Source organism: Paenibacillus sp. LBL, from assembly GCF_029893715.1.
GTDB classification, from domain to species: Bacteria; Bacillota; Bacilli; order Paenibacillales; family Paenibacillaceae; genus Paenibacillus_AQ; species Paenibacillus_AQ glucanolyticus.
This window is the reverse complement of record NZ_JARXYU010000001.1, coordinates 57,672-115,342: the sequence shown is the minus strand read 5'-3', so window position 1 is coordinate 115,342 and position 57,671 is coordinate 57,672. Positions and strand designations below refer to the sequence as shown.

The 57,671-nt window shown below is 49.2% G+C and carries 53 protein-coding genes and 1 pseudogene (2 of these 54 cut by a window edge); 48 read left to right on the top strand and 6 right to left on the bottom strand.

What is annotated here, in order from left to right:
• The 13 genes and pseudogenes from pnp to M2277_RS00480 all read left to right on the top strand — a co-directional run.
• On the top strand, positions 1-1,843 hold the 3' portion of the coding sequence (pnp, locus tag M2277_RS00540; protein WP_006211280.1) for a polyribonucleotide nucleotidyltransferase. It extends 263 nt beyond the left edge of the window; 1,843 of the gene's 2,106 nt are visible here — the last part of the coding sequence; the start codon falls outside the window, past its left edge; the stop codon is at positions 1,841-1,843.
• Between the two features lie 285 nt (positions 1,844-2,128).
• Positions 2,129-3,115 carry a polysaccharide deacetylase family protein gene (locus M2277_RS00535; RefSeq protein WP_280753926.1) on the top strand — a complete coding sequence of 329 codons (987 nt, stop codon included), beginning with the start codon at positions 2,129-2,131 and terminating at the stop codon, positions 3,113-3,115.
• A 91-nt stretch (positions 3,116-3,206) separates the two neighbouring features.
• On the top strand, positions 3,207-4,475 hold the full coding sequence (locus tag M2277_RS00530; RefSeq protein ID WP_006211279.1) for a M16 family metallopeptidase: 1,269 nt from the start codon (positions 3,207-3,209) through the stop codon (positions 4,473-4,475).
• The gene (gene dut, locus M2277_RS00525; protein ID WP_172963931.1) at positions 4,450-4,896 is read left to right on the top strand and encodes a dUTP diphosphatase; all 447 of its coding nucleotides are present in this window, start codon (positions 4,450-4,452) and stop codon (positions 4,894-4,896) included. The genes M2277_RS00530 and dut overlap by 26 nt, the downstream gene beginning before the upstream one ends.
• Before the next feature lie 249 nt (positions 4,897-5,145).
• A complete protein-coding gene (gene dpsA / locus M2277_RS00520) occupies positions 5,146-6,042 on the top strand; it encodes a dipicolinate synthase subunit DpsA (protein ID WP_006211277.1) in 897 nt (298 codons plus the stop codon).
• A complete protein-coding gene (locus M2277_RS00515; RefSeq protein ID WP_280753925.1) occupies positions 6,043-6,630 on the top strand; it encodes a dipicolinate synthase subunit B in 588 nt (195 codons plus the stop codon).
• A gap of 103 nt (positions 6,631-6,733) precedes the next feature.
• A pseudogene (locus M2277_RS00510) lies at positions 6,734-7,256 on the top strand (aspartate-semialdehyde dehydrogenase); the annotation flags it as partial.
• A 70-nt stretch (positions 7,257-7,326) separates the two neighbouring features.
• Entirely contained in the window at positions 7,327-8,541 is a 1,215-nt protein-coding gene (dapG, locus tag M2277_RS00505) for an aspartate kinase (RefSeq protein WP_006211273.1), read from the top strand.
• Between the two features lie 110 nt (positions 8,542-8,651).
• Positions 8,652-9,533, top strand: coding sequence for a 4-hydroxy-tetrahydrodipicolinate synthase (gene dapA, locus M2277_RS00500; RefSeq protein WP_280753924.1), 882 nt, complete (start codon positions 8,652-8,654; stop codon positions 9,531-9,533).
• 222 nt (positions 9,534-9,755) lie between these two features.
• Positions 9,756-11,435 (top strand): ribonuclease J, encoded by a 1,680-nt coding sequence (locus M2277_RS00495; protein WP_036642106.1) that lies wholly within the window; start codon positions 9,756-9,758, stop codon positions 11,433-11,435.
• 275 nt (positions 11,436-11,710) lie between these two features.
• Positions 11,711-12,487 carry a ClpP family protease gene (locus M2277_RS00490; protein WP_006211270.1) on the top strand — a complete coding sequence of 259 codons (777 nt, stop codon included), beginning with the start codon at positions 11,711-11,713 and terminating at the stop codon, positions 12,485-12,487.
• The gene (locus M2277_RS00485; protein WP_006211269.1) at positions 12,484-12,726 is read left to right on the top strand and encodes a YlzJ-like family protein; all 243 of its coding nucleotides are present in this window, start codon (positions 12,484-12,486) and stop codon (positions 12,724-12,726) included. Before M2277_RS00490 ends, M2277_RS00485 begins: the two co-directional genes overlap by 4 nt.
• Before the next feature lie 40 nt (positions 12,727-12,766).
• A complete protein-coding gene (locus tag M2277_RS00480) occupies positions 12,767-15,433 on the top strand; it encodes an FtsK/SpoIIIE family DNA translocase (RefSeq protein ID WP_197477161.1) in 2,667 nt (888 codons plus the stop codon).
• 85 nt (positions 15,434-15,518) lie between these two features.
• Here the strand turns inward: M2277_RS00480 and M2277_RS00475 are convergent, their stop codons facing one another.
• Positions 15,519-16,382 carry a helix-turn-helix transcriptional regulator gene (locus M2277_RS00475; protein WP_100086516.1) on the bottom strand — a complete coding sequence of 288 codons (864 nt, stop codon included), beginning with the start codon at positions 16,380-16,382 and terminating at the stop codon, positions 15,519-15,521.
• 194 nt (positions 16,383-16,576) lie between these two features.
• Here M2277_RS00475 and uxaC point away from each other — a divergent pair, with 194 nt between their 5' ends.
• The 27 genes from uxaC (at position 16,577) to M2277_RS00340 (ending at position 44,833) form a co-directional block, all read left to right on the top strand.
• Positions 16,577-18,001: a glucuronate isomerase gene (gene uxaC / locus M2277_RS00470; RefSeq protein WP_280753923.1), complete on the top strand. Its 1,425-nt coding sequence runs from the start codon at positions 16,577-16,579 to the stop codon at positions 17,999-18,001.
• 4 nt (positions 18,002-18,005) lie between these two features.
• Positions 18,006-19,523 carry a tagaturonate reductase gene (locus M2277_RS00465; RefSeq protein ID WP_036642108.1) on the top strand — a complete coding sequence of 506 codons (1,518 nt, stop codon included), beginning with the start codon at positions 18,006-18,008 and terminating at the stop codon, positions 19,521-19,523.
• Positions 19,520-21,034 (top strand): UxaA family hydrolase, encoded by a 1,515-nt coding sequence (locus tag M2277_RS00460; RefSeq protein WP_280753922.1) that lies wholly within the window; start codon positions 19,520-19,522, stop codon positions 21,032-21,034. The genes M2277_RS00465 and M2277_RS00460 overlap by 4 nt, the downstream gene beginning before the upstream one ends.
• Before the next feature lie 43 nt (positions 21,035-21,077).
• Entirely contained in the window at positions 21,078-22,190 is a 1,113-nt protein-coding gene (locus M2277_RS00455) for a glycoside hydrolase family 88/105 protein (protein ID WP_280753921.1), read from the top strand.
• A 180-nt stretch (positions 22,191-22,370) separates the two neighbouring features.
• On the top strand, positions 22,371-23,186 hold the full coding sequence (gene sleB, locus M2277_RS00450; RefSeq protein ID WP_006211264.1) for a spore cortex-lytic enzyme: 816 nt from the start codon (positions 22,371-22,373) through the stop codon (positions 23,184-23,186).
• Between the two features lie 125 nt (positions 23,187-23,311).
• A complete protein-coding gene (yfmF, locus tag M2277_RS00445; protein ID WP_006211263.1) occupies positions 23,312-24,592 on the top strand; it encodes an EF-P 5-aminopentanol modification-associated protein YfmF in 1,281 nt (426 codons plus the stop codon).
• A 3-nt stretch (positions 24,593-24,595) separates the two neighbouring features.
• The gene (yfmH, locus tag M2277_RS00440) at positions 24,596-25,876 is read left to right on the top strand and encodes an EF-P 5-aminopentanol modification-associated protein YfmH (RefSeq protein ID WP_006211262.1); all 1,281 of its coding nucleotides are present in this window, start codon (positions 24,596-24,598) and stop codon (positions 25,874-25,876) included.
• On the top strand, positions 25,876-26,646 hold the full coding sequence (gene ymfI / locus M2277_RS00435; RefSeq protein WP_006211261.1) for an elongation factor P 5-aminopentanone reductase: 771 nt from the start codon (positions 25,876-25,878) through the stop codon (positions 26,644-26,646). Before yfmH ends, ymfI begins: the two co-directional genes overlap by 1 nt.
• A 107-nt stretch (positions 26,647-26,753) precedes the next feature.
• Entirely contained in the window at positions 26,754-27,008 is a 255-nt protein-coding gene (locus M2277_RS00430; protein WP_006211260.1) for a DUF3243 domain-containing protein, read from the top strand.
• 204 nt (positions 27,009-27,212) lie between these two features.
• Positions 27,213-27,980 carry a DUF3388 domain-containing protein gene (locus M2277_RS00425; RefSeq protein ID WP_006211259.1) on the top strand — a complete coding sequence of 256 codons (768 nt, stop codon included), beginning with the start codon at positions 27,213-27,215 and terminating at the stop codon, positions 27,978-27,980.
• Between the two features lie 41 nt (positions 27,981-28,021).
• Entirely contained in the window at positions 28,022-28,981 is a 960-nt protein-coding gene (locus tag M2277_RS00420) for a helix-turn-helix domain-containing protein (RefSeq protein WP_006211258.1), read from the top strand.
• Positions 28,982-29,058: 77 nt separating this feature from the next.
• Positions 29,059-29,232 (top strand): DUF4175 domain-containing protein, encoded by a 174-nt coding sequence (locus M2277_RS00415; RefSeq protein WP_138917807.1) that lies wholly within the window; start codon positions 29,059-29,061, stop codon positions 29,230-29,232.
• A gap of 151 nt (positions 29,233-29,383) precedes the next feature.
• A complete protein-coding gene (locus tag M2277_RS00410; RefSeq protein WP_006211256.1) occupies positions 29,384-29,875 on the top strand; it encodes a YajQ family cyclic di-GMP-binding protein in 492 nt (163 codons plus the stop codon).
• Positions 29,876-30,144: 269 nt separating this feature from the next.
• Entirely contained in the window at positions 30,145-30,732 is a 588-nt protein-coding gene (gene pgsA / locus M2277_RS00405; RefSeq protein ID WP_006211255.1) for a CDP-diacylglycerol--glycerol-3-phosphate 3-phosphatidyltransferase, read from the top strand.
• A gap of 123 nt (positions 30,733-30,855) precedes the next feature.
• Positions 30,856-32,118 (top strand): competence/damage-inducible protein A, encoded by a 1,263-nt coding sequence (locus M2277_RS00400; protein ID WP_063480008.1) that lies wholly within the window; start codon positions 30,856-30,858, stop codon positions 32,116-32,118.
• A 290-nt stretch (positions 32,119-32,408) separates the two neighbouring features.
• The gene (gene recA / locus M2277_RS00395) at positions 32,409-33,470 is read left to right on the top strand and encodes a recombinase RecA (RefSeq protein ID WP_006211253.1); all 1,062 of its coding nucleotides are present in this window, start codon (positions 32,409-32,411) and stop codon (positions 33,468-33,470) included.
• Between the two features lie 139 nt (positions 33,471-33,609).
• The gene (locus M2277_RS00390) at positions 33,610-34,344 is read left to right on the top strand and encodes a regulatory protein RecX (RefSeq protein WP_280753920.1); all 735 of its coding nucleotides are present in this window, start codon (positions 33,610-33,612) and stop codon (positions 34,342-34,344) included.
• Between the two features lie 366 nt (positions 34,345-34,710).
• Positions 34,711-36,252, top strand: coding sequence for a ribonuclease Y (gene rny / locus M2277_RS00385; protein ID WP_036642458.1), 1,542 nt, complete (start codon positions 34,711-34,713; stop codon positions 36,250-36,252).
• A 131-nt stretch (positions 36,253-36,383) separates the two neighbouring features.
• Positions 36,384-37,187 (top strand): TIGR00282 family metallophosphoesterase, encoded by an 804-nt coding sequence (locus M2277_RS00380; protein ID WP_063480006.1) that lies wholly within the window; start codon positions 36,384-36,386, stop codon positions 37,185-37,187.
• A 129-nt stretch (positions 37,188-37,316) separates the two neighbouring features.
• Positions 37,317-37,577: a stage V sporulation protein S gene (locus M2277_RS00375; RefSeq protein ID WP_006211249.1), complete on the top strand. Its 261-nt coding sequence runs from the start codon at positions 37,317-37,319 to the stop codon at positions 37,575-37,577.
• Between the two features lie 82 nt (positions 37,578-37,659).
• Positions 37,660-38,619: a dipeptidase gene (locus tag M2277_RS00370; protein WP_280753919.1), complete on the top strand. Its 960-nt coding sequence runs from the start codon at positions 37,660-37,662 to the stop codon at positions 38,617-38,619.
• 176 nt (positions 38,620-38,795) lie between these two features.
• Positions 38,796-39,368, top strand: coding sequence for a phosphate propanoyltransferase (gene pduL, locus M2277_RS00365; RefSeq protein ID WP_006211246.1), 573 nt, complete (start codon positions 38,796-38,798; stop codon positions 39,366-39,368).
• A 244-nt stretch (positions 39,369-39,612) separates the two neighbouring features.
• Complete coding sequence (miaB, locus tag M2277_RS00360; RefSeq protein ID WP_006211245.1) at positions 39,613-41,172, top strand: tRNA (N6-isopentenyl adenosine(37)-C2)-methylthiotransferase MiaB; 1,560 nt, start codon at positions 39,613-39,615, stop codon at positions 41,170-41,172.
• Between the two features lie 109 nt (positions 41,173-41,281).
• Positions 41,282-41,731: a YlbF/YmcA family competence regulator gene (locus M2277_RS00355; RefSeq protein ID WP_006211244.1), complete on the top strand. Its 450-nt coding sequence runs from the start codon at positions 41,282-41,284 to the stop codon at positions 41,729-41,731.
• A 162-nt stretch (positions 41,732-41,893) separates the two neighbouring features.
• Entirely contained in the window at positions 41,894-42,679 is a 786-nt protein-coding gene (locus tag M2277_RS00350) for an NUDIX hydrolase (RefSeq protein ID WP_036642123.1), read from the top strand.
• 64 nt (positions 42,680-42,743) lie between these two features.
• Positions 42,744-43,298 (top strand): cysteine hydrolase family protein, encoded by a 555-nt coding sequence (locus M2277_RS00345; protein ID WP_036642124.1) that lies wholly within the window; start codon positions 42,744-42,746, stop codon positions 43,296-43,298.
• An 80-nt stretch (positions 43,299-43,378) separates the two neighbouring features.
• Complete coding sequence (locus tag M2277_RS00340) at positions 43,379-44,833, top strand: nicotinate phosphoribosyltransferase (protein ID WP_036642127.1); 1,455 nt, start codon at positions 43,379-43,381, stop codon at positions 44,831-44,833.
• Positions 44,834-44,915: 82 nt separating this feature from the next.
• Here the strand turns inward: M2277_RS00340 and M2277_RS00335 are convergent, their stop codons facing one another.
• On the bottom strand, positions 44,916-45,224 hold the full coding sequence (locus M2277_RS00335; protein ID WP_280753918.1) for a hypothetical protein: 309 nt from the start codon (positions 45,222-45,224) through the stop codon (positions 44,916-44,918).
• 713 nt (positions 45,225-45,937) lie between these two features.
• Between M2277_RS00335 and M2277_RS00330 the strand changes: the two genes are divergently transcribed.
• Together M2277_RS00330 and M2277_RS00325 are read left to right on the top strand one after the other, a co-directional pair.
• A complete protein-coding gene (locus M2277_RS00330; protein ID WP_280753917.1) occupies positions 45,938-46,936 on the top strand; it encodes an NADPH:quinone oxidoreductase family protein in 999 nt (332 codons plus the stop codon).
• 87 nt (positions 46,937-47,023) lie between these two features.
• On the top strand, positions 47,024-47,551 hold the full coding sequence (locus tag M2277_RS00325) for a hypothetical protein (protein WP_280753916.1): 528 nt from the start codon (positions 47,024-47,026) through the stop codon (positions 47,549-47,551).
• A gap of 76 nt (positions 47,552-47,627) precedes the next feature.
• Here M2277_RS00325 and M2277_RS00320 read toward each other — a convergent pair whose 3' ends face one another.
• Complete coding sequence (locus M2277_RS00320) at positions 47,628-48,146, bottom strand: MogA/MoaB family molybdenum cofactor biosynthesis protein (RefSeq protein ID WP_148246944.1); 519 nt, start codon at positions 48,144-48,146, stop codon at positions 47,628-47,630.
• A gap of 108 nt (positions 48,147-48,254) precedes the next feature.
• Here M2277_RS00320 and M2277_RS00315 point away from each other — a divergent pair, with 108 nt between their 5' ends.
• Positions 48,255-49,349, top strand: a complete 1,095-nt coding sequence (locus M2277_RS00315; RefSeq protein ID WP_280753915.1) for a CobW family GTP-binding protein — start codon at positions 48,255-48,257, stop codon at positions 49,347-49,349.
• A gap of 126 nt (positions 49,350-49,475) precedes the next feature.
• The gene (locus tag M2277_RS00310; protein ID WP_006211234.1) at positions 49,476-49,814 is read left to right on the top strand and encodes a four-helix bundle copper-binding protein; all 339 of its coding nucleotides are present in this window, start codon (positions 49,476-49,478) and stop codon (positions 49,812-49,814) included.
• Positions 49,815-49,991: 177 nt separating this feature from the next.
• Here the strand turns inward: M2277_RS00310 and msrA are convergent, their stop codons facing one another.
• The gene (msrA, locus tag M2277_RS00305) at positions 49,992-50,513 is read right to left on the bottom strand and encodes a peptide-methionine (S)-S-oxide reductase MsrA (protein ID WP_036642461.1); all 522 of its coding nucleotides are present in this window, start codon (positions 50,511-50,513) and stop codon (positions 49,992-49,994) included.
• 286 nt (positions 50,514-50,799) lie between these two features.
• Between msrA and M2277_RS00300 the strand changes: the two genes are divergently transcribed.
• From M2277_RS00300 to M2277_RS00285, 4 genes are all read left to right on the top strand, one after another.
• Complete coding sequence (locus M2277_RS00300) at positions 50,800-51,699, top strand: ABC transporter ATP-binding protein (protein WP_280753914.1); 900 nt, start codon at positions 50,800-50,802, stop codon at positions 51,697-51,699.
• Positions 51,696-52,427: a hypothetical protein gene (locus M2277_RS00295; protein ID WP_036642142.1), complete on the top strand. Its 732-nt coding sequence runs from the start codon at positions 51,696-51,698 to the stop codon at positions 52,425-52,427. The genes M2277_RS00300 and M2277_RS00295 overlap by 4 nt, the downstream gene beginning before the upstream one ends.
• A gap of 80 nt (positions 52,428-52,507) precedes the next feature.
• The gene (locus M2277_RS00290; RefSeq protein ID WP_006211229.1) at positions 52,508-52,972 is read left to right on the top strand and encodes a hypothetical protein; all 465 of its coding nucleotides are present in this window, start codon (positions 52,508-52,510) and stop codon (positions 52,970-52,972) included.
• 67 nt (positions 52,973-53,039) lie between these two features.
• Complete coding sequence (locus tag M2277_RS00285; protein ID WP_076150482.1) at positions 53,040-53,966, top strand: S-layer homology domain-containing protein; 927 nt, start codon at positions 53,040-53,042, stop codon at positions 53,964-53,966.
• A 120-nt stretch (positions 53,967-54,086) separates the two neighbouring features.
• On the opposite strand, the gene M2277_RS00280 is transcribed toward M2277_RS00285, so the two are convergent.
• Entirely contained in the window at positions 54,087-56,192 is a 2,106-nt protein-coding gene (locus tag M2277_RS00280) for an ABC transporter ATP-binding protein (protein WP_280753913.1), read from the bottom strand.
• Positions 56,193-57,671, bottom strand: partial view of an ABC transporter ATP-binding protein gene (locus tag M2277_RS00275; RefSeq protein WP_280753912.1) — the 3' portion only. It continues 279 nt past the right edge of the window; 1,479 of the gene's 1,758 nt are visible here — the last part of the coding sequence; the start codon falls outside the window, past its right edge; it ends in the stop codon at positions 56,193-56,195.

Below are 57,671 nucleotides of genomic sequence, written 5' to 3'. Positions count from 1 at the left end.
CAGCCGTCTGACAGACCGTCCGATTCGTCCGCTGTTCCCGGAAGGATTCCGTAATGATGTTCAGGTTCTGAACCTGGTTATGAGTGTGGATCAGGATTGTGAGCCGGAAATCGCGGCTATGATCGGTACTTCCGCAGCTCTGAGTATCTCGGATGTGCCTTTCAACGGTCCGATTGGCGGCGTAGCCGTAGGTCGTGTGGATGGCAATTTTGTCGTGAATCCGGATATTGCACAGCAGGAAGCAAGTGATATCTATCTAGTTGTATCAGGTACTAAAGACGCCATCATGATGGTTGAAGCTGAAGCAAACGAAGTTCCTGAGGAAGTCATGCTGGAAGCCATCATGTTCGGACATGAGGAAATCAAGAAAATTGTAGCTAAGATCGAAGAGCTCGTGGCTGCTTGCGGTAAAGAGAAAATGGCAGTTAAGCTCCATGCTGTCAATGAAGCGGTGAATCGTGAAGTGCGTGATTTCGCCGCAGCTCGTCTGGTTGAAGCCGTTCGCATCGAGGAGAAACATGCCCGCCAGGATGCAATTGACGCCATCAACGAAGAAGCGTATACCGTGTTTGAAGAGAAGTATATCGAGACTCCTGAATTGTTGAAGGATGTTAAAGAGGTGCTTCACGATATCGTGAAGGAAGAAGTCCGACGTCTGATTACGCATGACAAGGTTCGTCCGGATGGCCGTGGTCTGTCTGAGATCCGTCCTATCGATTGTGATACTAGCCTGCTTCCTAGAACGCATGGTTCCGGTCTGTTTACGCGTGGACAAACCCAAGCTCTCAGCGTATGTACTCTAGGTGCCCTTGGCGATGTGCAGATTCTCGATGGTATCGATCTGGAAGAGACTAAGCGTTTCATGCATCACTACAACTTCCCGCCATTCAGCGTAGGGGAAGCTCGTCCACTTCGTGCTCCAGGCCGTCGTGAAATCGGGCATGGAGCGCTCGGCGAGCGTGCCTTGTCCAAAGTCATTCCGAACGAAGTTGAGTTCCCGTACACGATTCGCCTGGTGTCAGAAGTTATTGAATCGAACGGTTCGACTTCCCAAGCCAGCATATGCGCAAGCACACTGGCTATGATGGATGCAGGGGTACCCATCAAAGCTCCTGTAGCCGGAGTAGCGATGGGCTTGATCAAGGACGGGGATCATGTCTCCATTCTAACGGATATTCAAGGCATGGAAGACCATCTTGGAGATATGGACTTTAAAGTTGCAGGTACGCCTGAAGGGGTTACCGCCATTCAAATGGATATCAAAATCGATGGAATCGACCGTGCGATTTTGCAGGAAGCTCTGCAGCAGGCAAAAGAAGGACGCATGCACATTCTTGGGAAAATGGCAGAAGCCATTCAGCAGCCAAGAACGAGCTTGTCCCAATATGCGCCTAAAATTATTACCATGCAGATCAATCCGGACAAAATTCGCGATGTAATCGGTGCTGGCGGCAAAATCATCAACAAAATCATTGAGGAAACCGGCGTGAAGATCGATATCGAGCAAGACGGTCGTGTGTTTATCGCTTCTGCCAATGATGAGATGAACAAAAAAGCACTTTCGATTATCGAAGGCATTGTGCGTGAAGTAGCTGTAGGTGAAATTTACACAGGTACGGTAAAACGGATCGAGAAATTCGGTGCTTTTGTTGAAATTCTGCCGAACAAAGACGGGCTTGTTCACATCTCGCAGCTCTCTACAGAGCGCGTAGCGAAGGTGGAGGACGTGGTTGCGATTGGTGATGTCATTACGGTGAAGGTTACCGAAATCGACCAGCAGGGACGGATTAACCTGTCTCGCAAAGCGGTTTTAACTACAGAAGCGAGCAAGAGCGGCTCTTAAGCGCTTTCGCGCTTGTTGGTTTGTGAACAGGATATGGATGAAGAAAAAAGAGGCAGAACCTATCATTCTGGCTCTTTTTTGATCATAAGAAACACGGTTTCTCTCGGTCCCGTACCTATATTAGATAAGCTTTGCAGCATATGCCCCACGTTGTGGGGTTGTTTTATGAATAGATACGCAGGCGTATCCTGCCTTGAATATGCGGTGTCGTTTCTAGCAGCACATAATTCCGCCTATCCTCTCATAAAATGGGACAAAGCTTCTCAAGGGGAGGGTGGATTGCCCATGAATGGTAAAAAAATGGCCGTGCTGCTAACCGGTGCCGCGATGGTGTCGGCTGTCGCTGTGTTCAGCGGGGCTTGGGAATATGTGTCGGGGCTGCAGGTGAAACCGGAAGCGCACTTCGTAAATGGAACACAGACGGCAGTAGATCTGGATCTATTGAATCAGATTGAAGCCGCATCAGCGAAATCACGAATCGAGCCCGTTGATGCAAGGGTTGACTCGGTATGGAAAGCGGTTCCCGGTTATAACGGGATCGAGATTGACGTAGAAGCTACATATAAAGCGGCATCTTCCAAAAAGCGAAAACCCGGGGATGCCATACCTTACGTTTACCGGCAAATACCGGCTAAAGTAACTCTTAATGATCTGGGTGAACAGCCGATCTATCGAGGGAACCCGAATAAGCCGATGGTGTCGCTCATGATTAATGTGGCGTGGGGGAATGAATTCCTGGTGCCGATGCTGAATACGCTGGATAAGGAAAACGTGAAGACGACCTTTTTTCTGGATGGGAGCTGGCTGAAGAAGAACCCGGAGCTGGCCGGCGAAATTTTGAAGAGAGGTCATGAGGTGGAAAATCACGCGTATACGCATCCTAACATGAGTCGTCTCAGCAGGGAGCGGGCAGAGATGGAAATCGCGAAAACTCAGGATCTGCTGAAAGAAAGTTTGGGTGTGGAGAACAAATGGTTTGCCCCGCCTTCCGGCGACTTTAATCAGCAGACTGTATCCATCGCCCATGCACGGGGGCTAAAAACAGTACTGTGGACACTCGATACGATCGATTGGAAGCATCCTGCACCGGAAGCGGTCGTTCAAAAGATATCCACGAAGGTGGAGCCGGGCTTCCTGATTCTGATGCACCCTACGGATTCCTCGTCACAAGCGTTAAAAGGAATGATTGACGGAATAAGGGCCAAAGGGCTGGAGATTGGGACGGTCAGTCAGACGCTTTCCCCTGAACGAATCATGCCTAAGGAAAGTTGAGCCGGATGGTAAAGTTTGATAGAATGATGGATGGCATGAGGCTGTTGATCAGCTAAAGTGAACCTGGATGGAACAGTTAGGGGGCCCTATCGTGAAAAAAATACAATTGTCTAACGGCCTGAGAGTGGTAATGGAGCAAATCCCGACGAGTCGCTCGGTTTCATTCGGCATTTGGGTAAAGACTGGATCCCGCAATGAATCGCTTGAGATCAACGGGATTACGCATTTTATAGAGCATATGATGTTCAAAGGGACGGAGCGTTTTGATGCCAGGGCTATCGCAGAGGAATTTGATGCTATAGGCGGCAACGTTAATGCCTTCACTTCCAAGGAATACACTTGTTATTACGCCAAGGTGCTGGATGAGCATTTTCCGATTGCGGTTGATGTATTGTCCGACATGTTCTTCAACTCGAAGCTGGATGCGGGTGAGCTGGCGAAAGAGAAAAATGTGATTTTGGAAGAAATCGCGATGTATGAGGATACGCCCGATGACTTGGTTCATGATCTGATGTCGTTATCCGTTTATGGGGATCATCCGCTCGCCTATCCGATTCTCGGCACGAAGGAACGGCTTGAATCGATGGATTCACAGGCGCTTAAATCCTACATGGACACACACTATACGATTGAGAATACGGTGATTGCCCTTGCAGGCAACATCAATGATGAAGTGATCGAGCTGTTGGAGCGCCATTTTGGCGGTTTTACAAACCATGGAACTGCCGAGCCGCTGGCTGTGCCTGCTTTTCTGGACGGCGTGCAATTCCGCAAGAAAAAAACAGAGCAAAATCATATCTGCCTGTCGTTTCCAGGCTGCTCCATCGGCGACGAGCTTCAGTACGCGATGGTGCTGCTTAATAATGCTATAGGTGGCGGCATGAGTTCACGGCTGTTCCAGGAGATCAGGGAAAAGCGTGGATTGGCGTATTCGGTATATTCCTACCACAGTTCCCACGCCGACAATGGCATGTTTACCATTTATGCGGGTACAGCTCCCAAGCAGACGAAGGAAGTACTTCAACTGACCACGGAAATGCTGCATGATGTGGCGACCAATGGGATGACCGAGGAGGAGCTACGCAAGGGGAAGGAACAACTTAAGGGCAGCCTCATTCTTGGTCTGGAGAGCACGAGCAGCCGCATGAATCGCTTGGGCAAGAACGAATTGATGCTGGGCCATCATTTCAGCCTCAACGAAATCATTAAGCGGATCGAGCAGGTCAGCATGAAGGATGTGGATGCGGTTCTTGACCGCATGTTTGGGACTCCATATGCACTAGCGATGGTAGGAACTTCAGATAAAGCATTGAATGTACTTAGGAGGAATGAATTTGTTGCACTACGTTCAAATCAATAGATTGCCTGGTAATGAAGATGTTAAACTGCCCGTGAAAATGTCCGAGCTTGCTGCAGGCTTCGACCTGCATGCAGCGGTTGCGGAGCCCGTGGTTTTAAATCCGGGCGAGCGCAAATTAATCCCGACCGGCTTTGCAATCGCGATGCCGGCTGAGCTTGAAGCGCAGATCCGCCCTCGCAGTGGACTTGCATTCAAACACGGCATCACCTGCCTGAACTCCCCCGGCACCATTGATGCCGATTATCGCGGGGAGGTTAAGGTGCTGCTGGTCAATCTGGGGCAGGAGCCTTTTGCGATAGAACGTCATGAGCGCATCGCTCAAATGGTGTTTAAAACCGTCCCTGCCGTGGAATTCATAGAGGTAGAGGAATTGTCCGACACCGTACGGGGTGCGGGTGGATTCGGACATACCGGCAAGTAAATTCAAGCAAGAATGCTTCTGATATCATCAACATCATACAGCACACGCTAACACCGCCAGGGTTTGTACCGGGCGGTGTTTTTTCAATTTGCTGATGTACTGCAGCAAACGACCTGAACGGGCCATGTCGGGTTTGCGGCTTTATTTAATGCGTTAAGGCGGTAGTTTAATTGAAATGCGCTCACCACCCCATAGGCGGCAGCATAAGATGGTTTATACGTTGGTTTGAAGAAAGGAGCGAGGCCTTCCATGCTAACAGGAGTCCGGACCGTCTTTGTTGGAGGAGACGCAAGGCAAATTGAAGTGATTCGCAAATGCGCTGAGATGGATGCCTCCGTCATGATCGCCGGGTTTGAGAAGCTGCAGGATTCGTTTCAGGGAGTGACTCGTGAGCAGTTCACACCGGAGCTGTTATCGGACGCAGATGCTCTGATCCTGCCTGTGGTTGGATGTGATGATGAGGGACGTGTCAGTGCGCTGTTCTCAGAAGGGCCATTGCGACTGCAGGAGGAGCATATCGCAGCAATGCCCGGTCATGGAGTGATCTATACAGGCATGGCGAAACCGTATTTGCGCTCGCTATGTGACAAATATAAGATCAAGCTGGTAGAGATATTGGAGAGGGACGATGTTGCCATCTATAATTCAATTCCGACAGCGGAAGGTGCGCTGATGATGGCGATCCAGAATACGGATTTTACGATTCACGGTTCAACCAGCATGGTGCTTGGCATGGGACGAACAGGCTTTACAATGGCTCGCAGCTTGCAAGGTTTGGGTGCCAAAATTCTGATGGGCGTACGCAAATCGGAGCATTATGCCAGAGCTGAGGAAATGGGCTGGAAACCTTTCCTGGTAAGGGATTTAGGGTCTTATGTGCCTTCTATTGACTTGCTTTTTAACACGATTCCAACTATGATAGTCACAGCACAAATCATCTCGAAAATGCCTCGGGAGGCAGTTATCATTGATCTCGCCTCCGCACCCGGCGGATGCGATTTTCGCTATGCCGAGAAACGGGGTATCAAAGCCATGCTCGCACCCGGACTACCCGGAATCGTGGCTCCAAAAACAGCTGGCATCATTATGGCCAATACGCTGGTGGAGCTGATTTCTGAAGAAATCAAGATTCGGGGGGATGCGTAGATGAATTGGAATGGAAAGACAGTGGGTTATGCCCTGACAGGATCACACTGCACGCTTGAAGAAGTGATGCCGCAGATCCAGCGGTTTAAGGACGGGGGAGCCAACGTGGTGCCGATTGTATCCAGCACGCTCATGACAACGGATACCCGATTCGGCACGTCGGAAAATTGGCAGAAACAGTTGAAAGATATTACGGGTAATGATATTATTTCTACAATTGTTGACGCGGAACCACTAGGCCCATCGAAGCTTCTTGACGTTTTGGTCATTGCTCCTTGCACGGGAAATACGACCAGCAAGCTGGCCAATGCGATGACTGACAGTCCTGTCTTAATGGCAGCCAAGGCGCAGATGAGAAATGGAAGGCCGCTTGTGCTGGCGATCTCAACGAACGATGGCCTTGGGCTAAATGCGGCGAATATCGCTAAACTGCTGATTACGAAGAACATCTATTTTGTTCCGTATGGGCAGGATAATCCCCAGCAGAAACCAAACTCGCTTGTCGCCAAAATGAATCTCATTCCGGAAGCGTGTTATGCGGCTCTTGAAGGGAAACAGCTGCAGCCGATGATTGTGGAATATTCTTAATGCGTTAAGGTCTTGTAGCCCGATACGCACTCTAGAAACAACTGCAGCCATCGTTTTATTCTTGACGGAGAGATCAGGCAGATCAGCAAGCATACTGTGCTAGAGCCCAGAAGTTCTTGCTGGTCAAGAGATGAGGCTTGACATTTTACCTGTCGGATCGCTGCCCGTGAAACATCAAACTGCCTTTAATGCGATTCCGCAGATCGATAAATGTACAGAGAATGGTTATCCATTAGAAGAAATGAAGATGGTCCACGAGACCAGAAAAATTAAGGGCGACGAATCCATCGAAGTGACGGCTATCTGTGTACGTATCCCGGTTGTGAAGGCATTATGAATCCGTGTATGTGGGAATTCAAGAATGACGATGATCTGGAAGATGTTCAACGGCTTCTGTCGAATGCACCCGGAGTTACGCTGGTTGAGGATCCAAGCTTTCAATCGGACCCGCTGGATACGGATGCCAAGGGAAACCGGATGTATTCGTAGGTCGGCTTCGCCGCGGTCTGGCGCATAAGCGCAGGCTCAACATGTGGATCGTTTCAGATAACCTTCTAAAGGGTGCGGCATGGAATGCCGTGGAAATCGCAGAACTCATTGTGAACAAACGGAACGGCCAGGCTTAACAGCCGGCCGTTTCAGTCGGTAGGCCCGCAATTTACGTCTCCTGGGCATATATAAACGGAGGAATATTCAATGCGCATCTTAGTTCAAAAATTCGGCGGAACATCATTGTCTACACCGCAAGCAAGAACCCATGTTATCGGGCACATTCAGCGCGAACTGGCCAACCAATACCAATTAGTGGTGGTTGTATCGGCTATGGGACGCCGCGGAGAGCCTTATGCTACAGATACCCTTCTGGATTGGATCGGGCATAATGGCAACGCCCTGCCTAGCAGAGAGCGGGATTTGCTTCTCTGCTGCGGAGAGATTATCTCAGCAACCACACTGTGCAGTCTGCTTCAGCATGAAGGGATAACCGCAACGGTGCTGACAGGTGCTCAAGCCGGATTTCTTACAGACGATCACTTCGGAAATGCACGCATTAAGGACGTAAAACCTGAACGAGTATTAAAGGAATTGGAGTATCATCAAGTGGTTATTGTGACAGGCTTCCAGGGCCAGACGGATTCTGGAGACTTTACAACGCTGGGCAGGGGAGGCAGTGATACTTCGGCTACTGCACTGGGTGCGGCACTTCGTGCGGAGATGGTGGACATCTATACGGATGTTAATGGTATCCTTACAGCGGATCCCCGAATTGTTGAGGATGCGAAGCCGCTCAGTTATGTGAGTTATACAGAGATCTGTAATATGGCTCATCAGGGTGCTAAGGTCATACATCCCAGAGCGGTTGAGATTGCCATGCAATCCCAAATTCCGGTCAGAGTGCGGTCAACCTTCTCGGATAATGAGGGAACGCTGGTTACCCAGCCGGAAGGTTTCAGAGATATTCAGTCTGGCATTGTAGACCGCTTTGTGACGGGAGTTGCATATGTAAGTAATATCACGCAAATTTCAGTGGAATGTGACCGTACGGAAGGTCTTCAACTGAAGGTGTTCAAATCGATGGCTGAACATTCCATCAGTGTAGACTTTATTAATGTTACCCCTACGGGAGTGCTTTATACCGTATTTGACAGCGATTCGGAGAAAGCGATCGAAGTGCTGCAGGGTCTGGATTTGAAACCCAAAAGCTTGTCCGGCTGTGCGAAGGTATCCGTTATCGGCGGCGGTATAAATGGCGTTCCGGGCATTATGGCCAAAATCGTAGAATCCTTAAGTGAGCATGATATATCGATTCTGCAATCGGCCGATTCGAACACAACGATATGGGTACTCGTGAAGAAGGAAGATATGGCTCAAGCGCTGCGCGCACTGCATCATAAATTCGAACTACATGTATAAGCTGTATTTCAGAGCGCGCGAAGGGCTGAGGTATGTTGAAAGGAAACATCAAATATAGATTACTTACGAAGGAAGCTCTCCGCTCGAGAGAGCTTTAAGGAGGAGTCATTGTGGATTTCGGAAGATTGATTACTGCCATGGTTACCCCTTTTGATCGGAATGGTAAGATCAATTGGGACGAGACTGCGAGGCTTATTGAGCATCTGATTGTTGATCAGAAGTCGGACTCGTTAGTCATCGCAGGAACAACGGGTGAATCACCTACGCTAAGTGAAACCGAGAAGCTCGAATTGTTTTCTTTTGCTGTGAAGCAGGCAGCTGATAGAAGCAAGATTATCGCGGGTACCGGCAGCAACGATACGGCACATTCTGCAGAATTGACGAAAAAAGCAGAGGACTGCGGTGTCGACGGCATTTTACTTGTCGCTCCGTACTATAATAAGCCGAACCAGGAAGGACTCTACAGGCACTTCGAGGCCATTGCCGCGGCGACATCACTGCCTGTCATGCTGTACAATGTGCCTGGACGCACGGGCATTAGCCTGAGTACGGCTACGACCTTGCGCCTGGCTCAACTTCCGAACATCGTGGCAACCAAGGAATGTGCTTCGATCGACCAGGTCACCAGCATTGTGGCAGGAGCTCCGGACGGGTTTATCGTATATTCCGGTGACGACTCTGCTGCGCTGCCTGCGCTGTCGGTTGGTGCCTACGGGATCGTAAGTGTGGCCAGCCATATTGCCGGATCCCAAATGAAGGATATGATTCATGCTTATGTGGAGGGCGATGTGAAGGAAGCCGCAAAGCTTCATCAATCACTGTTCCCGCTGTTTAAAGGTCTCTTTGAATGCCCTGAGCCGCTTCCGAATCCCTCGGCGGTCAAATTCGCCTTGACGGAGCGCGGATATCAGGTCGGCGATGTTCGTCTGCCGCTTGTTTCTCCAAGCGAGAATGAGGCTGCTTTTATCCGCCGTATACTCTCTTCCCTGTAACATAATTGCTGATACAGAACAGCCACTGCCTTCATTGAAGGCAGTGGCTTCTTCGTTTTAAACCCCTCTGTTTCGGGGCATCCTAAGGCTCACGAAGGTGGTTGACTTGTGTTTTCACTTTTTCATCATGTATAATGAATTCAAGTGACTGGGTGCGGTATTTTTTTGAAATTTAATATAACAATGGTACGACGTCCAAAACTATAGGAGGGTTAGATACATTTGTCTAAGAAAATAAGCAGCGATAAACTATCGATTTTTGCCTTGGGCGGCGTCGGTGAGATCGGGAAAAACATGTATGTCATCCAGTATGCCAATGACATCGTTGTCGTGGATGCGGGATTGAAGTTCCCAGAAGAAGATATGCTTGGGATTGATATTGTTATTCCTGATATTAGCTATTTAACGGAAAATCGCGACAAAGTGAGAGGGATTTTGCTGACTCACGGTCACGAGGACCATATCGGCGGCCTCCCTTACGTATTGAAACACTTGAATGTTCCAGTATATGGAACGAAATTGACGCTCGGATTGGTTGAGAACAAGCTCAGAGAAGCGAATTTGCTTGGTGAGACGAAACGGATTCTGATCAACGCAGATTCTGAAGTTCAACTCGGAAACACGTTGAAAGCAACCTTCTTCAAGACGAATCACAGCATTCCGGATTCCGTGGGAATCTCCATTGAAACACCTGAAGGCAATGTCGTGCATACGGGGGACTTTAAGTTTGACCATACTCCGGTAAATGACCAATATGCAGATCTGCAGCGTATGGCTGAGATCGGAAGCAAGGGAGTTTTGGCTCTGCTGTCGGACAGTACGAACGCAGAAAGACCAGGCTTCACGCCTTCTGAGAAAAATGTGGGCATCGTTCTGGAAGATATCTTCCGTAAAGCGGAGCAGCGCGTAGTTGTTGCAACGTTTGCATCCAATGTGCATCGTATTCAGCAGGTGGTCAACGCAGCTGAATCCACAGGCCGTAAAATAACCGTAATCGGCAGAAGTATGGTGAATGTGGTATCCATTGCAGCAGAGCTTGGATATCTGCACATTCCCGAGGGTATGCTGATTGAGCCTGAAGAGGTAAACAAAATGGCAGCGGACCGTGTAGTTGTTCTGTGTACAGGCAGTCAGGGTGAACCGATGTCAGCGCTGACACGTATGGCCCGGTCTACTCATCGTAAGGTGGACATCCTGCCGGGAGATACGGTCATCATCGCAGCAACTCCGGTACCAGGGAATGAAAAATATGTAGGACGTACGATTGACGAGTTGTTCCGTCTTGGAGCAGACGTTATCTATAGCGGATCCAATTCCGGTGTCCACGTTTCGGGACACGGCAGTCAGGAAGAGCTCAAGCTTATGCTGAATCTGATGAAACCGCAATATTTCATCCCTGTCCATGGCGAGTATCGGATGCAGCGCCGTCATGCTCTGCTTGCAGAGTCCGTCGGTGTCGATCCGGACAACATTTTTATTACCGATATCGGTGAAATTGTTGAAATTCAAGGTGGCTCGGCCCGCAAGGCCGGCAAAGTGACAGCAGGCAACGTTCTGATTGATGGACTTGGTGTCGGTGACGTGGGTAACATCGTACTGCGTGATCGCAAGCTGCTGTCTCAGGACGGTATCTTGGTCGTCGTTGTTACCTTGAGCAAGCAAAACGGTTCCATCGTATCCGGTCCTGATATTATTTCGCGTGGATTCGTATACGTTCGGGAGTCCGAAGGGCTTCTGGATGAAGCCAACCGTATCGTTTCCAGCACCCTTCAGAAGCTGATGAGTGAAAACGTGAATGAATGGGCGTCACTTAAGACCAGCGTAAAAGACGCTTTGGGACGCTTCTTGTATGAGCAAACACGTCGCAGACCGATGATCTTGCCGATCATTATGGAAGTCTGATACAAGACAATAAAATAAATCAGGCACACAGTCGCCCCTCTTTCGCAGGTAATAATTGGACGGTTCCCGCGAAAGAGGGGCTTTTTATATTCTTTTCCTTGAAACTGCTTTCGGACTTGGAATTCGATAGGAGTTTATTCGACTTGGCCTGTATGAGTAATGAGGATGTCCTTTTGTCACTGCAAGCATAAAAGAGTCCCGTCATTTGCCATACTAAACGTTAGCTGTGTGATTGCTGCTGCAGCTAGACATTAAGATAAAGGCAGGGATGCACGATGGACAAGGATCAATGGACCACGGGCAAGAGAAGAACAGGTTTAACCGGTGAGACAGAAGCTCCTCCGACCATTCCCACGGAGGATGGCAAGAAGGCGGCTGTTACGGAAGCCATACAGCAGCTGGGGCAGACAGGACTTCCGAATGGTGGGGAATCCAACGTATTTTGCATGACCATTATTGGTCAAATCGAGGGCCATCTCGTGCTTCCCCCACAGAACAAGACAACGAAATACGAGCATATGATTCCACAGCTTGTCGCCGCTGAGCAAAATCCCCGGATCGAAGGACTCTTGATCATTCTAAATACAGTAGGAGGAGATGTTGAAGCAGGTCTTGCCATTGCAGAGATGATTGCTTCGCTAAGCAAGCCGACGGTGACGGTGGTTATAGGGGGAGGGCACAGTATCGGCGTACCGATTGCCGTAGCAGCGGACCATTCCATTATTGCGGAGAGTGCAACCATGACCATTCACCCGATTCGCATGAGTGGGCTGGTCATTGGTGTCCCGCAAACTTTTGAATACATGGAAAAGATGCAGGAACGCGTTGTGCGCTTCGTGACGAGCCATTCCGGCATCACGGAGGAGCGGTTTAAGAATCTCATGTTTGCAACAGGTGAGCTGAACCGGGATATCGGAACCGCAGTGTCGGGAGTTGATGCGGTCAAATACGGGTTAATGGACGAAGTAGGCGGGATCGGACAGGCATTGAGTCGTTTAAACAGCATGATCGCAGAGCGTAAACCGATCAGTCCCGGGGGGATTACGCAATGATATGGTACAGTGTAATGCCGTTCGACCCGATCGGAATGTTCCAAGAGGATCAGACTGCTGTCACATCCAGGGAGATCCGTGTTGAGGGAATACTGATGGAAGTTGAACCTCTGGCGGAGGATCAAGCGAAGATTGTCCGTTTACTGGAATGCGGACTTCAGGATTATCTGAACCCTCGCTACACTCCGGGGTCTATCATTCGCTATATTCCGACGGTAAAAAATGAGGCAAAAGGCTAAAAACAGAACATAGGTACGCCACCGAATATTATGCTATAATATGGATTCGGGGGTGACACTTTTGGCAAAACGGAAAAGGAAGAAGAAGGCAGCCTTTGCAGCAGTATTGAAATATGAAATATATGGAATTGTATTGATGACACTCTCGGTCATCGCTTTATCCGGAGAAGCACCGGTCGGGCGCTCCCTATCCAAGATGTCGGGATATTTGCTGGGCAAGTACTACTTTATCATCCCCTTGATCGGCATTTATTACGGGTTAATGGTAATGATTCACCGGAAATGGCCCAAGCGGTGGAACAGCAGACGTACCGGTGTCCTTCTTCTGATATTGTCGCTCACTTTAATGAGCAGCATCGCAGGCTTGGAGTCCAAGTTGGCCCCAATCGGACAATTGAATGCATCGAATGCGATGAGCCAGATACATAGTGATTTGCAAGGCGAACTGCTTGATGGCGGGGTCGATGATGGACATCATCCCGTGATGGGCAGAGATATCAGCGGGGGCTACGTTGGAGCCCTGCAGTTTGCTTTTTTGTTGATGCTGTTTGGCAGCATAGGGGCAAGACTTATTATGATTGTCATGTTATTTATCAGCTTCATGCTGATAACGAATTTGTCCTATGTTGATCTGATGCGCATGTTCCGTGTGAGGGTAGTGAAAGCTGGAGAACGGATTCAGAAGAAAGTGAACAGCCAGCAGACGAAATCGAGAGCAGCAGCGAAATCAAATGCCAAGGAACAACGGATGCAGCTTCCGGAAGATCTGGATGATGATGATCTGGATGATATGGAGAGCATGAGGCTGCCGCGCCGCAAAGCGCCGCAGTTCTTCCAGCTGTTTAGTTCCAAAGGCAACAAGCGGAATGAAGTACCGGAAGAGGCAGTGGAAGCTGTTGATGACAGTGCGCCGGTATTTACAGTGGGGAATGGGCACGGTACTAACGAGAAAGGCGAGGTTGTCCTGTTTAACAGTTCGGATCAGCCTGAAGGAGTTATGGATGCTGCGACTCCTCCTGTCGATTCGGTTCCGTCATCTCCGATTATTCGTGATTTCTTCGAGCAGGTGAAACAAGAAGAACGATTGGATGACGAGTACGATGATCAGGAAGCCGTGATGCCTCCTCTGGCTCAGGATGAGCCGGGAGGGAAAGCGGCCGGTACCAACTCGATTGATGCCAATGAGCTGCCGGGCGGCGGTGATCTGGATGCAACAGCTGTTGCGGGCGATGGCGTCCAAGCTGGTAAGGCACCGTCAGCACCTCCTGCACCACCACCCAAGCCGTACAAGCTGCCGCCATTCCGCCTGCTATCCAAACCGAACAATGGCGGTAAGGGTGGCGACCAGAATGATTATATGCAAACGGCTCGCAAGCTGGAGGCAACCTTGGAAAGCTTCGGCGTACGGGCTAAGGTGTTGGAGGTTGTAAGAGGACCCTCTGTCACCCGTTACGAAATTCAGCCTGACATCGGGGTCAAGGTAAGCCGCATCGTAAATCTGACCGATGATATTGCATTGGCGCTTGCAGCCAAGGATATCCGCATGGAGGCACCGATTCCAGGCAAATCGGCCATCGGCATTGAGGTGCCGAACAATGAAGTCTCTCTCGTTACGATGAGGGAGGTTATGGAGACACCGACCTTCCAAGAAGCGGAATCGAAGCTGTCGATCGCGTTCGGTCGCGATATATCCGGTCAGACGATTGTTGGGAATCTGGCGCGAATGCCCCATCTTCTGGTAGCAGGTGCAACCGGCTCAGGGAAGTCGGTATGTATCAACGGCATTATTACCAGCATTCTGTATAAAGCGAAGCCGGATGAGGTTAAATTCCTGATGGTCGATCCGAAAATGGTTGAGCTTAACGTTTACAACGGGATTCCGCATTTGATGGCACCGGTCGTAACCGATCCGAAGCGGGCTTCGCTGGCGCTTAAGAAAATCGTTGTTGAGATGGAGAAGCGTTACGAGTTATTCTCAAAGTCCGGAACACGGAATATTGAGGGTTACAATAATCTGATGAAGGATAATTTGCCTGCGGTACTGCCCTACATCGTCGTGATTGTGGACGAGTTGGCCGATCTGATGATGGTTGCCGCAAACGACGTAGAAGACGCGATTACCCGTCTTGCCCAGATGGCACGTGCTGCCGGAATTCATCTGATTATCGCCACCCAGCGTCCATCGGTGGACGTGATTACCGGGGTCATTAAAGCGAATATTCCGTCCCGTATTGCCTTTGGAGTATCTTCTCAAGTCGATTCCCGGACCATTCTGGATATGGCGGGGGCTGAGAAGTTGCTTGGCCGCGGGGATATGCTGTTTATGCCGATGGGCTCTTCCAAGCCAATTCGGGTGCAGGGTGCTTTTATGACTGATCAGGAAGTAGAGAACATTGTGGATTTTGTCCGTGATCAAGCACAGGCAGAGTATGACGAATCGTTGGTTCCTGAAATTGATGAATCTTCGAATTCCGATGATGAAGAATTGGATGAGCTGTATGAGCAGGCGGTGACGATTGTGCTGGAAGCGAAACAGGCATCGGTATCGCTGCTTCAACGGAGAATGCGAGTGGGCTACACCCGTGCAGCCCGTCTCATTGACTCGATGGAAGCTCGAGGCGTGATCGGTCCTTATGAGGGCAGCAAGCCACGGGAAGTACTCATGTCGATGGAGCAGTACCAACAGCAGCAGAATCGTATCAGTTGAGCTGAATGAATTCATCACGCTAGAATAAAAGGAAACGAGTCGAACCAAGAGGTGCTTGGTCTGGCTCGTTTCCTTTTTGGATTTTTCAAGAGATGCTGTTGAATTTACGGTATTTGCTTGCGGTCATTTTCATAATTTTCTTAAAGGTCCGATCAAAATGGGTTAAACTCTCAAATCCAATCGCTTCAGCGATATCCACGATCTTCAGATCCGTATCCGTCAGAAGTCGCTGCGCTTCGCGAATGCGGGTGAGATTCAGGTAGTTGATGATGGTAAAACCCGTGATTTCTTTGAATATCCGGGACAGATAGAACGGACTGATGAAGAAGGTCTCGGATAATTGCTGCAGCGTTATTTTTTCAGCATGATGGGCGTGGATATGTTTTACCACGTCGGTGATTTTCTGATGGAGCGGGTTCATGGAGGCGGGTGCAGGCAAGGAAGCTGATCGGATTAGCCGATGGGTCTTGATCAATAATTCCATGAGCAATACACGAAGCATGTACTCATAGGAATCCGAGCGTTCTGTAATTTCATCAGCCATTTTGTTCAAAATTTGCAGAACGGTGTCCTGCTCTGGAATGGTTAACCGCAGCAAAGGTGTATCCTGGCTGAACATGCCAAGCAATCCGGATGCCAGCAACGGATGGCCTTTTCCCAGAAAAGAATCGCTAAAATTAATGACGATACGTTCATGCTCCGGGTCTCCTTGCCCGGAGGTTTTATGTACGTCAAATTTGTTGATGAGAATTAAATCGCCGGCTCGAATGGAGTACAGCTTTTCTTTTATAAAATAATGGCGTTCGCCTGATACCAAATAGTAAATTTCGTAGGTTCCATGGTAATGGTTATTTCGTTCAAAGGGTTTGGTGCGATGAATGCGGTGGTAGTAAAATTCCCCTTCTTCTTCTCCGTAGGCGACGGTACGGGTATCACTGGACATCATCATTTGCCCCCGCTTCGTTCATATCATATAGGATGAAACAATCCTCGAATGGATCAGCTTATATTGTATCAACTTCTCCTTCAGAAAACAAAGCAAGATATGTTGAATTATCTGTTAATAGCGCAATAAAAGTGAAGAAATCCAACTGATGATGCCGTAACATAGTAGATGAATATACAGAAATGGACGGTGAGATCATGAGAGCTTTTATGGATGAACACTTTTTGCTTCATAACGAGACGGCTCGTGCTTTATATCACGACTATGCAAAAGACATGCCAATCATTGACTATCACTGTCATTTGAGTCCACAAATGATATACGACAATCATCGGTTTGAGAACTTGACTGAAGCCTGGATTAACGGAGATCACTATAAATGGCGGGCTATGCGTGCCGGTGGGGTGGAAGAGGCTTACATTACGGGAGCCCAGGGTGTTAAAGACTATGACCGCTTCTTGGCTTGGTCGCGCACGGTTCCGATGACAATTGGCAATCCGTTATACCATTGGTCTCACCTGGAGCTTCAAAGATTGTTCGGCATCCATGACATGATTAATGAAACGAATGCACCACGCATCTGGGAGGCGGCGAATAAGCGTTTGCTGGAGCCTGATTTTACAACCCGGGGATTGATAACGGGTAGCCGGGTTAAGGTCGTTTGTACCACCGATGATCCGGTCGATACGCTGGAATATCATATCAAGCTGGCAGAGGAAGAGAATACGGGATTTCAAATGCTGCCATCCTTCCGGCCGGATAAGGGACTGGAGATCAATCGAGAGACGTTTGTGCCTTGGGTGAGATTATTGGCAGAGCGAAGCGGGATGGAGATTGAAGATTATTCGGCATTCCTGGCTGCGCTTGAGCAGCGTGCAGAATTCTTCCATTCGGTTGGCGGACGGGTATCCGATCACGCACTGGATTATGTGCCTTATCATGAGGTTACGGAATCCGATGCATCCGAAATATTCCTGAAAGCGCTTAAGGGAGACGGTGTCTCTCGTGCAGAAGAAGAACAATTCAAGACGTATACGCTGCTGCATCTGGGACGCATCTATTCCAGACTGGGCTGGGTCATGCAATTTCACATTAATGCCCATCGCAATAACAATACCCGGATGTTCCGTGAGTTGGGTCCGGATACCGGATATGATTCGATTCATGACAGTCTTATTGCTGTACCTCTCGTGAAGCTGCTGGATCGGCTTGACCAGGAGCGGTCGCTTCCCCGAACGATTCTGTATTCGCTCAATCCGCGAGATAACGACATTCTTGCCGCTCTGATCGGCAGCTTTCAAGGTGACGGTATCCCTGGAAAAATCCAGTTTGGTTCGGCATGGTGGTTCAATGATACCAAAGACGGCATGATGGATCAGATGAGCAAACTCGCCAATATGGGCCTGTTAAGTCGATTTGTCGGCATGTTGACCGATTCCCGAAGCTTCCTGTCCTACACCCGTCATGAGTATTTCCGGCGGATTCTCTGTAATCTTCTTGGCGATTGGGTTACGCGGGGCGAAGCACCGCAGGATATTCCTTGGCTCGGAAGCATTGTTCAGGATATTTGCTATAACAACGCAGAGAGTTATTTCCGATTTGAGCAGCCGGAAGGGGGCTAGAGCGATGGAAACAAAAACAGGAGAAAACCGTTCTTGGAAACGGATTGGACGGGATTCCTTCAAACATCAAGAAAGGGTACATCAAGATATGGCAATGATGAACTATCCTGTGAAAGTGCTTCAGATCGGGGAAGGCAACTTTCTGCGCGGTTTTTTCGACTGGATGATATATGAGTGCAATCGCCAGGGCTTGTTCCAGGGGAGTATTGCCGTGAGTCAGCCAAGACCGGGAGGGCGGCACAAGCTGGAGCAGCTTCGTGAACAGGAAGGCATCTACGGATTGCTGACCCGAGGTTTGCAGAATGGCCGGAAGATCGAGAAGGAACAATGGATTCCGGTATTCTCGGAACTGATTGACCCCTATACCGAATGGGCGGATTTTCTGAAAATAGCGGAGCTGGATTCCCTGGATATCGTAGTCTCCAACACAACGGAAGCAGGTCTCGACTACCAGCAGAGTGACTGGAATCCGTTCGAACCTGTCATGTCCTATCCCGGTAAGTTGACTATGCTGTTATATCGCCGCTATGCGCATTTTGACGGCTCGCCGGACAAGGGATTGATGTTGCTGCCTTGTGAGCTTCTGGAGCGCAACGGGGACATATTGAAGTCCATTGTCCTCCGACATGCGCAGGACTGGGGGCTGCCGTCGGCTTTTCGCAGCTGGGTCGTGGAGCATAATGTGTTCCTGAACTCGCTTGTGGATCGTATCGTAACCGGATATCCGGCCGAGGCACAGACGTATTTTGACAAATGGGGCTGCGAGGATCGATTGCTGAACACGGCAGAGCCCTATTACTTCTGGGCCATCGAGGGGGATCCGGCATTGGAGTCCAGGCTGCCATTGCAGAAGGCGGGACTTCAGGTAAGCTGGGTCCCCGATCTGACCCCGTATCAGGTAAGAAAAGTACGGATTCTGAATGGTACGCATACCTTGATGGCTTCCATAGGTCTGCTGCAGGGCTTTCATGAAGTCAGGGAGATGGCAGAGAGCAAGGAATGGGGAGAGCGAATCCACAGCGCCATGCTGCAGGAGATCGTCCCCCTGGTGCCTCTCCCGCTAGAGGAAGTCGGTGCGTATGCGGAAACGGTGTGGGAGCGATTCCGCAATCCTTATATTCAGCACAAGCTCCAGGATATTGCCATGAACAGTATTTCCAAGTTTAAGGTAAGACTTCTACCGAGTTTAATGGGATACGTTCGCACGTACAACCAACTGCCCGAAGTCATGACAGTGGGATTGGCTTCCTTAATCATGCTGTATGATGCTGAGAAAATAAACGGTCAGTGGTATGGAAAGCGACTTCACGGCGAGCAGGTTGTGTTAAGAGATGATCCTGCCAGCCTTGAGCTGTTCCACCAGGCATGGCGTAAGGTGGATGGCAAGGAATGGACGATACCTGACCTTGTAACCTCCATACTTGGTAACACGGCATTATGGGAAGCTGACTTGAACGAGGTGCCAAATCTTCATGAATCAGTGAGCAGATATATAGAGGAAATGGAGTTGAAAGTGACATGAGCGATATCGTTATACTTCACACCAAGGATGATGTCGGTATCGCGCTTCGTCCTCTGACGGCTGGGGAACATGCTATCGGCCTGCTGAACGGGAAGGAACACGCAATTGAGTTAACTGAGGATGTGCCCAAAGGCCATAAGGTTGCTCTTCGCATGATTGAGCCGGGCAGCCATGTATACAAATTCGGGTATTCGATCGGGGTTGCCAAGAAAGTTATTTTGCCGGGGACATGGATTCATACCCACAACTTAAAGACGGGTCTTGCCGGTGAAGTCCAGTATGAATATAAACCCAACGCTAAATCTTCGGCGGAAGTTTCTTCCGCCGTGCTTGATTCACCAACATTTCAAGGTTATATCAGAGCAAATGGCGAGGTTGGGATTCGTAACGAAATCTGGATTATCAATACCGTCGGTTGCATTAACAAAACCTGCGAGCTGTTGGCGCGTCTGGCAGATCAGCAGTTTCAAGGAAGAGGCATTGATGGGGTGTACCACTTCCCGCACCCTTACGGCTGCTCGCAGCTGGGAGACGACTTGAACCACACTCAGCGCCTGCTCTCATCGCTGGCACAGCATGGCAATGCGGCAGGCGTGCTTGTTATAGGACTCGGCTGCGAGAACAATCAGATCGATCAGATGCAGGCCATGATTGGGGATAAGAATAGGGATCGCATTAAATATATGCGGGCTCAGGATATGGAGGACGAATTGGAGGAAGGCCTTTCCCTCATATCGGAGCTTGTGGATTATGCCGAAGGCTTCAAGCGGACGGAAGTTCCGCTATCCAAGCTGAAAGTCGGACTGAAATGCGGGGGATCGGACGGTCTTTCGGGTATCACCGCCAATCCGCTCGCAGGACGCATCGCGGACACCATTACGGACCATGGCGGAACCGCGCTGCTTACGGAGGTGCCGGAAATGTTCGGGGCGGAAACAATCCTGATGGAACGGGCGGCCAACGAACAGGTATTTCACGAAATGACGAAACTTATTAACAATTTCAAGCAATATTTTGTATCGCATGGACAGGAAATCTATGAAAATCCTTCACCCGGGAATAAAGAAGGGGGCATCACGACCCTGGAAGAGAAATCTCTCGGTTGTACGCAAAAAGGCGGAAAGGCTATAGTATCCGATGTGCTTCAGTATGGCGTCAGGTCAAGCAAGCCGGGTTTGAACCTGATTGAAGCACCCGGCAATGACCTCGTTTCGGTTACGGCGCTTGCAGCGGCCGGTGCTCATCTTGTGCTGTTTACGACGGGCAGGGGCACACCGTTTGGCGGTCCTGTCCCAACGGTAAAAATCGCCACCAATTCCGAGCTAGCTGCCCGTAAAAAGCATTGGATCGATTTTAACGCAGGAGCTTTGCTGGAAGGGAAAAGCATGGATGAGCTTCATGGCGAATTAATGAACGAGTTGATTCAATTGGCATCGGGCGCTGAACAGACGCGAAACGAACGCAACGGCTTTCGGGAGATTTCAATTTTTAAGGATGGCGTTATTTTGTAACCCTAGCGTTTGATTATGTATAGCAAAAAAAGGAGGAGCACGTATGTCAAATCCCGTACAGCATCAGGCTCAGTCCAGCTTGTCTCCGCTGGAACTCGGCATCAGGGCTTGCCAATCCATCATGGAAACGTATTCGCCGGAGATGCTTCCGCCTGCAGGGCGGTGGCATTATCATCAAGGTGTGTTTCTGGTTGGAATGTCGCAATTATGGAAGCTTAGCCGCGAGCAGAAGTATCTGAAATATATCAAAGGATATGTGGATCATCTGGTTGATGCGAGCGGCAATCTGCTGCTGGAGCGGGGGGAGCTCGATTCCGTTCAAGCGGGATTGCTTCTGATGGAGCTTGACTCGGTATTCCCAGAGACTCGCTATAGGGCAGCAGCCGATAAACTGCTGCGTCTGCTGTCTACACTGAATCGGACCACGGAGGGCGGATATTGGCATAAGGATCGTTATGCCTATCAGATGTGGTTGGACGGGTTGTATATGGGCGGGGTATTCACCATGAAATACGCGGAGCAGTATAAAGTGCCGCCATTATTTGACGATGTGCTGTTTCAGGAGCGGTTGATGCGTTCCCATACAAAGGATGAGACAACGGGATTATACTATCATGCTTGGGATGAGAGCCGAACGATGCCTTGGGCAGATCCGGTTAGCGGACAGTCACCGGAAATTTGGGGACGCGCTTTGGGATGGTATGCGCTATCCCTTGTGGAGTTCCTCGATTTATTGCCTGAGGACCACTCAGGGCGTGAGGACCTGGCACCAGTACTTCACGATTTGTGTGCAGCGCTTGTGCGCTATCAGGATCCGGCAACGGGATTATGGCATCAAGTGCTGGATAAAGGGAATGAGCCGGATAATTGGCTGGAAACTTCCTGCTCCAGTTTGTTCATTTATACATTAGCCAAGGGAGTACGTCTCGGTTATCTCGACGCCTTCATGCTGTCGCATGCACGCCAAGGTTATAACGGCCTCGTTCATTCCGTATATTACAATGAGCTGGGGCATCTGGTTATGCCCAGGATCTGCATAGGCACCGGGGTTGGAGATTACCGCCATTATGTGGAGAGGCAGCAATGCGAGAATGATCTTCACGGCGTGGGTGCGCTTGTCATGGCGTGCGTAGAACTTAGCAGAAGCCAGGGGTAGTTATCGCTGAATCATATTCTAGCGCCAAGAGCCGTTCCGACTCAGGAATGGCTCTATTTGTGTTGAAATGAGACGCTGCCTTCGGTTGGCATTGGGGAATAGGTGCATAGGAAACTGGCAGGCTTGTCATAATAACGTTAGCGAGGCTTGTTAAACCACAAGAGAAAGGTAGAGCACAGCATGAAAAACTCAAGAATCTGGATTCTGATAAGCATTGCGATTCTGTTATCTGCGGCAGTCTTCGCACAGGGAAGGCTAAAAGCTGATGACAACACGAATCTTCAGGAAGCTTTACCAACCTTCAGTCAGCAGACCATTAAATTCGGCTCGACTGGCGAAGATGTGTATGAGCTGCAAGGGCGTCTTAAGTACTTGGGCTTTTATCACGGGAAGATTGACAGTGTATTTGGTTCCAAGACTCAAGGGGCCGTCAAATGGTTCCAATCGGAGTTCGGTATGAAGGTGGATGGCGTTGTCGGTCCGAAGGTCAAGCTTAAACTGTACAATGCAACCAAGGATTTCCGTCCCACCGCTCCCAAGCTTCACGAAGGCGGAGCAGCTGCTGGTGCAGGCGGCAACGGCGGTTCAGCGAACAACGGGGGCACCAATAACAACCTAGCCTCTTCGAATACAATGGGGCTTTCCGAGAATGATTTGAGAATTATGGCGAATGCCGTATATGGCGAAGCTCGCGGAGAGCCGTTTGAAGGTCAGGTTGCGGTAGCGGCTGTCATTATCAACCGGGTGAAATCGCCAAGTTTTCCAAACTCCCCTCATGGGGTTATATTTGAACCGAGAGCATTTACCGCGGTGGCTGACGGTCAAATATGGCTTGAGCCGAACGAGCAAGCTCGAAAAGCTGTAGAGCAGGCACTGAACGGCTGGGATCCGACAGGGGGCTGTCTCTACTACTTCAACCCGAAAACAGCTACCTCGGAATGGATCTGGACGCGTCCTCAAGTCAAAACCATTGGCCAGCATATCTTCTGTATGTAAGCCGTTAATTAGAGCAACCGGGGCCTGTCTTCGGTTGCTTCTTCACTTTGCGATGGGTTAGAATGAAAGTTAATTATGAAGTAAATTATGGCAACGACAATCCATGATGTAAGGGGATATGGACCTTGACGAAAACGGAATTTGAACACGGAACAGCCGGAGGGATACGGATTCACGTTCTCCCGACGAACCGATTCAAGACATTTGCGATATCGCTTTACGCCGGAAGTCCGTTAGCAGAAGATACGGTGACATCCACGGCGCTCACTCCTTTTGTACTGCGAAGAGGAACGGTTTCCTACCCGGAAACAAGGGCTTTCCGCGAGCAGCTGGAGCAGCTGTACGGCGCCGGATTTGGTTTTGATGTATATAAGCGGGGCGATTATCAAATCGTGCACTTCCGTATGGATACGATTAATGATTCTTTTGTAAAAAGTCCCGAGAGTCTGCTGCGCTCCTCATTTGCCTTCCTGGGAGAAGCCTTTACCGAGCCCGTGCTGGAGAACGGCGTATTTCGCAAATCCTATGTACAAACCGAGCGTGACACGGTTCGCAAAAAGCTGGAATCTATCGTTAATGATAAAATTCGTTATGCTGCGGAGCGCTGTATTGAGGTGATGTGCAAGAATGAGCCGTATCGGCTGCATCCGCTGGGCGAACGGAAGGATCTGGACGGAATAACCCCGGAAGGACTGTATGAGTCCTATCAGAATTGGCTCAATGAATCCGTTCTGGATCTGTATGTGGTCGGAGATACGAGTCTTGATGAGGTCAAAAAGCTCGTAGAAGAGCATTTTAAACTCAACCGCACGGGAAGCAAGGACTATGTTCCTTCTTCCACGCGGACCGCCGCGAGCGGGACGCAGACGGTTGTAGAGAAGCTTGAGATAAATCAGGGCAAACTCAATATGGGGCTTAGAAGCACCATTACTTACGGAGATGACGAGTACGCAGCCGCGCTGTTGTATAACGGAATCTTGGGCGGATACCCGCATTCGAAGCTGTTTGTCAACGTGAGGGAGAAGGAGAGCCTGGCCTATTATGCCTCTTCCCGCTATGACGGTCATAAAGGGATTGCTACCATTCAGTCCGGGATCGAGGTTCAGAATTTCGAGAAGGCTGTAGAGATTATTCGCCAGCAGCTCGATGACATGGCCAAGGGTGCCATCACCGATATCGAGATGTCGCAGACCAAGGCGATGATTCGGAATGTCATTAAAGAAATGCAGGATTCGGCCTTTGAGATGATCGCCTATGATTTCAACCGCACGCTGTCGGGCCGTGAACGTACGCCGGATGAGCTGCTGAATCAGGTGGAGGGCATTTCAGTGGAAGATGTGAAGCAGGCAGCTTCGGCATTTTCCCTGGATACGATCTATTTCCTGAAAGGCCAAAAGGAGGAGTAGCCGGTGGAGAGCATTCATTATGACAACCTGCAGGAGACGCTGTATTACGAAGTGATGGATAATGGTCTGCATGTGTATGTGCTGCCTAAACCCGGCTTTCAGAAGACCTATGCGACTTTTGCAACCAAATACGGTTCCGTGGATAACCATTTCAAGGTCGAAGGCGAGTCTGAGACGCAGGTGCCGGACGGCATAGCGCATTTCCTTGAGCACAAAATGTTCGAGGAGCCGGAGGGTGATATTTTTGCCAAGTTTGCGTCCAACGGCGCTTCCGCGAACGCTTTCACAAGTTTTGACCAGACGGTATATCTCTTCTCTGCAACGGAGAACATCCATGAAAATTTGGAGACCTTGATCGATTTCGTTCAGAATCCTTATTTTACGGATCAGAACGTGGAGAAGGAAAAAGGCATCATCGGGCAGGAAATCAACATGTACCAGGACAATCCCGATTGGCGTGTGTATTTCGGCTTAATTGAAGCGATGTACAAGGTGCATCCGGTGCACATTGATATCGCCGGTACGGTGGAATCCATCGGAACGATTACGAAGGAAGACCTGTATACGTGCTACAATGCTTTCTATCACCCGAGCAACATGCTGTTGTTTGTGGTTGGGGGCGTGGATCCTGAGGAAACGATGAACCTTGTCCGATCGAATCAGGCGGGAAAATCGTATGACAAGCAAGGCTCCATTGAGCGTATTTTTGATCCGGAGCCGCAGGGTGTCGAAGAGAAGCGCAGAGAGAGCCGCCTGGCCGTATCACTGCCGAAATGCCTGTTTGGCTTTAAGGAGAAGCAGGTCGGATTACCAGCTGAAGAGCAGCTGCACCGCGATTTGACCACGAAGCTGATGATGGATCTCTTGTTTGGCTCCAGCACCGAGTTGTATCAGAAGCTGTATGATGAGGATTTGATTTCGGACAGTTTTGGCCATGAATACAACAGTGCGCCGCAATATGCATTCTCTGCAGTTGGCGGTGATACCAAGGATCCGGATCAGCTGCTCGCGCGCATTCGCACAGAGGTGGATAAACTGAAAGCAAGCGGATTCCAGAAATCGGATTTTGAACGGGCCCGCAAAAAGAAAATGGGCGGTTATTTACGGATGCTCAATTCCCCGGAGAACATCGCCCATGAATTTACACGCTATCAGTTCCGTGGAGCGGATCTCTTCAAGGTTCTGCCGGTTTATGAGTCCATTACGGTAGACGATGTTAACCGTCGACTGCAAGAGCATGTCGACTGGGATCAACTGGCTGTATCCATTGTCGTGAGTCCGTAATGAAGCAAGACATGGGAAGAGAATTGAAGCCGATCGGGGAAATGACGGTACTGATTACGGGGGCGAGCAGAGGCATTGGGGCAGCCGTTGCGGAGCGCTTTGCCTCGGTTCGCATGAACGTGGTTATTCACTACATGAATTCGCATGAGGCGGCGAATGAAGTGGCCCGCCGCTGTATGTCTTACGGAGCGAAGGTGTTGACCGTATCGGCCGATCTTCGGGACAAAGAGCAAATACTCCGGATGAAGGAGAAACTTCAGAGTCATAACATGGAGCCTGATATCCTGGTCAATAATGCCGGTGTATCCCATTACGGGCTTCTGTCTGACGCCACGGAAGAACAGTGGGACACCTTGATGTCGATTAACCTGAAGGGGATGTTTCTGTGCTCTCAGGCGTTCATGGGACGCATGATTTCCCAGCGGTTCGGCAGGATCATTAATGTATCCTCGATCTGGGGGCTGTCGGGTGCATCCTGCGAGGTGTTGTATTCCACAAGCAAAGGCGGCGTAAATGCCTTCACGAAGGCGCTGGCGAAGGAGCTTGCTCCTTCCGGCGTTACGGTGAATGCCGTTGCGCCCGGTGCGGTGGATACATCGATGCTGGGACATCTGGATTCGGATGAAATCCGCATGCTGGAAGAGGAGATTCCAATCGGCAGGCTGGCACAGCCTGATGAGATTTCCTCGCTGGTATATTTTTTGGCGCTGCCTGAGTCGGGATACATCACCGGCCAAGTGATCAGTCCGAACGGCGGCTGGGTGACTTGATATTCGTTCGTGGTGCAATTCACCACTCATAAGGTTCTGGTTACGGGGACATATTACTATTGTTACTTTAAATCTGATTGCCACCATGCAAAAGGAGGATTTAATTCATGTCATCCGTAATCAAAAACTTTGATTCCTGGAAGAAATTTCTGGGAGAGCGCGTCGTTCAAGCCGAAAAAGCAGGTATGAGCGAAGACACGATTTCTCAGCTGGCTTTTGAGATCGGCGACTTCCTGGATGAGAAGGTAGACCCGCAAAACTCATCCAACCGGGCACTGAAAGAATTGTGGGACGTAGGTAACGAGGAAGAACGCCACGTTATCGCCCGTCTGATGGTGAGATTGGCCAAGAACAACGCATAACCCACATCCAAAAAGCCCCCCGATAACGGGGGCTTTTTGTCAAGAAAAAAGAATGTAATTTTCATGTTACCGTTAATACTTGCCTTTCATTTTTATTTTATATATCATTAACGTGATCCATTTTTAATTTGACCTGTTTTTGCGTGCATTTTTAGCTGGAATTTGTCGAATATTGATGGAAAAGAAGTGCAAAGAGGTGTCTTTGTGGAATCGAATCAATGGTACATGGAATACAAGATACATAAGAACCGGCCAGGTTTGCTCGGTGATATTGCATCTGTGCTCGGTATGCTTGAAGTGAACATCCTGACAATTAACGGCGTCGAAGGCCAAACCCGAGGTATGCTCCTTGAGACGGATGATGAAGAGAAAATCATTCTGATGGGCAAAATGCTGAACAAGATGAAAAATATTACGGTAACAGCCTTGAGACCCCCTAAACTGGTCGATATTTTGGCTGTCCGACATGGACGATATATTGACCGGGACTCGGATGATCGTAAAACTTTCCGTTTTACACGCGATGAGCTCGGTTTACTTGTTGACTTTTTGGGTGAATTGTTCAAAAGGGAAGGAAATCAGGTCATCGGTCTTCGCGGGATGCCCCGCGTCGGCAAAACGGAGTCCATTATTGCAGGCAGTGTCTGTGCGATGAAACGCTGGACGTTTGTTTCCTCTACGCTGCTTCGGCAAACGATTCGCAGTCAGCTGTCCGAGGATGAGATGAATTCAAACAATATTTTTATCATTGACGGGATTGTCAGCACTATCCGTTCGAACGAGCGCCATTATCAGCTCTTACAGGATATTATGGGGATGGATAGCACGAAGGTGATTGAGCATCCGGACATTTTTGTTCGTGAATCCGAATATTCCTATGAGGATTTCGATATTATAATCGAATTGCGAAACAATCCGGATGAGGAAATCGTTTATGATACGTTCACGGGTTCTTATAGTGACGATTTATAATATTTTTTTGACCACGAAATTCTAAAGTAGGAGGTGATGGCATGTCCGAACTGGGACAGCAATTAAGGGAGGCGCGTCTACAAAAAGGAATGAGCCTTGATGACGTGCAGGAAATGACAAAAATACGCAAGCGATACTTGGAAGCCATCGAGGCAGGGGATTACAAAGTACTTCCCGGCAGTTTTTACGTGCGGGCATTCATCAAAACCTATGCAGAAGCGGTGGGGATTGACCCGGACGAACTGCTTGAAGGACATAAACAGGACGTTCCCAAATCAGAACCGGAAGCGACAATGGAGCCGGTTATTCAAAAGCGTGCCAGCAGACCTTCAGCCGAACGGAACATGAAATGGCTGCCGACGCTGCTGATGTGGACGTTTCCGATACTGATCGTTGTTGTCATTTATTTGGTAGCGATCAATTCGAATGAGCCCAAAGATGAAAACCCGCCGGTAAGCAACAACGACCAATCTCAGACCGATCCAGGACAGAATTCGCAAAACCCGGATACCACGACGCCAGGTGATGGAGCACAAGGCGGAGAGAACAACCCGGGCGATACGCCTGGCGAGGGTACGGACGGTGAAGGAACGGAAACGGACGGCACTGAGGGTACGGATGGTACGGATACAGATGTACCGGGGAATACAACGCCTGGGGAAACGACGGTGACGCAGGACCGGACGGAAGGCAAGAACACCGTATTCAAAGTAACAGGTTCTGCGGTTAAGGTGGACATTACGGCCACCAGTGACGGAAAGAGCTGGGTAGAGGTATACCGCGGCAACAACGCCTCCGGCGAGAAATTGGCTTTCCAAATGCTTGAGAACGGAGCTGCGCTCAGCTTCGAACTGGACAGCCAGGGGTTGTACGTGAAATCGGGCAATTCCGCTGCAACCACCATCACGGTTGGCGGTCAGCCTGTAACGGATGGAAAAACGACTTCCCGCATCGTGCTGGAGTCCGCGGATGGTTCCGCTGACACCACAGGCGGGGAATAATTCCCTTTACTCCAGGAGATCATAACAGCATGCAGCTGCATGCTGTTATTTCACTTCCTGAAAGAGGTGAGGCCATCTTGACGGTCAACTGGATTGTATTCGGATTAGGCGTTATTGTCAGCCTCTTGGGTTACTATCTAATTCCGAGTGACTGGGGATATGGCATATTAGGCTTTGGATTGGCTCATATATTACTCGGCATCCTGAGTATGTTCCGCCGTCCGGTGCGTGATGAGCAAGCTAGCAATTGACGGAGCAGGCTTCGTTGTCACCAGATGGTTGGTGATGAACGGAGTCTTTTTCGTTCCTGTATACATAAGACATACATTGTACATGATTAGACTTGGCTCGGAGTTTTACCTATAATAGAAGCAATATGATTGATGAAAGGAAGGATTCACCATGGCTTCAGAAAATTCATTTGATATCGTATCCAAGATGGATATGCAGGAACTTACAAACGCGGTTAATCAGACGGAGCGGGAGATTGAGAACCGGTTTGACTTCAAGGGCAGCAAGAGCAGCTTGAAGATTGACAAGGAAGCACTGGTCATTGCATCTGACGATGAGTATAAACTCAACGCAGTAATTGATATTTTGCAAACCAAGATGGTTAAACGCGGATTGTCGCTTAAAAATGTGGAGTACGGGAAGATTGAGCCGGCCTCTATGGGTACCGTTAGACAGCGCTTGACCTTGAAACAGGGAATAGATCAGGAAAACTCTAAAAAAATCAACATTTTGATCCGTGATTCCAAACTGAAAGTAAAGAGCCAGATTCAAGGGGATCAAATTCGGGTAACCGGAAAAAACAAGGACGATCTTCAGCAGATCATGCAGCTGCTTCGTAAAGCAGATCTTACGCTGGACCTCCAATTTACCAATTTTAAATAAGCGCGCGCCTTATAGGGTAAAGGCTTGAATGCGAATTGAATGGCAGGTTTGTTTCTTTTGACAGGGTGTCAACTGAAATATTATACTAAAACACGATATATAAGGATTAACGTATACATAGATTACTGGGGGATGAATATGACAGACAGCGATTCACGCTTCAAACCCTTTAGGCTCTTGGGAAGAGCGACCCTGTTGAATTGCGGCAGTTTAACTGCTGCGGGGTCTGCCAAGTTAGCTAGACAACCCGTTGCAAGGGAGGTTGCCCCATGAATTTACCCAATCGTATTACGTTGGCCCGGATTTGCTTGATTCCTGTCATGATGATTTTTCTACTGGTGGATTTTGATTTTTACCCGGCCCCCATTGTGTGGAATGATTTTGTCCTGCCATATAACCAATTGATTGCGGCATTGATCTTTATACTTGCTGCGAGCACGGATGGGATTGACGGCTATTTGGCCCGAAAAAACAATATGGTGACTAACCTGGGAAAACTTCTTGATCCGCTGGCTGACAAACTGCTGGTGGCCGCCGTACTCATATCGCTCGTAGAGATGGGAAAATGCGAATCGTGGATTGCTGTTGTCATCATCAGCAGGGAATTCGCGGTTACCGGCTTGCGGCAGATTGCGCTTCTGGAGGGTTCCGTTGTTGCAGCAGGCCAATCGGGAAAAATTAAAACGGTGATTCAGATTGTGGCAATTGTTGCGCTTCTTATCAACAATTTCCCGTTTGTGTTTATGGGGATTCCGTTTGATGTCATTGCCATCTGGGCAGCTGCGATTATTACGCTATATTCGGGAATCGAATATTTTGTCCAGAACAGGCACCTTCTCAAAGGTACCGGGGCATAATAGCAATAGGAGCAATCCTATTGCTTTTTTCTTCCGTGAGCGTAAGAACATAATGAAGTTGAATAGAATGTGCAGATACAGTAGAGACAGCAGATACAGCAGATACAGGAGGATCGACTAATCATGAAAGCAGAAATCATTGCAGTTGGTACAGAACTTCTGCTGGGACAGATCGTCAATACCAATGCCCAGTACTTGTCCAGAGAGCTTGCTTCAATGGGAATCGATGTGTACTATCAAACGGTTGTCGGGGATAACATGGAGAGGCTCAAGGAGGCCCTCAGGCTGTCCAGCGGCAGAGCTGATATCGTGCTTCTGTCCGGCGGCCTCGGACCTACACAGGATGATCTGACGAAGGATGCCTTAGCTTCCTATATGAACCGGTCGTTGCATATTGACCGGATGGCCATGGACCGGGTCGAACGTTTCTTCCATGACCGGGGATCTGTGATGACGGAGAATAATCGGCGTCAGGCTCTGGCCATCGAGGGAGGTACACCGCTGCCTAACGAGACGGGGCTTGCCGTGGGAAATGCTATTTCTTTTGAAGGCACTCATTATATTGTTTTGCCCGGGCCGCCAAAAGAACTGATCCCGATGTTTGAGCAGGAGGCCAAGCCCTGGCTTCTTCAGCACGTCCTGACCGGCGAGCTCCCCATCTACTCGAAGATGCTCAAGTTCGCAGGCATTGGGGAATCCGCACTTGATCAGCGACTGGAGGACCTGATAACCGCACAGACGGATCCGACCATCGCCTTGTATGCCAAGGAAGGGGAGGTTACGGTCCGGATCTCCACGAAGGCAGCGAGTGAGTCTGAGGCTATGGTCCGGCTGAATGAGCTGGAGACCAGAATTCAGGAGAGAGGTCCTGAGTTTATGTATGCCAACGAGGACGTGCCGATTGAGAAGGTCATTGTAGACCTTATGGCAGATCGAAGCTGGACGCTGAGCGCGGCCGAGAGTTGTACCGGAGGGCTCGTGGCAGAGGCGCTGACATCCATTCCCGGCAGTGCTTCGATGTTTCTGGGCGGAATCATCTGTTATACCAATCAGATCAAAGAGAAGCTTGTACATATCCCGCATGCGCTGCTTGAAGGTGATGATGCGCCGGGCGCTGTCAGTGCGGAGGTTGCCGAGGCGCTTGCGGATCATGTCCGGATGGTGACCGACAGTGATTTTGGTTTGTCGGTAACAGGTGTAGCAGGTCCAGGTTACGCCGAACGCAAGCCCGTTGGCCTTGTGTACATTGGATTGTCCGAACGGGGAAAAGAAACGGAAGTGCATGAGCTGCACCTGCAGGGCAACCGTGAGACGATCCGGCTCCGTGCAACCAAGGCGCTGCTGTATCGGCTTTGGCAGCGTCTCGTTGCCTCCAAGCAGGCCTAGCTTCCCCCTAAGCCGAAGGAAGCCGCTTTTGATAAAAAGTAAATTATTTACACCTGTCTTGGTAGCTGTTCTTGAATTGAAGAATGGTTCCGAGTATAATGTGAAGTACGGAAGAACCGTGGCATATCGAATGATATTGCTGCGGTTCTTCTTCTTTTTTACATAGGGTTCAGAGCATGGGAGGGAAGGAGCGCCGAATAAAAAAACGAATGTATGTTCGAAAAAAAGCTTGGCAAACGTGTCAAAACAAGGTATGATATGACTATCAACAGTGAAGGGTTGTGGAACAATTGTCAGATCGTCGTGCTGCGCTGGAGATGGCGCTTCGTCAGATAGAGAAACAGTTCGGTAAAGGTTCCATCATGAAACTGGGTGAGTCCACCCATATGCAGGTAGAGATTGTGCCAAGTGGATCGTTGGCGTTGGATATAGCTTTAGGAACCGGCGGTTTGCCTAAAGGCCGGATTATTGAAGTATATGGACCGGAATCCTCCGGTAAAACAACAGTAGCCCTCCATGCTATTGCTGAAGTTCAGAAGGCTGGCGGACAAGCTGCATTTATCGATGCCGAGCATGCCTTGGATCCATCGTATGCAAGCAAACTGGGTGTTAATATTGATGAATTGCTGCTCTCCCAACCGGATACGGGTGAACAGGGGCTTGAAATTGCGGAAGCATTGGTACGCAGTGGTGCCGTAGATATTATTGTTATTGACTCGGTTGCTGCGCTTGTGCCGAAAGCTGAAATTGAAGGCGATATGGGTGATTCCCACGTGGGTCTGCAAGCTCGTCTGATGTCTCAAGCTCTTCGTAAATTGTCGGGTGCCATCAATAAGTCGAAAACGATTACCATCTTTATCAACCAGCTTCGTGAGAAGGTTGGTGTTATGTTCGGTAACCCTGAGACTACTCCGGGCGGACGTGCTCTGAAGTTCTATTCCACGGTTCGTTTGGACGTGCGCCGGATTGAGAGCATCAAGATGGGTAACGATGTGGTGGGTAACCGCACACGGATTAAGGTTGTTAAGAACAAGGTAGCGCCGCCTTTCAAACAGGCTGAGCTAGATATTATGTACGGTGAGGGCATCTCTAGAGAGGGAAGCCTGATTGATATCGGAACGGAACTGGATATCGTAGACAAGAGTGGTGCTTGGTATTCTTATTCTGGTGACCGTCTGGGTCAAGGACGTGAGAATGCGAAGCAATTCTTGAAGGAGCACCCGGAAATCGCGAGTGTAATCGAGAATAAAATCCGTGAAGCAAGCAACCTGACCACGGCTGTTCCTGAGCCTTCCGCAGAGGATAAGGAACAAGATGAAATAGAAGAGCAGGAATTGTTTAAGGTAGAGTAGTAATAACGGTTTAGCTTTTAGAGTGTTGAGGACTGTCCGGTGTTTGTAACGCCTGACGGTCTTCTTTGCATTTAACTTAATCGAGGAATCGCTCGGATATTTTTGCCGGGATATTGATGCTGAAGTGAGAGGAGCGTTTATGAAAGAAGAGAATATGGGAGTGTCTGAGGAGGAGGAAACTTCAGGTATTGGACATTTTCCCGATAATGAGGATCTGATCGTAACTTCGGTCGAGATGCTGAGAAAGCCCAAACACCGCTATCAGATCGCATTTGGGCCTTATCAGATGACCGTTCATGAGGACGTTATGCTGAAATATCGCTTGTTGAAGGGCAATGTTTTTCGCAAGGAGGAACTGCAGGAAATTATTGTTGCAGATGAACGGCAGCGCGCTTACGTAGAGGCGCTGAATCATCTGTCCCGAAAACCCAGAACGGCTAAGGAAATTTCACAGCGTCTGCAGCAAAAAGGCTTTGAGCAGAATAGTGTAGAGACAACCTTGGAGCGCTTGGAGAAGGATAACCTCGTAGATGATGCGCTCTATGCCAAGATGTGGGCGGAACAGCGAATGACGAGCCATAAGAAGGGAAGATTGTGGGTTAAGCAGGAACTGAGGCAAAAGGGAATAGGCACTGAGCTTATATCAGAGGCGTTGGGCGAGATTAGCGCGGATGCGGAACTTGAGAGTGCGCTGACGGTCGGGAGGAAAAAATGGCAGCAAACCCATGGCGAGCAGTTGGATCGCAAACGTAAAACGGGCGCCTATTTAATGCGGCGAGGGTTTGGTGGAGAACAGGTACGGCAGGTACTTAAACTTCTGATTGAAGAGGATCAGCAACAAGGCGAGTGGGACGAAGAGCTGGATGACTTCTAATAAAAGGCAGCCATAATGCAGAACTTCGCAAAAGAATTTGGTTCCACTGGATGAAACTGACGTTTACCCATTGCTTTCCCTTGACAATATCTTTTTATAAATACTAAAATAAATATGAATCTTTTATCATAAATTAGAAACCTTTTTCCTTCCAAAAAAGTGACTACTTTGTGAAAGATTCTTATAACGCCAATTCATAGTGAAATGTATTCCGCTGTTCATGGTGGAATTTGCGAACGTTAATGGGACGTGCGCAGTATGGACGGCAGGTTCTGCCGGAAAATTTTATGTATGAATGAGTAAACTGACAATTGAACATTTCCCAAGGAATGCCTTGGAGGAAACAACGAGGAGGTGAAACAGATGCTGGATACATGGATCTGGATCATAATCGTTCTCGCTGTAGCCGCTATATTCTTTGGGTTCGGTTATTTTATTCGCAAATCCCTTGCAGAAGCTAAAATTTCCAGTGCCGAGCATGCCGCTTTGCAGATCGTTGAGAGTGCGAAGAAGGAAGCAGAGGCATTGAAGAAAGAAACGGTTCTTGAAGCAAAAGATGAAGTTCATAAAATCAGAGCCGAAGCTGAAAAAGACACTCGTGAGCGCCGTAATGAAATTCAACGGCAGGAACGCAGATTGTTGCAAAAGGAAGAGTCGCTGGATAAAAAAATAGAATCTTTGGAACGTAAAGAAGAACAAGTGGCGAACAAAGAGAAACGAATAGAAGAGACCCAGCAGCAAATCGACGCTATTTACAAGAAACAAACTACAGAACTGGAGCGTATCTCCAACCTTACGATGGAGGATGCCCGCAGTATCATTCTCAGCAATGTCGAGCAAGAGGTTCGTCATGAAACCGCTCAAATGATTAAAGAAATTGAGCAGCAGGCGAAAGAAGAGGCTGACAAGAAATCACGGGAGATCATCACGCTGGCTATCCAACGCTGTGCGGCTGATCATGTGGCAGAGACAACGGTTTCTGTTGTCACCTTGCCGAACGAAGAAATGAAGGGCCGGATCATCGGACGTGAAGGCCGGAATATCCGTGCGCTTGAAACCCTTACAGGGATTGACCTTATTATCGATGATACTCCGGAAGCTGTTATTCTCTCCGGGTTTGATCCGATTCGCCGTGAAATTGCCCGTACAGCTTTGGAAAAGCTCGTGGCGGACGGACGGATTCATCCGGCTCGTATCGAAGAAATGGTGGAGAAATCCCGCAAGGAAGTGGACGAACGCATTCGCGAGTATGGAGAACAAGCCACATTCGAAGTTGGCGTGCACGGTTTGCATCCAGATTTGATCAAAATTCTGGGCCGACTGAAGTTCCGTACAAGCTATGGACAAAATGTGTTGAAACATTCCATGGAAGTGGCCTACTTGACTGGCCTAATGGCCGGCGAATTGGGCGAAGACATCGTGCTTGCGAAACGGGCAGGACTGTTGCATGACATCGGTAAAGCGCTGGATCATGAAGTGGAAGGATCGCACGTTGAAATCGGCGTGGAGCTGGCGAAGAAATACAAGGAACATCCGGTGGTTATCAACAGCATTGCCTCTCACCACGGTGATTGTGAAGCAACCTCGGTTATTGCCATGCTGGTTGGCGCAGCTGACGCATTGTCCGCAGCCAGACCGGGAGCGCGCAGAGAGACACTTGAGACGTATATCCGACGCCTTGAGAAGCTCGAAGAAATTTCCGAATCCTTTGAAGGCGTTGAGAAATCGTACGCCATTCAAGCGGGACGTGAAGTTCGCGTTATGGTACAGCCTGAGAAGATCGATGATGCCGAAGCATTCCGCTTGGCACGCGACATTACCAAAACCATTGAGAATGAACTGGATTATCCAGGTCATATCAAAGTCACCGTTATCCGGGAGACCCGTGCGGTGGATTACGCAAAATAGAGTTTGGACCTTAAAAAGTGGCCGCAATTCGGCCACTTTTTATCTTTGAAGATATCAGATCGGAAAGTGGCTGATATCCATAAAACCGGGAACGCTCCTGCTGGAGCAGGACAGAATTCCCTCGTTAAGGAGTGATTGACATCAAAGTACTATTCATCGGTGATATTGTCGGCAGTACAGGGCGCAAAGCGCTGAAAGAATCGCTGCCAGAGCTGAAGTCCAAATATAATCCTCACATCATCATTGCCAATGGCGAGAACGCGGCTTCGGGACGCGGCATTACCTCGGCCATTGCCAATGAGTTTTTCAATTGGGGCATCCACGGCATCACCTTGGGAAATCACACGTGGGATAACAAGGATATTTTTGAGTTTATCGATGATGAACCGCGTTTGATTCGCCCGGCGAATTTTCCGCCTGGAACACCTGGACGGGGATATACGGTTATTAAAGCAAACGGCAAACAATTGGCCATTGTGAACCTGCAGGGAAGAACATTCCTGCCAGCCATCGATTGTCCATTCCGTGCAGCCGATGAAATTGTAGATGAGTTGCGCCAGAAAAACAAATGCATTCTTGTGGACTTCCATGCCGAGGCGACCTCTGAGAAAATTGCCATGGGTTGGCATTTGGAAGGACGGGCTTCTATGGTGGTTGGAACGCACACGCATGTGCAAAGCAATGACGATACGATACTGCCGGGTGGAACTGCCTACATTACGGATACCGGCATGGTAGGCTCCAAGGAAGGGGTACTCGGCATGCAGCGCGATGCGGTGATGTACAAGTTCAAAACCCAGCTTCCTGCTCGTTTCCAGGTCGATGAAGGCAAGTGGCAGTTCCATGCTGTATGCGTTGATATGGATGAAGAAACAGGGAAAGCCCACAAGATACAAAAAATACGTATGTACGAAGACGAATGGCGGATGGATTAAAAACCGTAAAATTCGTTTAATTAAATTAGGTACGAATGGCAAAAAGCAGGAATTTTTTCCCCTCTCACGAATAACATCTAGTAAGCGGAAGCAAACCATCACTCAACATTCCCAGGGGAGGTACTTACCATGGAAGTATTAAAAGTTTCAGCAAAATCCAATCCTAATTCAGTTGCAGGGGCGCTCGCTGGAGTTCTTCGGGAGCGGGGCGGAGCGGAACTGCAAGCGATTGGGGCGGGAGCACTGAACCAGGCCATTAAAGCGGTAGCGATTGCCCGGGGATTTGTAGCACCGAGCGGGGTGGATCTGATTTGCATCCCTGCTTTTACGGATATTGTGATTGATGGCGAAGACCGGACGGCGATTAAATTGATCGTAGAACCTAGATAAATTTCGGAGGTATTAGCCTGTTTACTCTCTTTTGCGTAAACAGGCTTTTTGCTGTAACACATTGGAAGGAGATGAGCCCGCGATGCGGACAGTTGATTTTCACTGTGATGCCCTGAGTAAAATGTGGGAAGATCCCAAAGCTTCCTTTGTTGATGATCGGCATTTGGATGTTACGCTGCAGCGTATGGAGGAAGGGGATCTTGCGCTTCAGGTATTCGCTGTTTTTTTATCGGAAAAATACGGACGTCCTTCATTTGAGCGGGTACTGGCGCAAATCGATACGTATCGCAGCCGCATTGTGAAGCCAGGTCATCTCAAACCGCTGCTCTGGCAAGAACAGGTCCAGGAGATGAGAGAAAGCTGTCATAGCCGTTTTGGTGTTTTGTCGCTGGAAGGTGTGGACGGGCTGGAGGGCAATTTGCATTACGTTAAGCTCTGTTATGACCTGGGTGTACGCTTTATGGGGATTACGTGGAACTATGCCAACTGGGCTGCGGACGGGGCGTTGGAGCAGCGGAATGGTGGATTTACGGAACGAGGGCGGCAGCTGGTGGAGCTGTGTAATTCCACAGGCATTATTCTGGATGTTTCCCACCTGTCCCAGGCCGGCTTCTGGGAGTTAACCGAACTTACGCAGCGTCCCATCCTGGCCTCGCATTCCAATGCGTACTCCGTATGCAAGCATCCGCGGAATCTAAGCGATGAGCAGATTCGGGCTTTGATCGCTTTGGACGGAATGATCGGCATTACGTTTGTGCCTTGGTTCATTCGGAGTGATGCAGACCGAGTGAAGCCGGAGGACATCCTGCCCCATATTGAGAAGATTTGTGAGCTGGGCGGAGAGAAACACATGATGTTCGGTTCGGATTTTGACGGGATTGATCAGTGGGTTGCCGGGCTTGAGCATCCGGGGAAATATCCAGACTTCCAGGAGCTGCTCCTCAAGCACTATCCTGAATCAATGGTAAAAGGCTGGATGTCTGATTATGCGCTCCGGTTTCTTGAACAGAATTTGCCTTTGGCTCCGTCCAAAGAGAAATAAAATTCGCATAACGCCCATGATTCAAAGATAACTTTGACAATCCTGTTGCAGATCATATGAGAAATGAGAAGAAGGCACCCAGAATCATCGGGCTGCCTTTTTATTTTTGGGTAATAGAGAGTATAATAGGTGATGGCACGTACAGCATATAGAGAAAAACAAGGAGTGAGAGACAGATGAGTAAAACTGTACCTGTGGGTGTATCCGCCCGCCATATTCATTTATCCCAGGAGCATATTGAGGCATTATTCGGCCCTGGATATCAGCTTACAGAATTCAAGCCTTTGTCCCAGCCAGGACAATTCGCAGCCAATGAAACGGTAGCGGTAATTGGAACGAAGGGACAATTCGATAAAGTAAGAATTTTGGGACCTGCGCGTCCTGCAACCCAGCTTGAGATTTCCCGTACGGATTCCTTTGCAATTGGTGTGAAAGCACCTGTGCGGGAGTCGGGGAATATCGCTGGAACACCTGGTATCACCATCAAAGGCCCAGCAGGCGAGGTAACGGTGGATGAGGGTGTTATTGTAGCCGCTCGTCATATTCATTTCCATACGTCCGATGCGGATCAGTGGGGCATTAAAGACAAGGATCTGCTTAAAGTGCGTCTTGGCGGTGAGCGTGGTCTTGTACTGGAAAATGTGATTGCTCGTGTATCCGATAACTTTGCGCTGGATATGCACATCGATACGGACGAAGCGAATGCGGCTGGTGCCAACAACGGAGATACTGCTGAAATTATTGACTAATTTATAACTTCAGTCAGGTTGAAGGAACAAACGGTATATGTCACGTATGTGCGCTTATAGGAAGCACGTACGGAAGAGCCTGGATCGATGAATTTCGATTTCAGGCTCTTTTTTGAAGTTTGCATCGATCATGTCAGAGTGGTAGCTTAGGCATTAAGATCATGATATAATTTAAAACAGTGCCTATTTAAGAGGTTTTGTCATGTAAAACCAGAGATTTTGTGGATCTAAGGAGTGACCAAGCATGTCCAAAGAAAGTAAGGACTACTCCAAATATTTTGATTTTTCAGGAGCCAAAGTTCTCTCGGAAGATGAACACGGGAAGAGAATTCGCATCAACGGCCGGGAAATCAATATTCTTTCGGAGCCTAATCATAGACAGGAAAAGCAGCGCGGCAAGCAGAGCGTAGAAGTGCTGTACGATACAGAGCTGCCGGAGGAGTTCCGGCGCATCGGAGCGGGCAAGCATTATATTGTATACACGTATGGGTGCCAGATGAATGAGCATGATTCCGAGACCATTAAGGGATTGCTGGAGCAAATGGGCTATCAAGCCACCGAGGATCGCAAGCAGGCGGATATCATTTTGCTGAATACATGCGCCATTCGTGAAAATGCGGAGGACAAGGTCTTCGGCGAACTCGGCCATCTGAAACACTTGAAGATCGAGAAGCCCGATATGCTGCTTGGTGTTTGCGGCTGTATGTCGCAGGAGGAGTCCGTAGTTAATCGCATTCTCCAGAAACACGGCTTCGTTGACCTCATCTTCGGTACGCACAACGTGCACCGTCTGCCCCATCTTATACAGGAGGCGCTCTTCAGCAAGGAAATGGTTGTTGAAGTGTGGTCCAAGGAGGGTGACATCATTGAGAACCTTCCGAAGAAGCGGGAAGGGCTTCGCGGCTGGGTTAACATTATGTACGGCTGCGATAAATTCTGTACATACTGCATAGTCCCGTATACCCGCGGTAAGGAACGCAGCCGGCGTCCGGAGGATGTTATAGCTGAGGTACGTGAACTAGCCCGTCAGGGTTACAAGGAAATCACGCTGCTCGGGCAAAATGTGAACGCATACGGCAAGGATTTTGAGGATATCGAGTACCGCTTCGGCGATCTGATGGATGCGATCCATAAGATCGATATCCCGCGTGTACGTTTCACGACATCCCATCCGAGAGATTTCGACGATCATCTGATCGAGGTGCTGGCGAAGGGCGGAAATCTGGTAGAACACATTCATCTGCCGGTGCAATCGGGAAGCTCGCAGGTGCTCAAAAAAATGAGCCGCAAATATACGCGTGAGACGTACCTGGAGCTTGCTCATAAGATTAAAAAAGCGATTCCGAATGTTGCGTTTACAACGGACATCATTGTCGGATTCCCTGGAGAAACCGATGAGCAGTTTGAGGAGACGCTGTCTCTTGTCCGCGAAGTAGGTTATGACGCTGCATATACCTTCATCTATTCTCCCCGTGAAGGAACACCGGCAGCGGTGATGGAGGATAATGTGCCGATGGAGGTCAAGAGCGAGCGACTTCAACGTTTGAATGCAGCTATCAGTGAGTACAGCCGCCAGAGCAATGACAGGCTGCTGGGTGCTACGGTAGAGGTCCTTGTAGAGGGTGTCAGCAAGAACAATGATTCCATGCTGTCAGGGCGCACGCGCACGAACAAGCTGGTGCATTTTGAAGGCTCCAGGGATTTGGTGGGAACGTTCGTGAATGTTCAAATTACCGATACGAAGACCTGGTATATTAAAGGCGATATGATTTCCAATCCGATTCCTGCATCGGATGCTGTATAATAGAGAGGCAGGCAGAAATTTACCACGACGTACGTAAAGGCCGTCCTTGTGAGTTCGGCCCGGCGCTGCGTATATGCTTATAGATGATGAAGAATTGGAGCGATGAACCTTGGCACAAGATCATGTTCGTACGAACACATATGGTATGTCAACATTCAATTCGCGTGAATTGATTATACGCGATGATATTTTGGCAAAAGCCGGTGAGCTGGCGAATTTAATATCCACAAGCGAAGAAGTCCAAATGTTTAAGCAAGCAGAAGAGAAAATCCAAAACCACGAACGGGTTCAAGGATTGATCAAGACCATCAAGAAAAAGCAAAAAGAAATCGTTGCTTTTGAATCCTTTCAGAATAAGGACATGGTTGCGAAAATCGAACGCGAGATCGAAGAGCTGCAAGAGGAGATTGACGGCATCCCGCTCGTTATGGAATTCCAGCAGAGTCAAAGCGATATCAACTATCTTCTTCAACTGGTCGTATCCGTGATTCATGATACCGTTTCGGAAAAAGTCAATGTAGAAACAGGAAAAGATACGCCGCCAAGCAGCTGCGGTTAGGCGATTCGAAGGTGCGGAATGGTTCCGCACCTTTTCTATTCGTATCCATCATGCACAGAATGAGGCTGAATAGGGCATAGTAATCTTATGCAGAAGATGGGATGAGGAAATCCTTGACATCATCTTTAAATATGTCATAATGAAATTATCAAATTAATAGTTATGGTGATGGAAATGACGGATCATGAACAGGCGCCACAGCGCAATGCCAAGAAATATAGAACACCGGATGGTGTACCCGCTGATATCGTCATGTTTACCTTGACGAAGCGGGAGCGGAAGACCTTCACCAAGACACTGCCTATACGGGAGCTTAAGGTGATGCTGATTAGGCGCAGATCATGGCCTTGTGCCGGTATGTGGGCACTTCCAGGCGGTTTTTGCCGTGAGAGTGAGTCTATTTACGATGCAGCCAAGAGGGAACTGAAAGAAGAGACCGGGGTGGATGGCGGTCATTTGGAATATTTGGGTGTGTATAGCGCGCCCGGTCGCGATCCACGCGGCTGGATCATCAGCCATGCGTTCTACGCGTTGGTGGAAGAATGGATGCTGGAGCACCGCCAGGCTGCCGATGATGCAGAAGAGGTTGGACTATTCACGGTAGCGGAGGCTCTGGAGGAGCTGGAGCTTGCTTTTGACCACCGGGATATCATCATGGATGCGTATCACAAGATTCAGCAGCAAATGCTGCAAACGACGATTGCCAGACAGTTTTTGCCGGAGCATTTTACACTGAGCGAACTGTATCAGGTTATCCAAACCGTCGTGCCGGAGTTCAATGAACCCAACTTTATCCGTAAGATTACTTCTACCCGAAGCAGGCAGGGAATTTTGGAGGAAGCCCGTGATGAGGATGGCAAACCTCTAAACTCGAATCAGTACTCCCAACGACCGGCCCAATTGTATCGATTTACGGATCATGCACCGCTGCTATCTATTTATACGTAACATGTAATCTCAAGCCACTGTTTTTTATCGGCCACATTAATCAATGTACAGAGGAGTGTGTCAGATGAAGGCTTTAATCGTGATAGATTTCACGAATGACTTCGTGGATGGCAGTCTGCCTGTAGGCAAGCCGGCCATTAACATTCAGCATAGAATTGTCGACTTGACCAGACAGTATAATGACAACGGGGATTTCGTTGTGATGGCTGTAGACCTTCACGAGGAACATGATGCTTACCATCCGGAAACGAAGCTGTTTCCGCCTCATAACATTCGGGACACGCGGGGGCGCGAATTATACGGCGATCTGCAACAGGTGTACGAGGAACGCAAGGAAACGATCTATTGGATGGACAAAACGAGGTACAGTGCATTTTGCGGCACCGATCTGAATCAAAAGCTGCGTGAACGCGGGATTACCGAAGTGGATCTGGTCGGGGTATGCACGGATATCTGTGTCCTTCATACGGCGGTGGATGCCTACAATTACGGATATAAGATTACGGTTTATGAGGATGCTGTTGCAAGCTTCAATCCAGAGGGCCATCAGTGGGCTTTAGGTCATTTTCAAGGCAGTCTCGGTGCAGCGGTTGTGCGCAGTGAAGATGGTACGAAATAAGATGAACGAATTAAGATGACAGCTTGTGAATTGCCCGGAAGCATAAAGGGGCAAACGGGTAACACTGGAGGATGATCGTGATGCTGACAGCAGGATTAGCACTACATACGGACAAATACCAGATCAACATGATGTATGCTCATTGGATTAACGGATCTCATCGTACGCGTGCGGTATTTGAGGCTTATTTTCGTAAGCTGCCATTCGGCAACGGGTACGCTGTTTTTGCCGGTTTGGAGAGGATTGTACATTACATTGAATCGTTGCGGTTCTCGGAAGATGACATTGCCTATCTGGCCAAACAGGAAGAGAAGTATAAACCTGAGTTTTTGGAGGAGCTTCGCCAGTTCCGCTTCCAAGGGAATATTCATTCCATGAAGGAGGGGGCGCTGGTCTTCCCGAACGAGCCGCTCATCCGGGTTGAAGGAACCATATTCGAAACGCAGCTGGTGGAAACCGCGCTTCTGAACTTCATGAACTTCCAGACGCTGATCGCCACCAAAGCCTCCCGAATCCGTCAGGTTGCCAGCGGGGACATCCTGCTGGAGTTTGGCACAAGACGAGCGCAGGAAGCCGATGCGGCCGTCTGGGGGGCGCGTGCAGCCTATCTGGCGGGCTTCCACGCCACTTCGAATATGCTGGCAGGGGAGAAATTCGGTATTCCCACCAAAGGCACGCATGCGCATTCCTGGGTACAGACCTTCCGGAGCGAGCAGGAGGCCTTTGACATATTTGCTGAGGTGATGCCGGATCAGGTCACCCTGCTGGTGGATACGTTTGATACGTTAAAGAGTGGGATTCCACATGCAATTGCAACCGCGAAGAAGCTGGAAGCCCAGGGGAAACGGATGAATGCCATCCGTCTGGACAGCGGGGATCTGGCTTATCTGTCCATTCAAGCCCGTAAAATGCTGGATGAGGCCGGTCTTGACTATGTGGGCATCGTAGCCTCGAATGATCTGGATGAAGGAACCATTCTGGATCTTAAAGCACAGGGAGCCAAAATTGACACTTGGGGTGTCGGAACCCAATTAATCACCGCCGCAGACCAGCCGGCTCTCGGAGGCGTCTATAAATTGGTAGAGCGTGAGGTTGACGGTGAGATGGTCCCGACCATCAAGATTTCAGGCAATCCCGAAAAAGTATCGACGCCAGGCAAAAAAGAGGTTTACCGCATCATATCCAAAGGCAGCGGTAAAGCCATTGCCGATTACATCTGCTTCCCTGAAGAGGAGATGCCGCCGGACAGCGGGAAGCTAAAGCTGTTTAATCCGCTGCATCCTTATATGCGTAAGAATGTGCAGAACTTTGAGGCTGTATCCATGCTTGAACCGGTGTTCTTGCAGGGTGAGCTGGTATATGAGCTGCCGAAGCTGGAAGAGATACGGAGTTATCATAACACGCAGCTTGATCAGTTCTGGCCGGAATATTTGCGCAAGCTGAATCCGGAGATTTACCGGGTTAACCTTAGTGAGCAGGTCTGGGAAGTCAAGCATCGCATGATGGCTGAGTTTATGGAACAGCATGAAGAATAGAAATAGAATTAACCTGTGGAAATAAAATAAGACGCTCCCTATCTGCTGCTTGGCATGCGAGGGAGTGTCTTTTTGTGCATGGCTACAAATCAAGCTGATCTTGAGCTATAACGCTATCGTTTGCATCGCGGGCGATCAGATGAAGTTTATCCTTATTCATGACAGGGTCAGGCTGATGTTCGTAATACCACATGTACAAATCTTCACTGACATATGGTCTTAATTGGCGATAAGGTATAGATGGTGCAGGCTGACCGTTCACATAGATCCGAAGCGGTTCTTCGCTTCTGTATATCCCGAAGGCGAGCGATGAGTGAACATTTGTCTCTGAAAATATGGAAGGCGAAGAGGAATTCTCAGCCGGAGGGTAGAATGTGGATACAACGGACATATCCCATCCGAACCATCCCCTTTGATAATTGCAGACCCAGTCCAGGTGTGACGACAAAGGCATAGGCTTTATCTGAAGATGCTTTCGGATGTATAATACGGGCATTCTCCATGCTGAAGGGGGCTTCAAGGTAAGCATGGCTTTTATCCAATACAGATGCTTCAACCGAGCGGTAAGTGCTGAAGTATTCGCAGGTCCCTGTAATGATGATAAAGAGGAGACCCATCTGTAAGTACACTTTAAGGCCAGGCCGGGTAATGAAGGGAACAGCTCCGTAGACTTAGCGAAGAAATAAAAGGATAAGTCCCAAGCTCAGAAAAAAAACGAGAAATGAACCGGCGATGCCTCCCAATTCTGTATGTATTCCAATGCTTTTAAGAGCTTGACTGACGGGCTTGCTGGCGACGGGGAACAGAAGTAATGTCACTAAGGTAAGCAGGAACGAAAAGCGGAAGGATGACGCTTGAGTTTCCTGTATAGAATTGTTCATAATGTTCAGTTCAACTTCCGTATATGAAGTAGTTATAGCAAGAGGAGGATTCTTTTTTCATCCTAACATAACCTGTAACTACTTTTGAATCTGTTGCTGCGGATTATTTCTCGGGAAAGCGCAGAAATCGCCTTATTCCGGCGGATATGCACAGTTTCAACATTCATGGCGCAGATTTTATACGGGGATACAATCAAAATATAAAACTGAAGGAGTGAGAAGTGTGTGCAGCCAAACCAATTTTCAAGCCTATGTTCTTCGTCAAGAGGAGCAAGAGGTTCGTGGAAGCGTGGAGAACATCTCCATCGATCAGCTTCCTGAAGGAGATGTTACTGTCCGGGTATTGTACAGCGGGGTTAATTACAAGGACGGGCTTGCCAGCATTCCGGAAGGCAAAATAGTGCGCAGGTATCCGTTCATCCCAGGCATTGATCTGGCGGGAACCGTAGTGGAATCCTCGCATCCCGGTTACAAGGAAGGCGATGATGTCCTCTGCACCGGTTACGAGCTGGGCGTATCGCATGAAGGTGGATTCAGCCAATATGCCAGGGTCAAGGGAGACTGGCTTGTGCCTCTGCCGCAAGGCTTGTCGCCAAGAGAGGCGATGGCCATTGGCACTGCAGGTTTTACCGCAGCCCTGTCGATTGAGGCATTACTGCGAAACGGACTCCAGCAGAATCAGGGATCGGTTCTTGTAACGGGTGCAACGGGTGGAGTTGGAAGTTTTGCCGTATCGATCCTGAGTCAGCTGGGTTACCGTGTGACGGCATCGACCGGCAAATCCAGTCAGGCGGATTGGCTCAAGAAGCTTGGAGCTGATGAAGTTATATCCAGGGAAGAAACCGAGTCTGTCTCAAAAGGAGCGATAGCGGCTGAGAGGTGGGCAGCGGTGGTGGATCCTGTCGGGGGCAGCCAGCTGAGCTCCCTTCTAAAAAGTGTACAATACGGCGGGGGCATCGCCGTTTCCGGCATGACTGGCGGCGGTGCGTTTGATACCACGGTGTTTCCGTTTATTTTGAGAGGGATTAATCTCCTGGGGATCGATTCGGTATACTGCCCAATGGTCTATCGCCGATCCGTCTGGTCCAGGCTTGCTGATGAATGGAAGCCGACAGCCGTACTTCAAGAAGGAATCAGGGAATACGGGTTGACCGATCTCCCTGACGTGCTGAATACCATCTTGCAGGGAGGAGCAGTCGGAAGAAGTGTCATATCGCTTTAATTATTAGCTTGAATTCGCATAATGTTCATTACCCGCAGGCATCCTAAGGCAAGGTAACCTTTGACACCAAGGGAAGGGTGAGTGAACATGAATTATCGCGGAATCGCTGCAGCAGTATTGCTGTGTTCCATTCTTGCCATATCGGTAGGCTGCTCTAGACAAGTGGCCAAGGATGAAATGCGCCTATACAACATGAAGGCTTATGAGGAAGGCTCAAGAGAGGCCCGGATATCAGGACGTGGTATGAACGGAAAGTTTCTTGAGGAGCTTCAAGCTTCTTTTAGCAAAGTGAAGATGCCGCTGACCAATGAGACCTATGCGGAGGATGAAATTGGCAACATCACGTATCAGTACCGGATCAATTATGATGCCAGCCAGTTTATTACCGTCTACGTCTATCAGGATCAAGCGGCCAGGGAAAAAGGAATCAAGGAGATTTTTGGTGTCACGGAGGGTGACGCCAACGTGGCCGGCGGGCACAATTTGATCATCAGCGACAAGGAAACGTCGATCGTCTACACATCGACTGGAGATAAGACGGATAACTATTACAGCCAGGTCAAAAAAATAGCGCCCGCGCTGTTGGCCAAATATCAAGGGCGCGTCAGCAGTTAGTGCAAAAATAAAAGAAAGCCGGATGACTACAAGCATCCGGCTTTCTTTATATTCTCCTGGATCTCTCGAAGGGTGATCATGACTTGTGTTTGTCCAGCTCATATTTTATATGTCGCAGCTCTGGCAGAAGAATACGGTTCATTGCAAGCCGTACGGCTCCGGCAGACCCCGGCATGGAGAAGACGGCCGTGTGGCTTAGCGTACCGCCAATAGCACGGCTTAAGATCGCAGCAGAACCAATGTCTTCGGTAAAGCTGAGGTAGCGGAAAATCTCCCCGAATCCAGGGAGTTCCTTGTCCAGCAAGGAGGATACTGCTTCATAAGTGGTGTCTCTGCTGGATATGCCTGTTCCGCCGGTTAATAGCACGACATCAATTCCGGGGTTGCTCACTGCAGTGTATATCAGCTCCCGAATCGTTTCATATTCGTCCTGAACAATGGTGTAGGCCGCAACCGCATGCCCGGCTTCTTCCAGCAAGCCCATCATCAGTTTACCGCTCTTGTCCGTGTCAACGGTCCGTGTGTCCGAGACGGTGATGACCATGCAGTTCACGGAAGCGGGGGATTGCCGTTTATGTTCTTGTGCTGAGTTCATCTGAATCACGACTCCTGTTTAGGTTAATGGTAGGACGCTTGCAGCAAGTGGATGAAATGTAGTACACTCGCTAGCATAATAAATTATGCACGCAAAGGAGTATGGAACGTGGAACACGTAACACCCATATATATTCTATCAGGTTTTCTTGGCAGTGGAAAAACGACCTTGCTTAGCCGGCTTATCGCGCATTGGAAGGAGCAGGGTTTGAGACCGGCTATTGTAATGAACGAGATCGGCGAGGTCAATATTGATGGACTTATCGCCGGCGAAGAGGTTCCGACAGCTGAAATGCTGAGCGGCTGCATCTGCTGTACGATTCGCTCTGATCTGTCGTCGGAGATTGCGACGCTGGTTCAGCGGGAGCAGCCGGATGTCATCGTTATTGAAGCGACGGGGATTGCGAATCCAATGGAGATTCTGGATGCCGCCGCGGAAGCTTCGTTATATATGAGAATCGATGTGAAAAAGATGATTACGGTAGTTGACGCCGCACATCTGCTGCATCTGAATGCCGAGCAAAAAGGAAAGACCTACCGACTGATGCAGGAGCAGATTCGCGCGGCTTCCGCACTGATCATGAACAAGATGGATCAGGTCAACGAACAGGATGAAGAAACGATCCGGCAGTTGGTGGAGCGCTGGAATCCGTATGCGCCGATTCTGCCTGCGGTGCGCTGTGCGGTGAATGTGGAGGAACTGCTGCAAGGTGAAGAGCGTGCGGCGATGGAAACCGGCATTGGAGGGGGCGTGAACCCGGCCAATTTTGACACTCAAGATGCAGGTCATGATCAGCAAACAATGAATGCTCATGTTCGTGAAGAAGATACCGCGCATTCTCTACATAATGACCCTAGCCATGACCCTACTCATGTTCATTCTCATGACCATATCCACGCGCACGACTCTCACGATCATGTTATGTCGTACACGTATTATTTCAGCCAGCCTGTGAACAGTGTGGAGTTCGAACGTTTGATAGCGGAGCTTCCGAGAGATGTATACCGGGCCAAGGGCATTCTTACCTTTAGCGATACCAACAGCCGTTTTCTGTTCCAGTATGCGTTCCGCGAATCCGATTTTATGAAAATCACGCCTCAGGGACAAGTACCCGACGTGGTCGTGTTTATCGGTGAGCACTTCCAGAAATCGCTGCTCCAGCAGCAGCTTGAAGCGCTGGAGGGGAAGAACCTTTTGGCATAAGCTGTACTGCTGTGGATTCTTTTGGCTAATTGTACCTTGGGCTTCTCCCACCTGCATTTGATTCAGACAGCCATCCAGCGTTTAATACTAAGGCATAGCGTAGTAACTACAAGGAGGATATCCACAATGTTAAATGAACTCAAATATAAAGAATGCATCGAAGCATGTCTCCAATGTATGAACGCTTGCAATGTATGCTATGTATCCTGTCTGAAAGAATACGAATTGGCTATGCTTCGCGATTGTATTGCACTCAACAGAGAGTGTGCCGATATTTGTGCGTTTGCAGCTCAAGCAATGTCACGTAAAAGCCCTTACGTCAAGGAGATTTGCGAACTATGTATCAAGGCTTGTCTGGCTTGCGCGGAAGAGTGCGGAAAGCACGATCATGAGCACTGCAAAGAATGTGCGGAGGCTTGCCGTAGATGTGCCGAGGTCTGCCAGGAAATGCTGAGCCACGCCTAAAATAGAAGTACATAAACCTGTCCCCTTTGTCAGTCAGGGAACAGGTTTTTTGATAGCAGATGGTTTGATCCGCCAAGCCTAGTATGGACTGAGGTTTGGGCGAATGATTAAACAGCAGACAGATGGTTCACTGCTGTGTACAGAAAAGGCGAGCCCGTGGGGCCGCCTTTTCTCACTTTAGAATGATTTCCAGTACTTTTCGATAATGGCGTCGCGGCCGGAGTATACTCTGGATTCCTTGTAGTGTTTCGGATTTTTGCGATGGAAGTTTTGATGGTATTCTTCCGCAGGATAGAATACGGATGCTTCCCGGATTTCGGTCACGATCGGTTGATCAAAGCGTCCGCTCTTGGCGAGTTCTTCCTTCGATTTGACGGCCAGCTCGCGTTGTTCTTCATTATGATATAGAATAGCTGCACGGTATTGGCTCTTGCGATCATTGCCTTGGCCTGTAGCGTCGGTAGGATCGATCTGCGGCCAATACAACTCCAGTAATTTCTCATAGGGGAAAATGTCCGGGTCAAATGTAATCTGCACAACCTCCAAATGGCCAGTTTCTCCTGTTAAGACTTGCTCATATGTAGGATTCTCAAGCGTCCCGCCCATATATCCCGATATAATGCCATGAATACCCGGCTGTTCCTCAAACGGACTAACCATGCACCAGAAGCAGCCTCCGGCAAACGTTGCTTTTTGTATCACATTGATTCCCCATTTCTAAGATGATGGTGTGTAATGCTTCTATAAATAAGTAATTATAAGCCCCTATTCCCCATTCGTCTACGATACCTTATTAAAATAATGGCACCCCCTTTGCCCGTCAATCAAAAAAACTTACACGAAAGGTAGCCATCATTGAAACGACGTCCATAAAATGTTATTGTCATGTAAGATACGAGCCTTGTCCAAGAGTAAATGGAGCTGCCGTGCTTTCACATAGAGAAGTTCTACAATACATACAGCACCAGAACAAGGGGAACAGGAGTTGAAGTGTTTGCAGGAGCTGCTCGAATTGAACGGAGTACATAAACGTTTCGGAAAGTCTGCTGTATTGCAAAATATCAGCTGGAGTTTATCCCGAGGCGAGTGCGTAGCCATAATTGGAAGCAATGGAGCGGGAAAGAGCACCTTGCTCCATATCATAGCCGGACTTGCGATTCCCTCTGAGGGATCCAGAGTTGAACTAGAAGCATCCTTGCGTTTCGGATATGTACCGGAGCGCTTTCCTGCTCTTCGGTTTCGTCCTTCAGAATATTTGCACCATATGGCCAGCATTCAAGGATTGGATACACAAGAAGCGACGAAGCGGATCGATGCGATGCTGAACGTTTTTCAGCTGCAGGACACCAAAATGACATTATGCTCCAAGGGGATGCTCCAAAAGGTCAATTTAATGCAGGCCTTGCTTCGGCAGCCCGATGTGCTTGTTCTGGATGAACCTCTGTCAGGATTGGACGAGTCTTCCCAGATGGAGATGATCGGTATCCTAGGCGAAATGAAGAGGCAGGGAACAGCGATTGCGATGTCCGTTCATGAACCCTTGCTGATTGCCTCGCTAGCCGATCGGGTGACACAACTGAAGCGGGGGCGGATGGAACGAGACGGTGTGCTCGCTATCCATAATGTTGACGCAAGAACGAAGCTGGAATTCGCTGACGTTCAACCGGACCGATTGCGGGAGCTGGAAGGGGAGCCTGGATTTCTATATTGGATATCCCGAGGGAATCCGGCATCGATGGTTGTACGCAAGCATTCAGCAGACGATATCTTGCTCCGGATTCTGCAGTCGGGGGGATCCATAATCCGCCTTGAGCCGTGGAGCGGGGAGACGATGGAGCAGGTGGAATCTCCTTTAAGCCAACAGGTTGAGGGGATGAGGGCATGATAATTCCGTTGATTAAGTACATGCTGGCGAGCTACACGAGATCGTACCGGTATTTCGCCCCAGTCGCCTTTATATTGATCTCGGTGGTATTTATATACTCCTACCGGCCAAATCCGATATTGGACAGTTATGCCGTAACCGCTGTGCTGCTGTTTATCGGTTCAGCCTGGCTCGGCATGAATTTTCTTAATCATGACCAAGGTCGTCAATCCATACTCCTTATTGTTCATAGCGGCAGCTCTAGACGATTTTATACCGCTCAATATTCCACGGTTGCTTTACTGTCTTTGATTTTCAGCTTGTTTGCGGTTCTTTACCCTATCATTTTCGGGATGTTTGATAAGCCGATTACATTCGATGAGCTTGCTCTAGGTTACGTGGGCCATGCTGGACTAGCCTTGCTTGGCATTTCGCTGTCCTTATTTTTTCAAATCAGTTTCATGGAGAACCAGGGGAGAGCAGCCGGCTTGCTGTTCATGGTTATCGTACTTGCATTAGCAGGACAATCCATCGTTCAGGGGCTGCCGGATTCTTTTGGATTTGTCCCTTATATACTGCCACCCGTCTCCGTTATGATTAATCTGTTTATGCATGCTGAAGGAATGTCTATGCTGATGTTGACTTTGACAATTACATATTTGTTCATATACAGCTTTATTTTACTGGTGATATATCTATGGATTGCCTGCCGCAAGGATGCGGCGAATGCGATCCGAAAAGTAGGTTGAAGTAGGTGCAGTCTTCCTTTACCATATAGGATATACACAAATAGAAACGGTAAAGACAGCCAATACTAGAGGAGGATACCATGAAACAATCTCGACTGTTGGACAGTGACCACTCCAAAGAGCTGTTTGCCTATTTCGGATTAGCGGTGTATTATTCACAGGCTCTTGAGCAGCAGCTTGCGAATTTGTTGATGCTGATCAAGCTCTCCCAAGGGAACGTGCCTTCGGAAGAAGATTTCACGCAGCTATATCAGCGGAAATTAAGCAGTTCTCTCGGTCAGCTGGTGCACGAGATCCAGCATTACTTTCCATTCTCCGAAGAAGAAACACTTCAACTAAAGGAAGTGTGGAAGCAGCGGAATTATATCGTTCATGATTATTTCAAAGAGCGGATTCATGAGACGTTCAGCCCTGCCGGTCGATCCCGAATGATTCGGGAGTTGACTGCATTCAAGGACCAGGCCCAGGCGCTGGAGCAGAAACTGCAAGGATATTCCCGTGAAATGTACGTGAAGCTGGGCTTGGACAGCGAAAAAAGTGTTTAGAAGAAAATAGGGCGGAGATGAAACATATTCCAGCACCTCTGCGTCAGAGATTATAGGAGGTGTAAATATGAAAAAAACAACCAAATTGTTAACTGCAATGCTTGTTACTTCGTCACTACTCGGTGCTGGCGCCGCCTCTGCTTTCACGGATATCCAGGAGCAGAAGCCGCTGCAAATGGTGAAGGAGCTGCAGGCGAAAGGGATTATCCAAGGCATAAGTGCTGACAAATTCGCTCCGTCCAGGACGATTACAACTGCCCAAGCGGTGCAGATGATTGTTAATGTGGCTGATCTGAAAGTGCAGCCGAACTATAGTGGCCGTTCGTTTGACAGCGTGCCGAAGGATGCCTGGTATGCCAACGCCGTGAATATCGCGGTTCAGAACGGATTATCCGTATCCTCAGACATGAAGTGGAATGAACCGATAACGCGGGAAGTGTTCTCGACTCTGCTCTCGGAAGCCATTCAGCAGACGGGAAATTATCCTGTCGTTGCGATGTATCTGCATGTGGCTGACGAGGACCTGATGAAGGAGGAGAGCCGGGGAGCGGTGCAGTTCCTGCTCTTAACCAAAATCGCTAAGCTGGATAGCAATGACAAGTTCCATCCAACGAATCATTTAACGCGGATTGAGGCGGCAGAGCTTGCTTATCATTCGATCCAGTTCATTGAAGAGCACCAGCAGATCACGTTACCCGAGAAACCCGAACAGCCCGAATCGGGTATAAGCACCAGCGTGGTCAAGGTGGATGAATCGCAGAACAAAGTAACGGTAACCAAAGATGATCTGCCAAATCCGGGTTATGGCATTAAAATTTCCTCGGTCGACTATGTAAGTGATTCCGAAGCGGTTATCTATTACAAAGTTCTTGAGCCCGATCCGGATAACATTTACCCGCAAGTCATCTCCAAGTCTTCGGATGACGTGCTAGTGCCAGCCAAGTATTCCAAAATCACGGTCAAATCGGCCGGTATCATTAATTTCACGAAGTGATCTCATAGAATACCGAGGCCATAATTTTATGTAAAAAAGAAGGCTTCCCCGTGCGAATGTTGCATTCGTGCATGGGGAAGCCTTCTTCTATTTAATCTGCATCGTATATTCTTTCATCAACTAAACATGGCCACCAGCCAGCTTACTATGGGCAGCGGCGCCAACCGTTTCCTTGCCGTTCGGCAGGGAGGCAGTGCTTCCTTGCTGGAGCTGGTACATTTTGAAGTACCTTCCACCGAGCTCCATCAATTCATCATGGGAGCCCTGCTCAACGATTTCCCCGCGGTGCAGGACCAGAATCTGATCGGCGCTGCGGATCGTGGATAAGCGGTGGGCAATGATAAACGTGGTACGACCTCGCTTCAATACTTCCAGCGCATCCTGGATCAGCGCTTCCGTCTCTGTGTCGATGTTAGCCGTGGCTTCATCGAGAATCAGAATGGCCGGATTGAAAGCCAAGGCCCGGGCAAATGAGATCAGTTGTCGTTGACCGGCAGAAAGCGTACTGCCCTTCTCAAGGACCGGCTCATCAAAGCCTTGCGGCAGGTGAGCCAGCAATCGGTCTGCACCCACATCACGGAGTGCCTGCTCCACCTGTTCCCGGGTAATGCTCGGATCACCCAGGCTGACATTGGAAGCAATGGTGCCGGTGAACAGATAGGGATCTTGCAGTACGATACCCATATGCTTGCGGAGCCATTGTTTCGGAATGTCGGTAACAGGCTGACCATCAATGGTGATGGTTCCTTTCTGTGGATCGTAGAAACGGAACAACAGATTGATGATGGAGCTTTTTCCGGATCCGGTATGTCCTACAAGCGCAACCGTCTGCCCCTGCTTCGCTTCAAATGAAATGTTCTTAAGAACATAATCCTTCTTGTAGGCAAACGACACGTCTTGAAATTCCACATTCCCCATATAACGCGGCATGCCGCCATCGGTTACTTTCTCTCCAGTCTCGTCCATGAGCTCAAATACCCGTTTAGCAGAGACAATGGAGGTATCGAGGGCTGCCAGCTGATTCACCATACCTGTAATCGGCTGGAACATACGGCCGAGCAAATCAACGAAGGCGTACAGCACCCCGATCGATACAATGCCGGCACCGTTCAGCGATGCAGAGCCGAAATACCAGAGAACGACTACAAAGGAAATGTTACGGAGCACATTCACCAGATTGTGGGTGGTGAAGGAGTTCAAGTTCAGCATTTTGTTCTGATGGGCCATGTAGTCCGCATTCAGTGCTTCGAACTCTTCCTGGGTAGCCTTTTGGCGGCGGAATACACGGATGATGGCCATACCTTGAATGGATTCATTGATGATGGCATTGATCTCGCTCAAACGGGAGCGGATCACGGTGTTGTACTTGGTCGCGAATTTGCGATACAGAATGGTCCACACGATCAACATCGGGATTACAAACAAACTGATTAGGCCTAATCTTACATCCAGAAGGAACAGGGCAATGTAGACACCGGTTATATACACGGCTCCGGAGCTGAAGTTAGATAATACTGCAACGAACAGGTCTTTTACCGCCTCGGTATCATTGGTGATCCGGGAAACGACTTTACCTGCCGGCAGGTTATCAAAGAAGTTCACGGGCAGCCGCTGAATATGGGCGTAAACATCGGTACGCAGCTTCTGAATGACCCGATTGGCAGCGGATTGCAGCCAGTAGGTTCTGCCGAATACCGTGATCATGGAAATAAGCAGACAGATCAGGAACAGGCCGACCAGCTTATAAATGCTGGGAAGCTCCGGTTTATAAAATTCAAACAGCTGCTCCTTGGATAATGGGACAGCCGGATACTGCTGTTTCTCCGAGGCGTAAGAAATCGTCAATACACCATCCTGGAAGGAACGTTTGCCTTCTACCCGGGCGACCGGCTCGTTGATGAAATAGAAACTGCGGCCGGATTGGACAAGGCGTACTTCCTGCCCGCGTGTCTCGCCTAGTTGAAAGCGATCTTCACGCTTGTAGTAAGTCCCGTTATACGCAGCAGCACCCTCGACCTGCGTGGTTTCGTAATAAGGCCGCTCGATGCCAAGTATGTGCTCATCGATCATCGTTTTTGCTATGAAGGGACCTGCCAGTTCTGCGGCAACGCCAATCGCCAGCAGAATCAAAGCCGTGATGAAGGTGCCTTTTGCCGTTAAGGCATACCGGAACAGCCGTTTGGCGATTCCGGATTCATTCGATATGGTTGTATCCGTTGGAGTCAATTAAGACACCTCCTCAGAGGTTAGATTGTTTTCTACTTGCTGGCGTTCGTATTGTTCACGATACCAGCCGCCGAGCTCCAGCAGTCCATCATGCGTTCCCTGCTCGATGATTCGGCCTTCCTCCAGCACCACGATGACATCGGCATGCTGAACCGCCGAGAGACGGTGCGTGGAGATAAGCGTCGTTTTGCCGGCGCGCTTGCTCCGGATGTTGTCAATGATTCTGGCTTCAGTCCGGGCATCCACCGCGGACAAGGAGTCGTCCAGAATCAGGATTTCAGGGTCGCCGATGAAAGCGCGAGCCAGCGAGACCCGCTGTTTTTGTCCCCCGGACAGGGCAACGCCTTTCTCACCCACAAGCGTATCTAGCCCATCGGAGAGGGTAACCAAGTCCCGGTCAAAAGCGGCCGTTGTGATGGCATCCATGATCAGTTCATCACTTGCATCCTTTTTGCCAAACTGGATGTTCTGCCGAACCGTTTTGGAGAATAGAATCTGCTCCTGCGGTACATACCCGATCCAGCTGTGGAGCTGGTCGGTGGAGAGCATCTCCATCGGCACACCGGATATAAGGATGCCGCCGGTTCCGGTAGGATACTCATGAAGAAGCTGCTTGAGCAGCGTAGATTTACCGCTGCCCGTACGGCCTACAACGCCGAGCGTCTGGCCCTTCTGCAGCATAAAGTTGATGTTATTCAAATTATCTATAGTAGAGCTCGGATACCGGAAGGTCACATCCCGAAACTGAATGGTATCCGGAACCTTCACGTCTACAGTCGTTTCAGCATTCGTTACATCCGGCGGAGTGTTCAGCGTCTGGTTAACCCGATCCAGGGACGCGTTCCCCCGCTGCATAATGTTGATCAATTCTCCGATTGCAAACATCGGCCAAATCATCATCCCGAGGTACATGTTGAACGATACGAGATCTCCGAGGGTGATCTGGTTCTGGAACACCAGGTATACCCCGTAGGTTAAACCGATTACATAACTCAGTCCGATGGAGAAATTAATGGTCGGTTCGAACAGGGCGTCTACTTTGGCGACGGCCAGATTTTTGCGATATACATCATCCGTGATGTCCTGGAAGCGTTTCTGATCGGCGCGCTCTTGTACATAAGCACGTACGACACGCACGCCTGCAACCGACTCCAGAACCTGGTCATTCATGTCGCCGAAAGCATCCTGCGCCAGCGTGTAGCGTTTATGAATGGCTCTTCCGTAGATCACCATACCAATCGCGATGATCGGCATAGGCAAAATGGCAGCGAGTGTCAGCTTCCAACTGACAATGAAACCCATGGCGAACAGGACCACGATCAAATATATAGTGGAATCCGTCATGACCAGCATGCCGAAACCGGCGGTGGCTGCCACGGAGCGAAGATCATTCGTTGCTTTTGCCATCAGATCTCCGGTACGGTTTCGTTCGAAGAAAGGCGGAAGCATTCGGAGCAAATGATTCATATACCGGGTGCG

Coding starts and splice junctions, on each gene's coding strand:
- M2277_RS00535 (WP_280753926.1), top strand. CDS start 2,129: ATGAATGGTAAAAAAATGGCCGTGCTGCTAACCGGTGCCGCGATGGTG.
- dpsA (WP_006211277.1), top strand. CDS start 5,146: ATGCTAACAGGAGTCCGGACCGTCTTTGTTGGAGGAGACGCAAGGCAA.
- M2277_RS00515 (WP_280753925.1), top strand. CDS start 6,043: ATGAATTGGAATGGAAAGACAGTGGGTTATGCCCTGACAGGATCACAC.
- dapG (WP_006211273.1), top strand. CDS start 7,327: ATGCGCATCTTAGTTCAAAAATTCGGCGGAACATCATTGTCTACACCG.
- M2277_RS00490 (WP_006211270.1), top strand. CDS start 11,711: ATGGACAAGGATCAATGGACCACGGGCAAGAGAAGAACAGGTTTAACC.
- M2277_RS00485 (WP_006211269.1), top strand. CDS start 12,484: ATGATATGGTACAGTGTAATGCCGTTCGACCCGATCGGAATGTTCCAA.
- M2277_RS00480 (WP_197477161.1), top strand. CDS start 12,767: ATGGATTCGGGGGTGACACTTTTGGCAAAACGGAAAAGGAAGAAGAAG.
- M2277_RS00475 (WP_100086516.1), bottom strand. CDS start 16,382: ATGATGATGTCCAGTGATACCCGTACCGTCGCCTACGGAGAAGAAGAA.
- uxaC (WP_280753923.1), top strand. CDS start 16,577: ATGAGAGCTTTTATGGATGAACACTTTTTGCTTCATAACGAGACGGCT.
- M2277_RS00465 (WP_036642108.1), top strand. CDS start 18,006: ATGGAAACAAAAACAGGAGAAAACCGTTCTTGGAAACGGATTGGACGG.
- M2277_RS00460 (WP_280753922.1), top strand. CDS start 19,520: ATGAGCGATATCGTTATACTTCACACCAAGGATGATGTCGGTATCGCG.
- M2277_RS00455 (WP_280753921.1), top strand. CDS start 21,078: ATGTCAAATCCCGTACAGCATCAGGCTCAGTCCAGCTTGTCTCCGCTG.
- sleB (WP_006211264.1), top strand. CDS start 22,371: ATGAAAAACTCAAGAATCTGGATTCTGATAAGCATTGCGATTCTGTTA.
- ymfI (WP_006211261.1), top strand. CDS start 25,876: ATGAAGCAAGACATGGGAAGAGAATTGAAGCCGATCGGGGAAATGACG.
- M2277_RS00430 (WP_006211260.1), top strand. CDS start 26,754: ATGTCATCCGTAATCAAAAACTTTGATTCCTGGAAGAAATTTCTGGGA.
- M2277_RS00420 (WP_006211258.1), top strand. CDS start 28,022: ATGTCCGAACTGGGACAGCAATTAAGGGAGGCGCGTCTACAAAAAGGA.
- M2277_RS00410 (WP_006211256.1), top strand. CDS start 29,384: ATGGCTTCAGAAAATTCATTTGATATCGTATCCAAGATGGATATGCAG.
- pgsA (WP_006211255.1), top strand. CDS start 30,145: ATGAATTTACCCAATCGTATTACGTTGGCCCGGATTTGCTTGATTCCT.
- M2277_RS00400 (WP_063480008.1), top strand. CDS start 30,856: ATGAAAGCAGAAATCATTGCAGTTGGTACAGAACTTCTGCTGGGACAG.
- M2277_RS00390 (WP_280753920.1), top strand. CDS start 33,610: ATGAAAGAAGAGAATATGGGAGTGTCTGAGGAGGAGGAAACTTCAGGT.
- M2277_RS00375 (WP_006211249.1), top strand. CDS start 37,317: ATGGAAGTATTAAAAGTTTCAGCAAAATCCAATCCTAATTCAGTTGCA.
- M2277_RS00370 (WP_280753919.1), top strand. CDS start 37,660: ATGCGGACAGTTGATTTTCACTGTGATGCCCTGAGTAAAATGTGGGAA.
- pduL (WP_006211246.1), top strand. CDS start 38,796: ATGAGTAAAACTGTACCTGTGGGTGTATCCGCCCGCCATATTCATTTA.
- miaB (WP_006211245.1), top strand. CDS start 39,613: ATGTCCAAAGAAAGTAAGGACTACTCCAAATATTTTGATTTTTCAGGA.
- M2277_RS00350 (WP_036642123.1), top strand. CDS start 41,894: ATGGTGATGGAAATGACGGATCATGAACAGGCGCCACAGCGCAATGCC.
- M2277_RS00345 (WP_036642124.1), top strand. CDS start 42,744: ATGAAGGCTTTAATCGTGATAGATTTCACGAATGACTTCGTGGATGGC.
- M2277_RS00340 (WP_036642127.1), top strand. CDS start 43,379: ATGCTGACAGCAGGATTAGCACTACATACGGACAAATACCAGATCAAC.
- M2277_RS00335 (WP_280753918.1), bottom strand. CDS start 45,224: ATGTCCGTTGTATCCACATTCTACCCTCCGGCTGAGAATTCCTCTTCG.
- M2277_RS00325 (WP_280753916.1), top strand. CDS start 47,024: ATGAATTATCGCGGAATCGCTGCAGCAGTATTGCTGTGTTCCATTCTT.
- M2277_RS00320 (WP_148246944.1), bottom strand. CDS start 48,146: ATGAACTCAGCACAAGAACATAAACGGCAATCCCCCGCTTCCGTGAAC.
- M2277_RS00310 (WP_006211234.1), top strand. CDS start 49,476: ATGTTAAATGAACTCAAATATAAAGAATGCATCGAAGCATGTCTCCAA.
- M2277_RS00295 (WP_036642142.1), top strand. CDS start 51,696: ATGATAATTCCGTTGATTAAGTACATGCTGGCGAGCTACACGAGATCG.
- M2277_RS00290 (WP_006211229.1), top strand. CDS start 52,508: ATGAAACAATCTCGACTGTTGGACAGTGACCACTCCAAAGAGCTGTTT.
- M2277_RS00285 (WP_076150482.1), top strand. CDS start 53,040: ATGAAAAAAACAACCAAATTGTTAACTGCAATGCTTGTTACTTCGTCA.